The sequence below is a fragment of the Halopenitus sp. H-Gu1 genome (assembly GCF_041821145.1).
GTDB lineage: Archaea > Halobacteriota > Halobacteria > Halobacteriales > Haloferacaceae > Halopenitus.
Window position 1 is genome coordinate 56033 of the sequence record NZ_JBGUBC010000003.1, and the last position, 57008, is coordinate 113040.

Below are 57008 nucleotides of genomic sequence, written 5' to 3' on the forward strand. Positions count from 1 at the left end.
AACGGTAGCACGTTTTGAACCGATCCGGCCGCCTCAGCTCGTCGGGGCCATCCCGAGCGATTCAAACCGATCGGGGCGTATCACACGGTATGAACGGAGACGACGCCCCGGAGGGAGATTCCTCCGAGGATTCACACGAACACGTCGTGCCGGGCAGCGAGGAGGAGATCGCCACCCCGGACGTGCGCGGCCCGGACTTCCGCGGGGAACTCGACATTCAGGAGTTACTCGACACGTACGCGACCACCGGGTTTCAGGCCACCCAGCTCGCTGAGGGGATCGAGATCGCAAAGCGAATGCGGGAGGAGGACGCGACGATCTATCTCACCTTCACCTCGAACATCGTCTCCTCGGGGCTTCGCGAGACGATCGCCTACCTCGTCCGCAAGGGATACGTCGACGTGATCATCACGACCTCCGGCTCACTGACCGAGGACGTGATCAAGACGGCTAAACCCTTTAAGATGGGCGAGTGGGACGCCGACGAGGTCGAACTTCGCGATCGCGGGATCAACCGCCTCGGCAACATCTTCGTCCCCTCCGATCGCTACGTGTGGCTTGAGGAGTACCTCTACGACTTCTTCGACGACTTCTTCGCCGACGAGAAGGTTCGGACGCCGACCGCCTTCGCTCGGGAGATCGGAGAAACGCTCGATGATGAGGACTCGGTGTTAAAACAGGCTGCGGACAACGACGTGCCGGTGTACTGTCCCGCCCTGACCGACGCCGAGGTCGGAAACTTCCTCTACTACTACCGGCAGGGCTACGACTCCGAGGTCGGGATCGAGATCCTCGACGACTACGATTCGATCATCGAGGACGGCCTACTCGCCGAGACAACCGGCCTCATCGCGGTCGGCGGTGGCGTGCCGAAACACCACGCCATCATGACGAACCTCTTTCGTGGCGGCGCCGATCATGCCGTCTACATCTCCACCGGGATGGAGGGTGACGGGTCGCTTTCGGGGGCACCGCCGAGCGAGGCCGTCTCCTGGGGGAAGATCAAAGACGACGAGGAGACGAACTACACCCAGATCGAGGCCGAAGCAACCCTCGTGTTCCCGCTTTTGGTGGCCGGCGCGTTCGTCTGACACGACTCGCTCCGGACCACCCGGACGTGAGAGCTACTGACGTCCGATACCGGTGGCGTCCGCGCGGCTCCTCCGATACGGTTTTGGGTGCTCCCGAAAAAGCCAATTCAAATGCTGTCGCGACAGTTCGTTCGGGAGAACCCTGAGACGGTCCGCAAGGCCCTCGATCACAAGGGCGTCGACGTCGATCTCGACCGGATCCTTGAGATCGACGAAGAGTGGCGGGAACTGAAATCGCGCGGCGACGACCTCCGTCACGAGCGCAACGAGGTGTCCTCGCGGATCGGTCGCCTGAAAGGGGAGGGCAAGGAGGAGGCGGCCCAGGAGGCCATCGAGCGTTCCCAGGAACTCAAAGCGGAACTCCAGGAGATCGAAGAACGCGCAGAACAACTCGAAGACGAACTGGAGAAGTCGCTTTTGACTCTCCCGCAGATTCCCGACGACTCGGTTCCGGTCGGCGCCGACGAGTCCGAAAACGTCGAGCGTCGCCGTGAACTGTTCGACGATATTCGAGATCTGCCCGAGGAGATAATTTCGCATTACGACCTCGGCGAGCAACTCGAGATCCTCGATTTCGATCGTGGCGCCAAGGTGAGCGGCGGCGGCTACTACTTCGCGAAGGGGGATGGCGCGAGACTCGAACACGCTCTCGTGCAGTTCATGCTCGACGTTCACCGCGAGCAGGGCTATCACGACGTCTTTCCGCCGATTCCGATCAACAGCCAGTCCATGCAGGGAACCGGCCAGTTCCCGAAGTTCACCGAGGACGCCTACCGGATCGAGGGTTCGAACGACGAGCCCTACGAGGATGACGACCTGTGGCTGCTTCCGACTGCCGAGGTTCCCGTCACTAACCTCCATCGCGACGAGATCCTCCTGTCTGAAGATCTCCCGCTCAAATACCAGGCCTACTCGCCGAACTTCAGACAGGAGGCGGGCGAACACGGCACCGAGACCCGCGGAATCGTCCGCGTTCACCAGTTCAACAAAGTCGAGATGGTCAACTTCGTCCGGCCCGAGGACAGCGACGATCGCTTCGAGGGACTCCTCGCGGAGGCCGAGGAGGTCCTGCGACGCCTTGAGTTGCCCTATCGGATCCTCGAAATGTGTACCGGGGATCTCGGATTCACCCAGGCGAAGAAGTACGACATCGAGGTCTGGGCGCCGGGCGACGACATGCCCGACGGCCCCGACCGCGGCGGACGGTGGCTCGAGGTCTCGAGCGTCTCCAACTTCGAGGAGTTCCAGGCTCGTCGTGCGGAGATCCGCTATCGCGAGGAACACCATGAGTCCGCCGAGTTCCTCCACACGCTCAACGGGTCCGGGCTCGCCGTCCCGCGCGTGGTGGTGGCGATCCTGGAGTACTACCAGAACACCGATGGAACGGTGACAATCCCCGAGGCGCTCCGTCCGTACATGGGCGGACTCGAGCGCATCGAGGGTCACGATTCAGTCGGAGAATCAGCGCTCGGCAGCGGAGACTGAGCGCCGGCCCTCGTTGACGACCGTTCACGAACGCCGTTTCGATCGCTTACAGGCGCTTATAGGAATTCGCGAACCTCCGAATACCACATGTCGTGGTGGTCGATGGCATCGAGACGCTCCGCGATCTCGACCGCGAGCACGTGCCAGCAGCGCTGGCCCGGATCGTCGTCGTCGAGATTGTACCGCGCGTCCGCACACGTACACTCGCCCTCTTCAACTACGTACTCGTCCTCGTGGCCGACGACGACGGTGAAGTCCCGATATTGCTTCACCCGACGCTCCGCGACGGCCTCGATTGCCCGCGTACCGCGATCGCCGTGCGCCTCGACGATCGCCGTGGCTATCGGTCCCGTCAGTTCGCCCGTCTCCGCAAGCGCCGCGTGCCAGTCGTCGACCGAGTCCACGCATCGGGGTTCAGGAGGCAACGGCAAAACGGCGTCGGTGCGTTCGGACCCGCACGTCGGAACGCCCCGCTTTTAGGGTCGCCGGGCGAAGCCCACGCATGGAACTGGAGGAGGGCGGCGTCGTCATCGAAGTGCCGGAATCGCGAGATGGCGCGAGCGAGGGAACCGGCGAGGGCGTCTTCTTCAACCCGACACAGGAGCTGAACCGCGACGTAACCGTCGCCGTGTTGCGGGCCTACCGCGATCGGGAACCGCGCGCGGAGTCGTATCTCGATGCGATGACGGCTTCCGGCGTTCGCGGCGTACGCGCGGCCAGGGAGGGATACGACGTCACGTGTGTTGACATCGATCAAGACGCGGTCGAGTTAGCTCGGTCGAATCTGGAGCGAAACGGCCTGGACGGGGCCGTCCACCACCGCGACGTCAACGCGCTGCTTCATGAGGGCGTCTTCGACGTGGTCGATCTCGACCCCTACGGGACGCCGATTCCGTTCGTGGATGCCGCGTTCGCGAACGCGCGAAATCTCGTGTGTGTGACCGCGACCGACACCGCGCCGCTTTGTGGCGCCCATCAACGCTCGGGGATCAGAAAGTACGGTGTGGTGCCACAAAACACCGACTACCATCCCGAGATGGGGCTTCGAACGTTGCTTTCCGCACTCGTCCGAACCGCTGCACGATACGATATGGCCGCACGTCCGATCTGTTCGCACGTCTCGCGCCACTACGTCCGGACGTATCTCGAACTCGAAGGCGGCGCCCGCGCGGCCGACGACCGTCTCGAGGAACTCGGCTACGTCCACCACTGTGAGGACTGTCTCCACCGGACCCACGAGTATGGACTGATCGCCGCCGCCGATCGTCCCACGCGCTGTCCGCGATGTGACTCCAAGCGATATCTCGATGCCGGACCGCTCTGGCTCGGTCAGGTGGCCGACTCCGAGTTCGTTCGCGACGTTCTCGACGCGATAGACGACGGGATGGGTGAGGCGAAGCGTGCCCGGAAGCTTCTCTCGCAGGTTGCAGTCGAACTGGACACGCCGACCCACTACGACCAACATCGACTGTACAAACAGTGGAGCGAGCCCGCGATCGCCATGGACGAGTTCCTCGACCGGCTTCGGGCGGCCGGACACGATGCCACGCGAGCCCACTATCGCGGTACCGCGTTCAAGACACCGGCGTCGATCCCGGAGATTCGCGAGGCGGTCCTGGGCGAGTGAGACCCCCTGGCTTTTGTACGATAGCGCCGAAGTGTTCGACGTGCGCGCCACGATCGACGCGACCGTCGAGACGCTCCGAGCGATAGTCAGGACGGTTCAAGACGAGGACGTCACGTTCCTGGCCGCAAGCGTCGCCTACTACGCATTCATCTCGCTCATTCCCTCGCTTTTGCTGCTCGTCTCGGTCGCGAGCTTTCTCCTCGGTGACGCGTTCGCGGCCGCCGTATTGGCTGGGAGCCGCCAGTTCCTCACCCCGGTCGGCCAGGACGCCGTCACGACCGCGATCGCCTCCGCGGAGGGACGAACCGGTGCGACCCTCCTCGGCGCGGCCGTGCTCGTCTGGTCCACTCTCAAGGTGTTTCGCGGACTCGATACCGCCTTTCGGGAGGTCTACGGCGGTGAAGAACCCTCGACCTTTCTGGAGGAGTTCTCCGATGCCGTCTCCGTCGCGGTCGGGATCGGGTCCGGCATCGTGGTGATGGTCGTCATAGGGGCCCTGATCGCGACGCCAGGGATCGGCCGGCTGACCGGGGTCGCCCGGATCGCCGAGATCGTCGGCTTCCTCGTGTTGCCCCTGGTTCTCACGATCGTCTTCGTTCCGATGTACTATATCCTCCCGAACCGACGGATGACGGTCCGGGAAGCGCTTCCCGGGGCCGTCCTGGCGGCGGTCGGATGGACGCTGCTCCAGGCGGGCTTTCAACTCTATGCGGCCGGCGCCGGACAGTATCAGGTGTACGGAGTTCTCGGCGGGATCCTCCTTCTCGTCACCTGGCTGTATCTCGCCGCGATCGTCATCATCGTCGGCGCCGTCTGCAACGCCGTGCTTGCGGACCGGCAACTCCAAGGGGGGCCCGACCGAGCCACCGATATGGGCGACCGCGAGGACACCGACGCGCGCGCCGCGGACGAGAAGGAGACGCCACGTGGCGCACCCGACGTCGCCGAACTCCACGAGGAGGTCACCGGACTCCGTGCGGACTTCGAGGCGTTCGAGGACGACGTCGAACGGCGAACCGTTGATAGACCCCGGCTCGAAACGGAGCTCAAGGCGTACGTTCGTCGGCGGATGCGCCGCGGACACGCCCGCGGATGGGGACCGTATCTGGTGTTGCTGTACGGGACGGTCCTCACCCTCGGCGCGTTCTACTTCCTCGAAGGGATCTACGCGATCGCCGCGATGCTCATCCTTGGGCTCTCGACGCTCGGGCTCTATACTCTGTTCGTCATCGTCGGGATCGGGTTCAATGCGCTCGAAGCGCCGGGGAAGGCGATCGACTACGTCCGCGACCGCGGCGAGGAGTGATAATGACGCGCGGCATCGGCGAGTCCGCGGTCGTCGACGCGCTACCGGACGCTGCCGTCGTGGCCGGAGCGGCAGTCACTACGCTCGGCGACACGTGGTTCGTTTTCGTCCTGCTGGCGGCTACCTATTGGTTCCTCCCGTCGCGACTGGCGCGCGATCCGCGTCGATCGGGGGCTACGCTCGTCGCGATCGTGACCGGCACGCTCGCGGCACTCACACTGTTGAAGGTCGGGATCGGCGTCCCCCGTCCGCCCGCGGCGGCGTCACCGGCGCCACCACCCGACTGGCTCCCGACCGTCCTCGAGGGCTGGTTCGCGGGAGTGACCGAATCCGACGGGTTCGGGTTCCCGAGCGGACACGCGACAAGCGCCGCCGTGACCTATCTCGGGTTGGCGGCCGTCCTCGATAAGTGGCACGGACCCCGGACGCGGTTCTTCCTCGCCAGCATCGTCGTGGTCGCCGTGGGGGTTTCACGCGTGGTTCTGGAGGTACACTATCTCGTCGACATCCTCGCCGGCTGGCTACTCGGTGCGGCTCTGTTGGTTGCCGGACTCGCGCTTGCCGGGAACCGCTCGTCGACGCGCCGCGACCTCGATCCGGGACGTCCGTTCCTTGCGGCCGCGTTCGTGGGCGTACTCGGAATGCTCGTCGCGTTCCGACTGGGCGAGCCGGAGAGCCTCGCGATCGCGAGCGCCGCCGCCGGAACCGCTCTCGGCGGCGCCGTCGGATGGGGTCGCTGTGAGGGTTCGGAACCACCGGTCTCGATTCCGGTTGCGGTCGGTGCGTTCCTCGTCTCGGGACCGCTGTGGCTGCTCGCGTTGACGGACGTCGTTCCCTCGGTCGCCAGCGCGGTCCCCGCCTTCCTCGCGAGCGCGATCATCCTTGCGACACCACGTCTCTCGGAGCGGTTCGGCGACGATTGGTGGTAGTGACGACTGACGGTGACGGTGATACTGAGACGCGGTGACCACGATCAGCGAGCGTCACCACGACGCTGACGCGGCGGGATCCTCCGTTCACTCCGTCTGCCGGTCGTCTTCGGCTCCGACGTCGTCGCTCTCCTCGCTGCCCTCGTCGTCGTATTGCGATTCCCCGTATCGCTCGGACAGCTCGTCGGCGTACGATAGCTTATCGTTGGCCTTTCGAAAGACGCCGAGGAGGGTGTGGATCTCCCGATCGGTCGGGTGTGCGCGTCCGAGCACCCGTCTAAACAGGGTTTGGCATCGGTCGCGGCGATGCTCGCGGTGATCAGCATGTTCGAGGAAGTCCCCGAAGTATTGGTGGAGCCGCTCGATGTCACCCTCGGCTGCCCGTTTGCGTTCGACGTCGGGTAGCTGGTACTCGTCGACGGTGAGATCGCGAAGCTCGTACAACAGGACGGTCGCGGCCTGTCCGAGGTTGAGAACCGGATATTCCTCGTCGGCCGGGATCGAACACACCTGATCGAGGCGGGCGAGTTCATCGTTGTTGAGTCCCTTGCTCTCGCGGCCGAAGACGAGCGCCGTGCGCGTCTCGACGGTCGCAAGCGACTCGCGCAGTTCCGTCGGCGTTGAGAAGGGATATCGAACGTGCCGTCTGGCGTCCTCCCCGGTGATCGCCGTACAGCCGACCGTGTGATATCGGTTTATCACTTCATCGAAGGTCACCGTCTCGGCGTTGGGAAGGACGTCCTCGCGGGCGTGTCCGGCGAACCCGTACGCCTCGCCATCCTCCGGAAGCGCCGGCGGGTCGATCAGTTTGAGCTCCGAGAGCCCGAAATTCTTCATTGCGCGGGCGATCGTCCCGACGTTCCCCGGCGTTTCCGGTTCGACAACGACGACGACGGGCGCCCTCGATCGCGGCTCCGACGGGGGCGTCTCCGCCGGGGCGGTATCCGGATCGCTCATCGGTCCGCACGCGGGTACTCCGTCGACAGGTCGAGGTCGCTTTCGGCGATCGCCTCAGGATCGACGCGCTCGGCCTCGCGTTCGGCCGCCTCCTCGTCGTCCTCGACGTATGATCGGATGTCGATCCGCCGTCCCTCGAAGTCCGCTTCGAGCCGGTCTTGAACCTCGTTTTGTCCCGGCGGATCCGGGAGCCCTTCCGGGTCCGCATCCACATGCTCGAGGCCGCCGTATCCCTCCGGTGCGCGATTTCCGGCGGCGTACCACTCGTGGAACTGATCGGCAAACTCGGCCGATCCCTTGTGTTCGCGGCCCCCCGCCTCCCGGAACCAGTAGAGGAAATCCTGCTCGTGATCCGCACACAGCAGTAGCTCGCCGAGCGGCTCGCCGTAGACGATCGCGGCCGGGGTGGCCCGGTGGATGTCCGATTTCCCGTGTTCGATATAGCAGGCGTCACACGGCTCCTCGACGAGCTTTTGGAGGCGAACCAGTCGTTCGCGTGGTTCCTCGGGGATCTCATCGAGTGGTTTGAACTCCCCGTTCTCGTCGAATATCTCGGACTCCTCGAACCGCCAGCCACGAAGTCCGACGCTCACCTTTGACATGTCCGGATCTGGGCGACGCGACGGTATAAGCACGTTCCTCCGGAGCGACCAGTCGGCGTTCGGTCACCGTTAAGTCGGCTCTCAGCTCTCCTCCCGTGAGTCGATTTTCGACCGTCAACTCCGAGTCGATTTCCGGACCGCCTATGGTGATCGGGGCCGTTCGATCCCCCATGCGAACTGTAGACGCAGCGGGACTCACGATCGGGGACGATCGTCCCCCGCGGATCATGGGTGTGCTCAACGTCTCCGAGGAGTCGCCGTATGACCCGAGCGTCTTCGACGATCCCGGAGAAGCAGCGGCTTACGTCGATTCGGAACTGATCGGGATGGGCGCCGACATCGTCGACGTCGGCTTGGAATCCGCGAACAAACGGTTTGACGTCCTCTCTGCCGAGCAGGAACTCGACCGACTCGAGACGGCGATCGAAGCCATGGAGTCGACCACTGGCGACGCCGTCTGGTCGATCGAGACTCGCTATCACGAGGTCGCGGCGGCGGCACTCGATCGCGGATTCGATATGGTCAACGACATCTGTGGGTTTGCCGACCCCGAGATGCCCGACGTCTGTTCGGCTCGCGACGCGGCCGTGGTGAAGATGGCCTCCCCGCCCGATCTCGAACGACCGGGCGCGATCGCGGACGTCGACGACATCTACGAAGCGCTCTCCCGGAACGGGTTTACCGAACGCACGATCCTCGATCCCGCCTTCGGGGGCTGGACCGAGGACAAGACGCTTGCTGACGACCGCGAGACGTTCCAGCGACTCAGGGAGTTTCGCGGCTACGGTCGCCCGATCCTGGTGTCGATAAACCGGAAGAACTTCCTTCGTGAGATCGTCGGCCGCGAGACGGAGGAAGCGCTCCCGGTGTCGCTTGCGGCGACGTCGATGGCAGTCGAGCGCGGCGCACACGTGATCCGAACTCACGACGTCGCGGAGACGCGCGATGCCGCCGCGATCGGGGCGGAGTTCGCCCGCGAGAGGGTCCGTGAGACCGTCTCGGGGGCTGAACTCGAGGAGCTCGACGTCACGACCGTTAGTGAGGCATCTCGCCATCTCGACCGGCTCGGAGCGGACGCATCGATCGCTACGGAGAGCGTCGTTCGGGCCGTCGAGGTGTCCGGTCTCGCCTCTGACCAGCTCCGGGCGGTCGAGTCGGCGACTGAGACGACGAATGCTGCCCTCGCAGTGGCCGGAGCCTCCCGATGTGAGACGGCCGCAACGGACGGGTCGGGAGGGAAGAGGGGGACCGACTTCGATCGGACGGACGCGCGGGGGCTGCTCGTCGGCACGCCGGCTGCGCTCTCGTGTGTCAGCGATCGGCTCGCCGACGGTGCGGATGCGACCGGTCGAGCCGGTGAGAAGAGTTCTACGCTGGCCGATATCGCTTCGGTTTTGGAGCGGATCGCCGATCCGGATCGATGATCCGAACCGCACTCCCGCTCCCGTCGAGCGCGAACGCTTCGTGTTCGGGTGCGCGATGGTGAACTTCGAGACGTGGGAGCCGGTCTATGAGGCGGTTCTTGCGGACTTCGGCTTCGATCGGGCGGACGACGAGCACGCCCGCGACGTCGCAAACGCATTCGCGACGCCGTTCGATCCCGGTCGGTTCGACGGGTTCGAGGGATCGACGGTGGCGATCGCCGGCGCAGGACCATCGATCGAGAACGCATCCGCGGTCGAACGTGCGCACGGAGCGGACGCGGTCCTCGCCGCCTCCACGGCGGCCGACGTCCTCCTTGATGCCGGCGTCGAACTCGACGCGATGATCACTGATCTCGACAAAAACCCCGAGACGGGCCGTCGTCTCAGTGAGTCCGGCGTCCCCGTGGTCGCACACGCACACGGCGACAACGTGCCGGCCGTCCGCGAGTGGCTGCCGCGGTTCGCCGACGAGCACGTCCTCGCGACCACGCAGGCCCGTCCGCGTGGGAACGTGTATGGGTTCGGCGGCTTCACGGATGGCGATCGGGCGGCGTTTCTTGCCGATCACTTCGATGCTGCGGAACTCGTGTTCGTCGGCTGGGACTTCGACGATCCGACGGTCGACCCGATGAAGATGCGGAAACTCCGGTGGGCCGAACGCCTGCTCGCCTGGCTTGAGGTGCGTCGAGACGAGCGATTTGCGGTGCTTGAGGGACGTCGACCATCGGTTCCGATGGAGTGGCCCACGGACTGATAGAGTGGCCCACGGACTGACGATCCGATCGTGACATGCGAGTTTCGATCGTGATCGCGTTCGCGGTTCTCCGGCGGATCGGCGTCTGTGAGTCGGTCACGTTCGCGGTCCGTAACGCACCATTTATAACTGCGCCGACGGTACTTGACCCACGACCATGCCGAGTTCCAACGGGCCCAAAAAGGCGACGCGCAACAAGCTTTCGAACGCGCCGCGCGAGCGCGGCGCTTCTCCGCCACAGCGAGCGATTCAGGAGTACGAGGAGGGCCAGAAGGTCCACCTCAAGATCGACCCGAGCGTCCAGAAGGGACGCTTCCATCCCCGATTCGACGGCCACACCGGAACGGTCATCGGGAAACAGGGGTCCGTATTCAAAGTCGAGATCAACGACGGCGGCAAACGGAAGACGCTCCTCGTCTCGGCCGCCCACATGCGCGCACAGAGCTGATCCGGGAGTTCACGCGAGATGACTATCTTCAAGGAGAAGCTCGAGGAGGAGAACATCACGGTCGCCGAGGCGAAGGAGGTCCTCGCCGACATCGAGGCGGAGCGCGCCGCCGCCGAGGACCGCGATCTCCGGTACGAACTCGCCCGCGCGATCGAACACGTCAACCGGTTCGCCACGCTCGAAGGCGAGGAGTCCCGCGAACTCGTCGAGGAACTGCTCGAACTCGAGTACGTCGACGAGCGGGCCGCGATCAAGATCGCCGACTTGCTGCCGGACGACAGGACTGAGCTCCGATCGGTGTTCGCCCACGAGCGATACTCGCTCGATGGCGACCAGCTGGACGGGATACTGAACGTCCTCGCGAAGTACGTGTAGCCGCCTCGCGAGTCGACCCTCGGCCGCCCGTCGCTCGTGGACCGATCGCATCACGTCCATCGGGTCCGAACGTCGAATCGACCGCCTCACGGCGGACGATTTTTAAGTATCACCTCCCCATAGACATGGGTATGAACGACCCTCAGCGCTCGCGCGCCCTGCCGGACGGTGGAACCGATGCCCGTTCGGATGGCGAGGCCGACTCCGATTCCGGCTCGGCTGCCGACTCCGCGTTCGAGTCCACCGAGGACGATCGGAAGTTCGCGGTGGCGATCGACGTGTTGCCCACCGGCCGGCCGGGCGACGAGCGGCCCCAGTACCAGAAGTCGCCGATCGCCTACGCGCTGGGGGAGTCGGACTTCCGGCTCTTCGAGCTCACCCTGACCGAGGAGGCCGACCTCTCTGTCGGTGACCGGATCGCCCTGGAGCCGACCGACGACGAGGTGGTCTCACGATACCGCGAGGTCGATTTCGACGAGTTGACCCACAACGCGGCTGCCGAGATCGAGTACGCCGTCGAACGGATCGTCGAGGAGAACGAGCAGCGGTTCGTCGACTTCTACAACGAGGCCGAGCCGATCACGCTCCGGCTTCACCGACTCAATCTGCTTCCCGGGATCGGCAAGAAGCTGCGGAACACGATCCTCGACGAGCGAAAGCGTGGCCCCTTCGAGAGCTTCGAGGACGTCTCCGATCGGATCTCGGGACTGCACCGTCCAAAGGAGGTTCTCGTCGAACGGATCATCGAGGAGATCCGCGAGGAGGACCTCAAATACCGGGTGTTCGTCGATCGTAACGACGAGTGAGGCGACCGCGACGGTGAATGTGGACGACCGCGACGACGGGTGAGGACGCGGCGTCTCCGCGCCTTCGACGCGAAGCGGGACGTTTACCGGAATGCCACCGTTACTGTGGATAATGACCGAGCCATCTCCTCGTGCGGACGGCGGGAGCGCTCCCGTCGCGGGCGAACGCGATCCGGATGGACTGATCCGGCGGGCCGGCCTCCGCGTCGATCCCGATCAGGACCAGCATTTCCTCGTCGACGATCGCGTTCTCGATCGGATCCCGACGTATCTTCCGGCCGACGCGGATCGCTCCCGACTTCTCGAGATCGGCGGCGGGGCCGGCGCGCTCACCGACCGCCTCCTCGGGACGCTCCCTGACGACGGTCGTCTGTCCGTGATCGAACGACACGATGGCTACGCGGCGTTCATTCGCGAGGAGTTCGACGACGCGGTTCGAGCCGACCGACTCGATGTGATCCACGGGGACGCACTCGAGGTGGAACTCCCGGAGTTTACCGCCTGTGTCTCGAATCTCCCGTACGGAATCTCCTCGGAGATAGTCTTTCGACTGCTGCCCGAGAAGCGACCGCTCGTGTTGATGTTCCAGGCGGAGTTCGCGGAACGAATGGTCGCGGAAGCCGGAACCAGCGAGTACGGCCGGCTGTCGGTCTCCGCGCGTCACTACGCGGACGTCGAGTTGGTCGAGCACGTCCCCCGTGAAGCCTTCGAGCCGAAGCCGGCCGTCCGGAGTGCGATCGTTCGATGTACACCCCGTGACCCCGACTACGAGGTGCCCGACGAGGCGTTCTTCTTGCGGTTCGTCAAGGCGCTGTTCACTCAGCGGCGCAAGACGCTTCGAAACGCGATCCGAAACACAGGGCACATTTCCGGTCTGGCCGAGCCGGAGGCGGTCGTCGAGGCGATCGACGAGGATGTCCTCCGACGGCGTCCGGGAACCCTCGAACCGTCCGCATTCGCCGAACTTGCCACGATCGCGTACGAACGCGGGGAGCCCCACGATCCCTGATCAAAGCACGACCGGGAATGCGTCTTCGAATCCGAACCCGAAAATGAACGTTCTTAACCGATCACGGCGAACCACCCCACGAGAGGACACGATCGTTGTGAACGGACGCTTGAACTCGTGGCTAGCGGGGGGACACCCCGGTGCGGTGATCGATCGATGACGGCGATGGAATCGGTCTGGCCCGGGAACGGGCAGGTGGCGCTGGGGATGATGGAACGGCTCGGGGCGAGCCTCGCCATCGTCCTGTTCGTCTTCCTCGTTCGCCATCTCGTCCGTCGATACCGCGTCTCGAAAGGGCCGGATCTCGGAACCGTCAAACGCCTCGCGCTGTCGACGGTGATGGCAGCGACCACGGCCGTCGGCGTTCTCGGATTGATCGGATTGTGGGGACTCGGCGACCAGCTACTGGCGGCGTACGGCCGTCTCGAACTTGGTTCGCAAGTTCCAAACATCGTCCTCGCCGTCATCGTTCTCGGCGGAGCCTACGCGATCACGGACTTCCTCGGACAGATCATCGGGGAGGTAGTCTCCACCGGCAAGACGATCACCTCCCACCAAAAACAGGTGATCTACCGGTTGACACAGCTCTCGATCTACTCGCTGGCGGCGCTCGTGGTCATCGGGCTATTCACCGACAACCTCGGAAACCTCCTCGTCGGCGCGGGGTTCCTCGGCATCGTCGTCGGCATGGCGGCACGTCAGACTCTCGGGTCGGTGCTCGCCGGAGTCGTCCTGATGATCTCACAACCCTTCGCGATCGGTGATTGGGTCCAGTTCGGCGACTACGAGGGGACCGTCACCGAGATCACGATCTTTCACACTCGACTCCAGACGTTCGACGGGGAACAAGTCACCATCCCGAACGATCGCATCGGAAACGACGTGATCGTCGATCGGTCCCGAAAGGGGCGTCTACGGATCGAGGTCGAGGTCGGCATCGATTACGCCGACGACCCTGACCACGCCGCCGATGTCGCTCGAAAGGCGACGGCGGCGATCGATGACGTGAGGACTGCGCCGCGTCCGAAGGTCGTTGCCAAGCGGTTCGGGGACTCCTCGGTCGTACTCGGCGTCCGCTTTTGGATCGATCAGCCAAGCGCCAGAAAGCGGTGGCGGACGCAGTCGAAGGTCATCTCGGCGGTACACGAGGCGTTCTCGAACGAGGGGATCACGATCCCCTTCCCGCAGCGGACGCATGGCTCGCGTCCTGAGGAACTCTCGGTCACCGTGGGATCTCCGAATTCGTCGGGGGAATCGAGCGTCGATGGGAGCGAAAATCCGAGAAACACCCGGTCATCGGCTGACGGGAACGGATCGGGAGGTTCCGGATGACCGATCTCGCGGAGCGGCGCGGGGCGGAGACGACCGTCTACCAGCCGGCCGAGGACTCCGGACTCCTCGCCGAGGCGGCGATCGAGGAGGCGACCGGCCGGGTGCTGGAGGTTGGTACCGGATCCGGGTGGGTCGCAAAGCGAGTCGCGGAACGGGCGGATCCCGAGGCCAACATCGAGGTGGTCGCAAGCGATCTCAATCCACACGCATGCCGACAAGCGCGGGAGCGCGGACTCTCAGTCGTCCGCGGGAACCTTCTCGACCCGTTTCGGGCTGAATCGTTCGACACGGTCCTGTTCAACCCCCCGTATCTTCCGACCGATCCCGAAAACGAATGGGACGACTGGATGGAAACTGCCCTCTCCGGTGGCGAGACCGGTCGAGCCCTCATCGATCCGTTTCTCGACGACGTGGGTCGGGTGTTGACGTCGGGCGGCTTCGTCCTGTTGCTCGTGAGTTCGCTTGCCGGCTACGAAGCCGTGCTCTCGCGCGCGGAGGAGGCGGGTTTCGATCACGAGGTCGTTCGCGAGGAGTCGTATCCCTTCGAGACGCTTTCGATCCTCCGACTGTTCTGAACGAAATTCTCCGAGGGTCTCCGTTGTGATTGAGATTACTAGAAGAAATAATCTGCATTAGTAAATATTAAACTGCGGCATATCTAACTTCCGTCGATGACTGAACGAGTCGCGACCACGCCGGGGCTGTTTCCGCTCCCGGATTGGGCGAAGGAGACGCTTTCGGAGTTGAAGGGCCACCAGAAGGGCGACCTGTTGAGCGGCGAGGAGGGTCGCGAGATCGTCGAGACCTACGACGAGGTTCGCTCCGAACTGATCGACGACCAAGTCGACGCCGGACTCGACCGAATCGTCGAGGGCCAATCGCGATGGGACGACATGATCGCCCATCCGTTGACGATCGCCGACGGTGTTGAAACCGGCGGCATCGTCCGATATTACGATAACAACAACTTCTATCGGGATCCGCAGGTTCGAACGGAGCCGTCCCCGAGCGGGGACGTCGCCGACGATCTCGCCGCTGCGACGGCGGACGCTCCCGATGATTCTGACATTCAGGCGGTCCTTCCGGGACCGTACTCGCTTGCCGACCTGGCGACGAACGAGACGTCCCACGACGAGGAGGCATTCCTCGATACGATCGCAACGTTTCTCGCCGAGGAGGTCGACGCGCTCGGCGAACACGAGACGCTCTTCCTGCTTGAGCCCTCGTTCGCGGAGAACCCGCCGGGCGATGGCGAGGACGCGCAAGCGAGCGCGGCGATCGATACGGTCGCCGATGCGAGCGACGCCGAGGTCGTCGTTCACACCTACTGGGGTGCGATCCCGGAGAAGCCGTACGCACACCTGCTCGATGCCGATATCGACGCGGTAGGGATCGATCTCGTCGCCGCCGATCGCGAGGACTCCGTGTATAATGTTCAGGAGTACGGTGCGACGGATTCGATCGCCCTCGGTGTAGTCGACGGACAGAATACCCTCGTCGAGACGCCGGAGACAATCGGCGAACGCGTCGAATGGTTCGAATCGCAGGTACCGGTCGACGACTTCGAGACGACCTACGTCACTTCGAACACCGAGCTGTTCTATCTCCCCGAGAACAAGTATAAAGCGAAGCTAAACGCCCTCGTTGCGGGCGTGGAGGTGCTTTCATAATGGTTCGAATACCCGAGGCCAACCGCGAACAGTTCCGTCCCGAGGCGCATCCGAACGATCACTTCCTGTTGACGACCGTGGTCGGATCGTATCCGAAACCGAAGTGGCTCAACCGCACCAACGAACTCGTCGACGATCCGGACTCGAAGTTCGACGAGGATGACCTCGCGGAGGCCCACGACGACGCCTGCCGGCTCATCACCTGCGAACACGAGCGGACCGGCCTCGATACGGTCGTCGATGGCGAGATGCGACGCAACGAGATGGTCGAGTTCTTCGCCCACCGGATACCCGGCTACGAGTTCAACGGCCCGGTGAAGGTGTGGGGTCACAATTACTTCAATAAGCCCTCCGTCGTCGAGGAAGTCAGCTACGACGAGCCCTGGCTCATCGATGAGTTCGAGTTCACGAGCGAGGTGGCGAGCCGGCCGGTCAAGGTCCCGATCACGGGGCCGTACACGCTCGGATTCTGGGCGTTCAACGAGGCCTACGAGACTACCGAGGATCTGGTCTATGACCTCGCCGATCTCGTCAACGAGGAGATCGAGCGACTAGTCGATGCCGGTGCACGGTACATTCAGATCGACGAACCCGCGCTTGCGACCACTCCCGAGGACCATGCTATCGTCGCGGAGGCGCTCGAGCGGATCACCGCCGGGATCCCCGAGGAGGTCCGGATCGGGCTTCACGTCTGTTATGGCGACTACTCGCGGATCTACCCCGAGTTGAACGAGTTCCCGATCGACGAGTTCGACGTCGAACTGTGTAACGGCGATTATGAACAGGTCGATGTATTCACCGACCCCGAATTCGAACCGGATCTGGCCCTCGGCGTCGTCGACGCCCACACGGCGGAGGTCGAGTCGGTCGCGGAAATAAAACGGAACGTTCTCCAGGGGCTGAAGATCGTGCCGCCCGAGAAGCTCACCATCTCGCCCGATTGCGGGCTCAAGCTGTTGCCCCGCGAGATCGCCTACGGAAAGACCGAGAACATGGTGACCGCCGTCCGGGAGATCGAGGCAGAACTCGACGCGGGCGAGATCGACCTCGAGGATCCTCTGGCTAACTACTGAGTCCGGATCGGTGCGGGCGGACTCCGATAGTCGGTCGATCGTGGCGGAGCGGCGACCGTACCGCAGAAGCTAAACCCGCCGGTCATCCCAACTTCACCAATGAGTCTCTCGATCTCCGAACGCATCGAGTCGTCACCGGAGGCGGCGTGGGTCGCGACGGTCCTCGCCCTGGTGGTCGGCTTTGCCGGCGGGGCGCTCCTGTTCCCCCGCTACGTCTACGACCGGTTCCTCTGGCGATACTTCTGGGGACCGGTCGCTGCCGACGGGGAGGGCGCCCAATGTGCCGTTCGGTACCCGGATGGCGGCGTCGAGTACCTCGACAGCACGGCCGCGTGCAGCGATGCGGCCGCCTCCGCGAACGCCGTCGTCGCCTCCCCCGGCTACACCACGGTCTCCACGATCTCCTATATCGTCATCTTGCTGATCGCGCTCCTCGGCGTCTTGTTCCTGCTTCGTCGGCTGGGAATCGGCGAGGAGAAGCGGTTCTTCTTCGCGTTGTTCCCGTTCGTCCTCTTTGGTGGCGCCCTTCGAACGATCGAGGATGCCGGCGTCGCCGCCCTCGCGGCCGGCGGCGAACACCTGGTTCCGGCCCCCTGGACCGCGCTGTTGATCAGTCCGTTCATCTATGTAACCGTCTTTCTCGTAACGCTCGTGTGTGTGATCGTAGCGTACGCGCTTGCCGACCGGGGCCTCATGAACGATTATGCGAGGCCGCTTTTTGCAATGGGGACGATCGCGGTCATGGCCGCGATCGGGTATCTCGCCGTCCTCGCTGTCACGACCGAGTTCGTGACGTTTCATGCCTCCGTGGTGACGGTGACCCTCGCGATCGCGACCGGAACGACGGCCATCACCTGGTGGCTCATCGGGCGTTTCAAACCCTCTATCAACGATGGAACCGGCTATATCGGACTCGTCGTCATCTGGGGACACGCGATCGACGGTACCGCGAACGTGATCGGGTTGAATTGGATGCCGGTGCTGACCGGCTCCCCGAATCTCGTCCCGAAACACGTGGTTAACGCCGCGATCATTCGGTGGACCGGACGCTACCTTCCCGAATCGATCGTCGCCGTCACCGGCGACGCCTGGCCCTTCCTCCCGGTGAAACTGGCGGCCGCGACGTTCATCGTGTGGGTGTTCAACGAGGAGATGTTCGAGGAGTCGCCACGATACACCGTCTTACTGATGGTGACCGTTCTCGCGGTTGGACTCGGCCCCGGAACCCGCGACGTCCTGCGTGCGACCTTCGGCGTGTAGTGTGGATATCGACGATCCAACCGACATCTCGATCGAATGAGAACGATTCGAACTGCGAATTCTGTTGAGTCGGTCGCTCGGAACCCCGAAAACACCGATCTCGGTACTCGGTAGCGGTCCCGGTATCACGTCTCTCATAAGCGTTAACCGTGAGGGGGACCTCCTTTCGGTTGCAATGTCGAAAGGTACGGTTGATTTCTTCAACGACACTGGCGGTTACGGTTTCATTACGACTGACGACGCGGATGAGGACGTGTTCTTCCACATGGAGGACGTCGGCGGTCCCGACCTCGAAGAGGGACAGGACGTCGAGTTCGAAATTGAGGACGCTCCGAAGGGCCCGCGCGCGACGAACGTCGTTCGTAGCTAAGCCCCTCCCCGTAAAGACGCCAGCGTCACGCTGACGGTTTGCAGTTTTCGACGCGTTCGCTCGGAAGCGGTTTCGGGCGCCCGCGTTTGCATCGTTTGACTCGTCACCGACGGGTCTTTTCGCCGCGAGCCGAGCACACTTCCCGGAGCTACGCGTCCGCGATCTCGTTTGCCGCCTCCAGCAACTCCTCGTGCAGTTCGCCGTTCGAGGCGACGAGCCCGACCGAGTCGTGTCGCCAGCGGTTCCCGTCCAGATCGGTGACCCTGCCGCCCGCTCGTCGGATCAACGTGACCCCGGCGACCGTATCCCACGGATTCGTCTCGACGTTCGTGATCGCGCCCTCGAGGCTGCCGTCGGCGATCGACGCGAGTAGAGCCTGCGCGCAGCCGATGCGTCTCGCGTCGCCGAAGCGCCGGACGACCGCCTCGCACGCGCGAGCGTACTCGTCGCGCCGATCCATCGCCCACCACATCGCCGGGGCGACGATCGCCGCCTCCGGATCGTCGACATCGCTCGTTGCGATCGGCTCGCCGTTCCGGGTGGCACCGTCCTCGTCGGCGATGTAGGTGTCCTCGAGTGCGGGCATCGCGGTCGTTGCCGCGATGGGATCGCCATCCTCGACGGCCGCCACGACGGTCCCCCACACCCGATTCTCTCGGACGTAGTTGCTCGTTCCGTCGATCGGGTCGATGATCCAGGCCGCCCCCGACTCCGGAACGGCTTTCAGTTCGTCCTTCTCTTCGCCAACGATCGCATCGTCGGGGAACGCGTTCCGAATCACGTCGATGGCCTCCCGTTGGGCCGCGTGGTCGGCCGCCGTGACGACGTCGGTCTTTCCGGATTTGGTCTCGGCGTCGATCCCGGTTCGAAAGCGGTTGTGGGCCACGCGGGCGCCGGCGCGGGCCGCGCGCTCCGTGATCGTCGTCCGGTCGGCGCGTTCGGTCATACCGGGGAGTGGATCGGCCGCGCCCCTTAACGCATCGATCGGGGAGATCCGGATAACCGATCCGGACTCTCGCGTTCGATCGAAAATAATTAACTCAGTTTCGAATTCGCGTACCTTTATATGGATGTCGGTCCTGATACCTCGTATGCGCCCCGAGGAAGCGGTCAGACAGATCGAGTACGCGATCGACGCCAACCTGGAAGAGATCGGACAGCGAAGCGCCGCCGGCTACCGCCACACCTTCGAACGCGTCGCCGAGCGTGCTGACGGCCGTGCCGTCTATGAACTCGCCTGTGAACTCGCCGCCGAGATCTCCGCCGGCTCGCGTCCGGACCCAGCGGAGGCGAACGCGACCGCCGAAACCGTCCTCGCCGACCGCGCCTACACTGACGGCGGACGGTAACGCGTCCCGCTCGTCGGCGTCGACCGCTTCATCACTCGATCGCTTCTTCCCGGCTCGCTTTTTCCCGTTCGCCACGCTCGCGTTCGTTCGAATTCGCTATCTCCCGTTCGTCCCGAGCGCGGCTGCTGTGCTCGGGACGTGACTTCCGTGGAGAATTTTTGCGAGGGAAGAGCGCTCCAAGAGCGGTCTTCCGCATCACGGGTGTGACCCCGGCGATGCGAGGGGAGGGATTTGAACCCACGGACCTCTACAGGAGCGGATCTTGAGTCCGCCGCCGTTTCCGGGCTTGGCTACCCTCGCACGCATTCTGGAGATAATCCCGATCAAGGTTTAAGCCTCCGGTTTTCCCTGGCGGTGATTCGGTGCGATTCCGGAGATCGGGACTCGGATCGGTGCTCCCATTGGCATCGATCCGTGGTCGGCTCCGCCGGGAGTTCTCCCATACCGTTTAGACGCGTGGGCCCGTTCGATCCACATGGACGAACACACCCGTGATCCGGGAGTCGCACCGCCGCTCGGCGATCCGACCGGGTGGCGACGCGACGACCGCATCTGGGAGCATGCGACGCTTCGGCGCGCGAGCGAACACGGGATCCGACTTTTCAACGCCGGCGAGTACCACGACTCACACGATTGCTTCGAGGACGAGTGGTACAACTACGGGGCCGGAACCGTCGAATCGGCCTTCCTCCACGGCATGGTTCAGGTCGCCGCGGGCGCCTACAAGCACGCCGATTTTAACAACGACGACGGAATGTGTAGCCTCTTTGAGACCGCGCTGGAGTATCTCCACGGCGTTCCGGACGACTTCTACGGGGTTGACCTTGAGGACGTCCGCAGTACGCTCCATGCGGCGCTTGCGGACCCGGCCGCCATCGACGGCTGGCGCATCACGATCGACGACGCACGGCCGGAGGCGTATCCGGTCGACTACGAGTACGTCGAGGCGCTTAAGAACGGTCCATGAGTTCCCGACTCGCCCTCTTTTGCGATCCGATCCCCACTTATTCGCTCGTCCGGTACTCAAAGTATGCGAATCGTCGAGTTGGGTGATGGTCGACCCGAGATCGCGGTGGTTGCGGCCATCCATGGCGATGAGCCGTGCGGTGTCCGCGCCGTCGATCGTCTCATCGCCGACGAGATGGCCTACGAGCGGCCGATCAAGCTAATCGTCGCCAACGAGGAGGCACTCGAAGCGGGCGAGCGATATCTCGAGGAGGACCTCAACCGGGCGTTCCCGGGCGATCCGGACGCGGACACCCACGAGGGGCGGCTCGCCCACCAGCTTCTCTCGGAGCTGACCGGGTGTACAACCCTCGCGCTCCACTCGACGCAGTCGTACGCTGAACCCTTCGCGGTCATCGATACGATGGACGAGGTCGCCCGCGGCGTGGCCCCTCATCTGCCGGTCGAGGCGGTCGTCCAGACCGACGCGTTCACCGAGGGGCGACTCATCGAGGACCCCCACACGATCGAAGTGGAGTGTGGTCTGCAGGGGTCCGAGGAGGCCGCCGACAACGCCTACTGGCTCGTGCGTGCGTTCCTGGCGGCGACGGGAGCGCTTTCGGCACCGGGTTCCGAAAGCGTCGTCGATGCGGGCGGCCGTGGCGACGTTGACGTCTTTCGACTGTCCGAGCGGATCCCGAAGCCGTCGGCCACCGAATACGAGGTGTTCGTCCACAACTTCGAACGCGTCGAGGTCGGAGAACGGTTTGCCGCCGCCGACGGCGAGCCCCTCATCGCCGAGACGCCCTTTTACCCCGTGTTGCTCTCGGCGTACGGCTACGAACACGAGTTCGGCTACGCGGCCGAGTACGTCGACAGCTTTGCATAGCCGACGCTCACCGCCTTCGGTGACCAACCATTTACGCATCCCGCCACGATACGCGATCGATGAAAGTCCGTGGTGAACGCGAGTGCACCGAGTGTGACACCCGGTGGTCCTATTATGAGACCGGGTCGATCACCTGTCCGGACTGCGGGAGTATGCGGAGCGTCGGCGTCGATGAGCGCCGCCGCCACACCGATTCGCCGGTGGAACTCGATCTGTCCGAGCATCGGCTCCGGTTCGGCGAGGCGGCCGGCACCCTCCCCGAGGACGGTCACGCGGACCTCGAGGCGGACCTGCGCGCGTACGTCCACCGCCGCGGATTCATCCGCGGCGGCGAGCTGTTGCCCCTCGACGACGTCGCTCTGGCCGCCCGCGAGTTGCTCCAGGCGCTCGACGTTTACGGGCGGCTCGCCGACCCGACCGACCACGATCGCGAGTACCTCCTCCGGTTGCTCGACGGCGCCGACGACGGCGAACGGCCGGCACCGGGAACCGTCCCCGACCGGCTCCGTGCGGCCCGCGGACTCGCCTACGCGAACGCGATCGATGCCTATCGCGAGGACCTGACGAGGTATCTCGACGACATGGGGGCCGACACCGCGGACGACTCCGGTCCGGACGTCGACCTTGAGGCTGCCCGAGACGTCCTCGAGTCACTTCGCGACCGCATCAGACGCGTCGAGTCGCTTCACGGTGACGTCGACCCCGATGCGATCGAGACCCTCGTGCGTGCGGCAAACGATCTGGGTCGATATCTCCGTGAAGGGGATGCGACGGCCCTCTCAAGCGCACGCGAACGGGTGAGCGGCTCGACCCAGTAATCGTCTCCCGACCCGGTATTCTCCTCACTGAACAGACGTCCGTGGAATCCGCGTGTCTCGTCATCAACACGCCCACGAGCGCGGAGTGGACCCGTCTCAGGGGAGATCGATATCGACGCCGGTCTGCAGGCTCGCCGCCTTCAGCGTGTTATACAGAAGCATTGCGCGGGTCATCGGACCGACGCCACCGGGAACCGGCGTGATCGCGCCGGCAACCTCGACGGCGGAGTCGTACTCGACGTCGCCGACGAGCTCCGTGCCTGATCCGTCCTCGCTTTCGACACGATTGATCCCGACGTCGATCACGGTTGCGCCCTCCTGGAGCATCGAGCCGTCGATGAACTCCGGCATGCCGGCTGCGGCGATCACGATGTCGGCCTGGCGGGTTCGTGCCGCCAGATCGTCAGTTCGGGAGTGACAGACCGTCACCGTGGCGTTCCCCTGGGGAGCCTTCTGGATCAACAGGTTCGCCATCGGCTTGCCGACGATGTCCGACCGACCGACTACGACCGCATCGGCACCCTCCGTCTCGATATCGTGGGCCGCGAACAGCCGCTGGATTCCGTGTGGGGTGCAGGGCTTAAACCGGGCGTTGCCGGCCACGAGCCGGCCGACGTTTTCGGGATGGAACCCATCGACGTCCTTTTCCGGGCGGATCCGGCGCAATACCTCCCGCTCGTCGACGTGATCGGGGAGCGGAAGCTGCACTAAGATTCCGTGGACGCCGTCGTCGTCGTTCAACTCGTCGATCGTCTCGTACAGCTCCGATGCGGGGGCCTCCGGATCCAATTCGACGTGGATGCCCTTCATGTCGACCTCCTCGCAGTCGCGCTGTTTCATCGAGACGTACGTCTCACTCGCCGGATCCTCGCTCATCAACACGGTCGCGAGTCCGGGTTTGACGCCCGCGTCCGCCAGCGTCTCGACGCGGTCTGCGATCCCGTCGCGAATGTCGGCGGCGACGGCGTTCCCGTCGATGACCTCGGTCATACCCGTACTGTCGAGCGCGCCGGTAAAAGGATACGGGATCGTGGTCATGATGTACTCGCAGGAACGAGGAATATGCACGTTCGTGGTGGGTTCGGCCGGATCGTGGATCGTCCCCCTTCTGATCGAGGAATCAGGGGAACGGCTCCGTCACCACGATCGATCGGAAGCCGATGCGAGGAGCCTCTCCCTTCGGGCTGATCGGCACTCAGGCTATTGGTAAAGCGGATGTGCCGCACAGAGTTCGTTCACGCGTTCGCCGACCTCGTAGATCACGTCGTCGGAGTCGTGACTGTCGACGACGCGATGGATGAGGTCTGCGACTTCGCGGATCTCCTCGGTGCCGAACCCGCGGGTCGTGAGCGCGGCGGTGCCGGCGCGGATCCCCGAGGGATTGAACGCCGATCGGGTCTCGCCGGGCACGGTGTTCGCGTTGAGCACGATGTTTGCGGCCGCGAGCGCGTCCTCGGCCTCACCGCCGGTGAGATCGGGGTGCGACTCACGGAGATCCACGAGCACGAGATGGGTGTCGGTCCCGCCCGAGACGAGCGAGAGGCCGTGATCGGTCAGCCGGTCGCCGAGGGCTCGCGCGTTCTCGACGACCTGCTCGGCGTACGTCTCGAATTCCGGCTGGAGGGCCTCTTTGAAGCCAACCGCCTTGCCGGCGATGTTGTGCATGAGCGGGCCGCCCTGGCCGCCCGGGAAGACCGCCTTGTCGATCGCATCGGCGTACTGCTCGTCGCACATCACGATCCCCCCGCGACCGGCCCGGATCGTCTTGTGGGTCGAACCGGTTACGAAATCGGCAGTCCCGACCGGCGAGGAGTGGACGTCCGCCGCCACGAGTCCCGTGATGTGGGCCATATCGGCGAGATGGTAGGCATCGACCGCGTCGGCGGCCGCCTGGATGCGTTCCCACTCGACCTCTCGCGGATACGCGGAGTAGCCGGAGACGATGATGTCGGGCTCGAACGATTCGGCCAACTCGGAAAGCGCCTCGTAGTCGATGTACCCCGTCTCAGGGTCGATCTCGTACTGTTCGACGTCGTAGAGCTGCCCCACGAAGTTCGCCGGATGGCCGTGCGAGAGGTGGCCGCCGTGTGTGAGATCCAACGAGAGGATCCGATCTCCGGGTTCCAACATCGCAAAGTAGACGGCCTGATTCGCCTGCGTTCCCGAGTGGGGTTGCACGTTGACGTGGTCTGCACCCCACAGCTCCTTTGCCCGATCGATCGCCAGTTGTTCGACGTCGTCGGCGTACTCACAGCCGGCGTAATATCGCGATTCCGGATACCCTTCCGCGTACTTGTTCGTGAGCACGCTTCCCTGTGCCTCCAGAACGGCTTTGCTGGCGTGATTCTCGCTCGCGATCATCGCGAGGGTTCGCTCCTGTCGGTCGAGTTCGCCCGAGAGCGCGTCCGCGACCGCCGGGTCGACCGTTCGAACCTGGTCGTACTCCATATTGAATCCCGTGGGAGACGCGACAATAAGCCTGTCCGTCCGATCCTCTCGATCGTCCCGGTTCGCTCGCACCGCTCCACGCTTGTCACTGACGACCACGCTGCCGCCGACCCACGAACTCTTCGGGAGCTACCGCCGATCGATCCTTCGGGTTCCGTCGTGACGGTTCGGTAAACGTGAGTACGGTTTTTTCACCGAATATCGAGATGATATACGTCGCTCGCCGATAAGATTAAGTAACAACGAGCCGATCATACTACAACACTAATGGCATCGAGTCTACTGGAATCCGATCTCGAGGGGATCCTCTCTTCGGCGTTCTCCTCGGCGGACGAACTGGTCGTCGTGGACCCATCAGTGGACACGATCGTCTCGATCGCCGACGCCGATGTCGACTGGGAAGACACTCCCCGGTTGTTGGTCCTTGCGGACGAGGACGTGCTCAAGGAGGCCCTGGAGACGTTCCCGGTCGCATCAACGATCGCGGAACTCCTGGATCGGGAGGCGCTTTCGATCCGGACGCTCGAGGCGCCCGTCGAAAACTCCCTTTTCGTCTCCGAGAACCGGGTTCTCGCGATCGTCGGCACCGACGATCGGATCGCCGCGCTGTCGACCGACGAGGCGGAGTTCGTCGATGCGGTCGCCTCGAGTTACTGGGATCGGTTCGAGGATGCACCGGCCTATCGGATCCGGACGCCCGCGATCGGCCGGGTTCGCGAGACGATGGCCGAGGCGCTCGGAACCGAGATGCAGGAGGACTTCGATGCGGTTCTTTCGGCGGTCGCGTCCGGCGACGTCGACGAGAGCGTCCTTGACGCCGTGACGATCGCCCTGCTCGTGGCCGCGCGCAACGAGGTCCTCCTGTATGACCTCTCCAAGTGGGGAGAGGACGTCGGGATCGCCTCCAAGGCGACGTTCTCGCGGACGAAGACCAGCCTCGAGGATCACGGGCTGATCGACACGGAGAAGGTCCCGATCGACGTCGGACGCCCACGCCTGCGGCTGAAGATCGGCGACGACCGGCTTCGTGATCTCCCGCCGGATCGGTTCGCGGCCACCGCGGCGGACATCCTCTCGTGAGATCTCCGATCGAGACCGCGGTATGAGGAACTCCGCCGGGTCTTCTGAGACGTTCCCGCGTGTGACCGTGTCACGAGCGCCCCGCTGTCCGGTTCCGGTTTCGCCCCTGGATTTTTGCGTCTCCTCGTCGTGGTTGGTGTATGGATATCGGTCTCGTCGGGGAAGGTCCGGCGATCGAGGCGGCAAAAGCGGCGCTCGGCGACATCGACGTAAACGTCTTTCCGGTCGATCCGGACCCGTCCGTACTTGAGGGATTGGCGTTGGCGGTCGTCGCGGGAACTACCGGGGATGGCTCCTTTGCGGCGGTCGACGATGTGCTCGATCGCTGGATCGCGATCGAGGTTGGTGGCATCGGAGGGCGTCCGATCGAATCGGTCGACGCCGCCGTAACCGTGTTCGATGGGACGTGTTATGAGTGTCTTCGAACCCGGATCCGGGCGAGCGACCCCGATCCGGCCGACCGGCCGACCGGCGTTCGCTCCGCCGTACGGTACGCCGGCGCGCTGGCCGGGAGACGAACGATCGATCTCCTCTCCGGCGGCCGCCCGGTGGGTGACACCGTCGTCGAAGTTCCCGGGAACGAGCGCATTCTGCTTCCCGTTCCCGGGTGTTCGTGTGGGACGTTCGATCGGTCCCGGTCGATCCCACGTGAACACGAGGGGGTGCCGCTCGAGGATGCGCTCGAACGTGCACAGCGGGCCGTCGACGATCGGCTCGGCCCGATCGCCGAGGTCGGGGAGCGCGAGTCGTTCCCAGTCCCCTATTACATCTCCCGGATCGAGGATACAACCCCGTTCAGCGACGTTCGTGCGGCCGAGTTTGCTGCCGGCGTCGACGTCGACTGGAACGCCGCCTTCATGCGGGCGCTCGGCGAGGGACTCGAACGATACGCCGCCGGCGTTTACCGGGAGGAGTCCTTCGAGTATGCTCCCCCGGACGACCTCGAATCACCGATCCCGCCCGATCGATTTCTCACTCCCGACCCGGTCGACATCGACTCCGTTGGGTCGATTCCGTGGGTCGAGGGCGAGCGGATCGACACCGGCGATCGCGTCTCCCTCCCGGCCGAGTTCGTTCACTTTCCGCCGCCGTCGAACCGGTTTCGGCCGTCGATCACGACCGGGCTCGGACTCGGGAGTTCCGGAATTGATGCCGTCCTGTCGGGACTCTACGAGACGGTTGAGCGTGATGCGACCATGATCGCGTGGTACTCCACGATCGAGCCGGTGGAACTGTCGATCGAGGACGAGGGACTGTCCGCACTCGAGAAGCGAGCGCGCGCGGAGGGCCTTTCGGTGACGACGCTTCTCGCCACCGTCGACGTTGACGTCCCCGTCGTCGCCGCCGCGGTCCATCGCGAGGGAGACTGGCCCCGATTCGCGGCCGGATCGGCCGCCGACCTCGATCCCGCCGCCGCGGCGCGCTCGGCCGTCGCCGAGTCGTTGCAAAACTGGATGGAGCTTCGGGCCATGGGCCCGGAAGGGGCCGCAGCGGAGGGCGCCGCGATCGGCCACCATGCCGACTTTCCGGCGGTCACGCAGTCCTTTTTCGATCCCGACGTCGTCGTCGATGCTGAGGGGATCGGCGAACCCGACCTCGACGGTGTCGCGGAACTGGAAGCGGTGCTTGATCGCCTCTCCGCGAGCGAGCTGACCGCTTATGCCTCCCGAACGACGACCCGCGACGTCGCCGACCTCGGATTCGAGGCGGTTCGCGTGCTCGTTCCGGAGGCACAGCCGCTTTTCACCGGTGACCCCTTCTTCGGGGAGCGCGTTCAGTCGATCCCCGAGTCGATGGGCTTCGAGCCCGATCTCGAACGGGAGTACCATCCCTTCCCGTGAGCAGTCGTTTGGTTCCGTGAGCCGCTCCGATCCGGTCACCGATCCGTGTCCGGGTCATGATCGATCCTCGAGTCCCCGACCTCGACCGTCGAGTCGTCCGCTGCCGTCGAATCGGTAGCTTCGGTGACCGGACCGTCGGGATCGAAGTCCGCCTCAACGGGATCGCCGACGCGTGCGACGCCGCTCGTCTCGTCGAAGACGAGGTGGCGGTGCGGGTAGGCGATCTCCACGTCTGCGTCCGCGATCAGTTCCCGGATCCGAACGTTCACCTGCGATTCGACTTTCGGGATCTTGTACGGTTTTTTCGCCCAGTACCGCAACCGAAGCAGGACCCCGTCGTCGTCGAATTCGGCGATCAGACAGTCCGGACTCGCACCGTAGCGGGCGGCCCCGATCCGGATGTCCGGTCCGCCGTTGATCACGCCCTCGCAGTCACGGGCGGCTCGCTCCAGGATCCGACGGGCCGCCTCGACATCGCATTCGTACGTAACGAGGAGATCAATCGAGAGGCGGGTTCGTTCATCCTCGGCGGAGTAGTTGGTGACGTCGCGATCCCGCATGTTGGAGTTCGGAACCACGAGGAACGTGTTGTCGACGGTGAACACCTTGGTATATCGGATCGTAATGTCGTCGATGAATCCCCTCGTCCCGTCCTCGAGTTCGACCATGTCACCGATCTCGAACGGCTGGTCGGCCAACACGAACAGGCCGTTCACGACGCTGCCGATCAGCGGCGCGAGGACGACACCGACCACGGCCGAAAAGACGGTCACGGAGAGAACCAGATCCGGCAGTCCGAGCCCAGCTACCCAGCCCGCAAGCAGGATCGCGATGACGACCGTCGAGACGCGGAGACCGCGCAGAACGGTCTGTGCGACGCTTTGTCGCTGGAACCGGCGGGCGATCGGTCGCCCGAGCAGCCGAACGAGCAGCTTCGAGAACCAGACCCCGGCCACCGCCACGAGCACCGCGAGGAGACCCTCAATGCCGGGTACCTGAGCCCACTCGGGGAGCCAATCGGTGACCGACGATGCGAGTGTCACCGCCGTGTTGCCCATGGCGTATTGGTGACCCCCACCCGAAAAAGCGTTTCCTCGTTACCCTGGCTGGTCCAACCGGTCAGGCCGGCCCGACCCAAACCGGTACCCAACTTCGTCCTACTCGCTCGCTTGCGCTCGCTCGTTGAGGGCGGGCTTGGCGTCTGCGTGTCGCGCCCGTACACGCACGCGTTCCCGAACGTGGACGCCGCGATCCGGTTCGTCTCCGAATGGAGTTCGTTTTGAATCCAGTATAACTCGATAGTTAGTAATCGATTTATGACCACGCCGTGTGGGATCCGGTATGACCGACGATCTCCGGGGAACGCTTGAGTACGTCGGCGACCGGTTTGATCTCGGTGCCTACGAGATCGACGCCTATCTCGCGGTGGTCGAACACGGGGAGCTGACCGCAAGCGAGATCGCGGATCACACGGACATTCCACAGCCGCGCGTCTACGATACCGTTCGCGGACTCGCCGACCGTGGGCTCGTCGAGCTTCGAGAATCGCGCCCGATGAAGGTCGCGGCGATCGATCCCAACGAGTCCTTCGGGGACATCCACGACTCCCTCGAGGAACTCGTCGACGAGCTCACCGCCCGGTATACCGCCCCGGCCAGGGAGACGGAGGCCGTCTCCCTCGTGAAATCACGCTCGACGATCCTGCGATATCTCGAGGACGTGATCGACTCCGCGGAGTACGAGCTGACGGTCTCGTTGACCCCCGACTTGCTTCGCCGCTTCGAGGACCGCCTCGCCGACAAACGCCGGGCTGGCGTCAGCATCGAACTGCTCGTGACGCCGGCGAGTCGTGCCCCGAGTCCCGGCTCGTTCGACTATTCGGAGGTCGCCACCGTCGCTCGCGCCAGACGCGGGATCACGACGCCCGTGATCGCGGTCAGCGACGGCACGTACTCGCTTTATACCACTCAGGACGCACTCCACGACAAGCGTGAGCGGTACGGCGTCATCTTCAATCGCTCAGTACTCGGGTTTCTCGTCTCGGGCTTTTTCGGAACCGTCCTATGGACGACCGCGGAGACGCTTTCGACCGACGGCGACGGTCGGCCGTTCCCCCGCCGGTACGCATCCATTCGCCGCGCGGTCAAGGACGTCACCGAGATCGACACCGGCGATCTGTACGCGACCGTTGAGGGACGGGCGGTCGAGACCGGTGAGTCCGTGACCGTTCGCGGCCGGATCGTCGGCGTGACGCTGGAGGACAACGAGGAGGTGGCCGCGCTCGTCATCGAACAGGAGGGGGAACGTATTGAGATCGGTGGCCGCGTAGCTGCCCTGGAGGACGTCGAGGGTCGACGGTTCGTGATCGGCCGCGGAGAGCCTCCGGATCTGTAGCCGTCGGAGTCGTGGCGGTCGGGAGCGGTAGAGTCCCAGGGAACCGTCCCAGTCCGATCACGTCGCCCAACGACGATTCACCAGCACCCTTCTGACGGCGTGTCGCTCCAGGACGAGGAACCCCGCGAGGATAGCCAGAAAACCGACGAGCGCCTCGCCCTCGATCAGGTGGCCGAGGACGGCCCAACTCGCGATCGCGGCCGTCACCGGTTCGGTGTATCCGACCAGATGCAACTGTGTCGGCCCGACCGCATCGAGCAGCGCGAAGTAGATGAGGAACGCGAGGACGCCCGAGAGTATCGAGAGGTAGGCTAACGACGCGATCGCCGTCGGGGTGATCGACACGTCGCCAAGGGATTCACCCAGTATGCCTGCCCCCGCAAAGAGAAGCACGGCGCCGAGCGTCATTCCCCACCCCTGGAGCGCGACGATCGGAAACTCCGTTCGAAGCGGCCGCAATAGAACGGCTCCCATCGCGAACGCGACCGCACTACAGAACACGAGGAGGATGCCGATCGTCTGCGTCGAGACGAGCGCGTCGGTAGAGGGGTTCGCGACCACGGTCACGCCGATGACGCCGAGCGAGAACCCGCCGACCTCCACGGGACCGAGACGCTCGTTCGGGAGAACGACCGCGGCGAAGGCCGCCGTCAATACTGGCGAGAGGCTGACGATCACGGCGGCGATTGCCCCCGGGATGTAGAGTTCGCCCACGTAGAGGAACCCGTGGTAGACGGCGATGACGAACACGCCAGTGACTCCGACGCTCACCCACTCATCCCGAGTCACCGGAATCCATCCGTCCGTGACGGCCGCCGCGTAGCCGAGCACGACGACCCCGGCGAGAAGATACCGTATCCCCGCGAAAAGCAACGGCGGAAAAAACGCCAGCCCGACCTCGATAGCGACGAACGATCCGCCCCAAAGCATCGCGAGAAGGACGAACGCGCTCGCCGCCGCGATCGGAGATGAATGCAATGATAGCCGAGACATTGGTTGTTAGATCAATGTATCTGATCCTTTTTAAACTCACCTCTACGAATAGCTGTTTTCCTACATTTAGAATTAAACAATTAATTACAGATCGATATCGTTCTCGATCTCACACCTTCACTTGGAGAATCATACAACCATCTCACCCATACCATCAATACGGATCGGGACGATGCTGGGGGTATGGACGAACGCGACGTACGGTTGTTGAAGGCGATCGCTGACCTCGGAACGGGCAGCCCGGATCGACTCCACGAGGAGACGGATATCCCCGTCTCGACGATCCATTATCGGCTGAACAACCTTCGCGATGCGGGCGTCATCGAGAACGATATCTACGATATCGACCACGAGGCACTTGGTCTCGGGGTGACCGTCATCGTCGAGGTGCTGGCGGATTACGACGGTCCCTACGAGGAGGTCGCTGACGATCTGCTGGCCGTCGAGGGGGTCACCCAGGCGTTTTTCACCATGGGGGAGACCGACTTCATCGTGATCGCCCGGCTTTCCTCCTCGGATGCCGTCGAGCGACTCATCGGCGACTTCGAGGCGATCCCCGAGGTCGAGCGGACGAACTCCACGTTCGTCATTTCGTCGCTGCGCGATGAGCCGCGGGCTCCGGCGACCTATGATCTGGAGACGTTGATCGAGGAGCTGACGGATTGATCTGCCGGTTCCGTACGGCGATCGATTGATCGGTTTATGACCGCTTGCCGATCTCCTCGCGGAGAATCTCCGAAACGACCTCGCCGTCAGCCTTCCCCCGGAGCGCGCCCATCGCCTCGCCCATGAGTCCGGAGAAGGCACCCATTCCCTCGTCGGCGACCTGGTCGGCGTTGCGCTCGACGACTTCGACCACGGCCTCGCGAACCGTTTCACGATCGACTCCGGCGAGACCCGCCTCCTCGATCGCCTCCTCGGCCGAAAGCGTGGGGTCCGCCGCGATCTCCACGAGCACTTCCGGGACGCCCTCTTTGGCGAGATCACCTGACTCGACGAGTTCGAGCACGTCGAGGAGGTGATCGTCCCTGATGCGTTCGATCGCCACTCCGTCACGGCGAAGCTCCGTGGTCGTCGACGCCAGCGTCGAGGCCGCAAACGTCGGATCGACTCCGCGGTCGACGGCCGTCTCAAACAGTGGGAACCGTCTTCCGAAGGCGATCTGTTCGGCGAGCCCGGGATCGAGATCGTAGTCCTCGACGTATCGCTCCGCCTTCTCGTCGAGAAGCTCGGGCGTCTCGACGTCGCTCGTATCGGGCTCGACCGGAGGGACGTCCGTCTCGGGATACATTCGGGCTGCACCCGGCAAGGGGCGGAGATAGCGGGTGGTTCCGTCCTCGTTCGCGTCACGCGTCTCCTCGGGGACGCCCTCGATTGCGGTCTTCGCCCGCTCCGCGGCCGCCTCGATCGCGAGATCGGCGGTTTCGGAGTCCGCAGCGACGATCGCCACTGCATCCGTCGGGCCCGCACCCACCGTCTCGCGGAGGTCCTCGACTTCGTCCGCCGTGATTCCGTAGGCCGGCAGTTCGTCCGTGTGGAAGATCCCACCGGCACCGTGGCGCTTTGCGTGATCGGAGAGCTCGGTCCCGAGCCGCCGATCCTCCTGGATCTCGCGTCCGAGAAGGCCGTCGAAGCCGAAAAGCGGCACCGCGGTCACCGATCCGCCGTCCTCGAGCGCGCCGCGGATGACCCCGGAGTCGGTCTCCGCAAAGACGTTCGTGACCTCACGAGGGTCGCCAACGGATGCATCGCGCTCGTCGAGTTCCGTCGCGATCTCGACGAGTTCGGCCTGTCGCCCGACCTCGCTACGGACGATGTCCTCTATGCCCTGGAGATCCTGGACGCCCTTGATCTCGACGCGAGCGCCCTCGGCGATCGAGACGTTGACGTCCTGACGGATCGTTCCCAGGCCACGTTTAACGGACCCGGTCGACCGCAGGAGGGTCCCGATCCGCTCGGCCGCCTCCCGCGCCTGTTTTGGGGTGCGGATGTCCGGTCCCGTGCCGATCTCCACGAGCGGGATGCCGAGACGGTCCAACGAGTAGACGACGCCGTCGTCGGTCTTCTCGACGCGCTGGGCCGACTCCTCTTCGAGCAGCAGATCGACGATCGAGACGGGGCCCTCCTCGGTGTCGATCGCGCCGTCCTGGCCCAGAAGCATCGTTCGCTGGAACCCGGAGGTGTTCGAACCGTCGATCACGAGCTTGCGCATCACGTGTGCCTCGTCGACGACGGTGACGTCGAGCAGGTCGGCGATCTGCAGGGCGACGGAGAGGGCCTCCTCGTCGACGCTGCGAGGCGGCTCGTCGTCCTCCTCTACGAGACAGGTGGTGTCGTAGGCCAGGTAGGTGAACTCCCTGTCGACCCGACTCTCCTCAAGGGCCGCCTCGTCGAGCTCGCCGAGTTCGCTTTTCGTCGGATGGAGATATCGGGTGAGTTCCCGATCGGCCTCCTCGGGTTCTCGGAGCGTCGTCGGTGACTCACAGAACAGCTTCGTCGCCGTATTCAGTTGCTGGTGGATCTCCAGCCCGGCGACGAGGCCCAGTTCCTCGTAGTCGTACTCGCTCATTGGGGTCGACTCCGGCTCGCCGAAGTAAAAAGGGTGCAGTTCGCGTGGCGAGGTGACGGAGCGGGGGCAGGTCGCATCCGCACCGTTCGACCATCACGTTCACGTCGGATGACGCCCAACCCGAGAGCATGTACGCGGTCGTCGGTTGCAATCGCTGCGGGACGATGTGGCTGCTCTCCGACCCGGAGACGAACGAGACCGCAAGGTGTCCCCGCTGTGAGCGGACCCATCGGACGAAACGCCTGAAGCACTTCTTCGAGTCCGCGGATCGCTCGGCGGCTCGGGAGGCACGCTCGGCGCTCCTCGCGAAGAAACGCGGCGACAGTGAAGCGTTTGCCGAGGTGGAACACGTAAGCGAACTCGAGAATCGGATCGACGAGTCAGGCGTCGACGATCGCGAATATCTGGAGGGATTCGGGCTGGATGCCGACGCGATCGAGGCAGCAGGCGAGCGATCGAGTCGGGATCGATCGGGCGCGTCCGGCGGATCCCGGATGGACGTCGTCCGTGAGGCGATCGACGCGCTGGAGGAACCGACCGAGGCGGCGATCGTCTCGTATGCCGCGGCCGATGGTGTTCCCGCGGAGTCCGCCCGAGACCTGCTCGAGAAGCTTCGGCGTCGTGGAGAGGTCTCCGAATCACAGGGGACCTATCGACGGCTGTGAGACGGCAGCCCTGTGGTCGGATCGGGAGTCGCTCCGACCGTCCGTCCGACCCGTCCAGTTCCACACCACGTCGATGACGCGCGTCTGACTGGCCTTTAAACATGGGTTATGCGTACTGTTACCATGGTAGTCGAACTGGGGCGGGTACTCGCCGCGATCGTCGCCGTGCTCGGGGCGGCAGTCTTGCTTGCGGCGTCGGCGAACGTGCTGGTCCCGGAACTCGCGAGCGACGCCGCGGTACGGATCGCACTCGGCATCTGTGGCGTCGGGTTCGTGATCATTGCCCTCGCGTACGCCCGGGAGGGGTATTACGAACAGATGGCCGGCCACACGCTCGCAAGCGCGGGTTTTCTCGTCGTCGCGATCGACGGCGACGGTCCGATCGCGTGGCTCGGAATCGGACTGTTAGGGATCGGCGGCAGCCTCCTGCTTCAGGACGCGATTCTACGGAGTGGACGAAGCGGCACGTCGGTGTGAGATCGGTCGCTCTTGTGGGTCCGATCGCTACCGTCCGAGATCCGCGTGTGCGGATGAGAGGTGTCTGGATCCAAGCGCAGCCAGAAGCGAGAGTTCACCCGCGAGCGCCCCCACGGCGATCGCCTCCGCGAGCGCGTCCGCGTTGCTCCCGGCCGGATCGCCGCCGCCGCGAACGCCGAGTACCTCGAGTCCTTCCGCCTGGGTGGGGAGCTTTGTCCCGCCGCCGACGGTGCCGACTTCCAGGCTCGCGATCGAGACGGAGACGTACAGATCGCCATCGTCCGTGACCTCCGCGGTCGTGATCGCGTTCGCTCCCTCCACGACCTGTGCCTCGTCCTGGCCGGTCGCGAGGAACATCGCCGCGACGACGTTCGCGACGTGCGCGTTGAACCCGAGCGCACCCGCTTTCGCCGAGCCGACGAGGTTCTTTCGGACGTTTATCTCGGCGACTGCCCCGGGTGTCGTGTGGAGTCGCTCCTCGACGATCGCGCGTGGAATCCTCACGTCGGCGGTCACCGACCGTCCACGGCCCTCGATCGCGTTGATCGCCGCCGGCTTCTTATCCGTACAGAGGTTGCCCGAGAGGGCGACGAGCGAAGCGTCGGTCTCAGCCTCGATCAACTCGCAGGCCTCCCCGGTGGCGATCGTCGCCATGTTCATCCCCATCGCGTCCTTCGTGTCGTAGCGGAACCGGAGGTAGACGTTGTTTCCGACGACGTAGGGCGTGACGTCGGTCACCTCGCCGTGGCTCGTGGTCGATTCGGCCGCCGCCGCGAGCCGATCCTCGTTGTCCCGTATCCACCCGACGAGCGCCTCCGATTCGACGATTCCGGACGTCTTGAACACCGGTGCGCGGGTCATGCCGGTCTTCGTAACGCGTGCGCTCGCCCCTCCGGCGGCATCGAGGACCGAACAGCCGCGGTTCACCGACGCGACGAGTGCGCCCTCCGTGGTGGCAAGCGGCAGGTATCGGTTGCCCGAGAGCGCGCCGCCGTTGATCGTCACGGGACCGGCGACGCCGAGCGGGATCTGTACCGCACCGACCATGTTCTCGACGTTCGGCTCGGCGGCGGCGGCCTCGAAGGCGTACTCGCCGACCGTCTCGAGGTCGGCGTCGGACGCTTCGGTGACGAGGAGTCGGCGGGCCGCTGCAGCCGTGTCCGCGTCGGCGTGTGACTCGAGTTCGTGTATGCGGATCTCTTCCTCGCGAACGCGCTCCGCGAGGTCCTCGACGGTGGACATGGACAGGTGTGATCGTGGCGAACGCTAAGGCGTATCGGTTCGTCGACCCGGCCGTCTTCCAGTTCCGTGACTCACGTCGCTCCCGAACGATTAACCCGATACGCCCCGGTCGAACGGACATGACCGACGCCGCGGACCTCGTCCTCCTCGACGGGGAGATCCACACGCTCACCGATCCGGACCGGACTCACGAGGCGATCGCCGTTCAGGACGGCGAGATCGTTCGTCTCGGGTCGAGTTATGACGTCGAATTTCTCGCCGGCACCGACACGACGGTCGTCGACCTCGACGGGCGCGTCCTCCTGCCTGGATTCATCGACGCGCACACGAGTCTGTCGACCGTCGGTCGTCGTCTCGTCGGCACCGATCCGTCGACAGCGTCGGGGCGATCCGAGATGCGTGAGTCCGTCACGGCGGCGATCGCCGACGCCAATGCCAACGGGATCACGGGGGTTCACGACGTGGTACGCGGCGCCGATGCCCCCCGTATCTATCGGGATCTGGACGTTGCCGGCGAGTTGACCGTTCGCGTTCGACTCACCTACCGGACGGATCTCCTCGACGCGCTTGTGGAGGCCGGGCTCCCGACGAACGCGGGCAGCGAGTTCGTCCGGGTCGGTGCGATCACGTCCGCCACGGACGCGAACTTCGAGGGGAGATCCGCCGAGTCCGCCGACTCTTCCGCCGAATCCACCGACTTTTCTACCGAACTCGCTGATCACGTCGCTGAGGCGACCGCGAGGGGCTACCAGTTCGCCGCCCCCGCGACCGACCAGGTGGCGATCGATGCCATACTCGACGTCTACGAGGACGATACGAGCGACGGGACCGTCCCGGTGGCGAGTCATGTGTCCGGCGGTTCTCGCCACCGCATCGAACACGCAGGACGTGCCGATGAGGAGACGATCGACCGGATTGCGGCGATGAACGTGGTCGCATCAGTCCGCCCAAACGCCCTCGAGTGGGACGGAGAGAAGGAACACGCTGACCCGCGAACCGACGATCGGCGGGAGGTGGCGAACCCCTATCGCGCGTTCCTCGATGCGGGCGTTCCCCTTGCATTCGGCTCCGGCGGCACGCCGATGGATCCCCTCGTCGGGGTGCATTGGGCGGTCAACGCTCCGAACCGGAGCCAGCGGCTGGACGTGACCGAGGCGCTTCGAGGCTACACGCTCGGCTCCGCGTATGCCGGGTTCGACGAGGACCGGCTGGGAACGATCGAACTCGGCAAGCGAGCCGACCTCGTTGCGCTCGCCGACTCCCCCTGGGAGAATCCCGAGTCGATCCGCGAGATCGACGCCGACCTGACGATCGTCGACGGCGAGATCGTATACGACAGGCGATAGACGCGCGCGGTCGCGGTCGATTCGCTGGAACGAGCCGCACACTCGACCCTGTTCTGACTACGTCGGTGAGTTGCGACACATCGATCGGCTCCGGGACGTCTAGTTCGAGTCGTCCGAATCTGTAGTTCCGATCCCGTCGAACCGGCGTCCGGGTTCGGAATACTCAGTCCACCCTCGATCCGCCGATCCGTTCTGATCGGACGATAAGCTTAAGGCGATGTACACATATGTACACTATAAGACGAAACTATACATTAATGATGACGAGGACTATCAACGATACCATCGAACGCGTGACCGAGGGGACGGAGCTGACCGTCGAGGAGGCCCGCGAAACGGCACGAGCCGTCTTCGAGGATGCGACGGAAGCCCAGATCGGGGCACTGCTGGCGGCGCTCCGGACGAAGGGCGAAACCGAACGGGAGATCGCCGGCTTCGCGAAGGGGATGCGCGATGCGGCACGGACGATCGATCCCGACCGCGAGTCTCTCGTCGACACTTGCGGTACCGGCGGCGACGACTATGACACGATCAACGTTTCCACGACCGCGGCTATCGTCGCTGCGGGGGCCGGGGCGGCGGTCGCCAAACACGGCAACTACTCCGTCTCCTCCTCGTCTGGAAGCGCCGACGTGCTCGAGGTCGCGGGCGCCGACGTCGAAGCGGAGCCATCCGCCGTCGAGGCAGCGATCGACGAGGACGGCATCGGGTTCATGCTCGCGCCGGTGTTCCACCCGGCGATGAAAGCCGTGATCGGCCCGCGCAGGGAACTGGAGATGCGGACGATATTCAACGTGCTCGGCCCGCTTACGAACCCCGCCGGCGCCGATTCGCAGGTCCTTGGCGTCTATGACGCCGATCTCGTTCCGCAGATCGCGAACTCACTCGCCCACATGCCCGTCGAACATGCGCTCGTCGTCCACGGATCCGGGATGGACGAGATCGCGCTCCACGACGAGACGGTCATCGCGGAGGTCGAGGACGGTACGGTGACGGAGTATTCGATCACGCCGGCCGACCTCGGACTCGAACGGGCGCCGATCGAGGACGTCTCCGGCGGCACGCCCGAGGAAAACGCCGCCGATCTTCGGGGCATCGTCACCGGGGACGTCACCGGACCGAAACGCGATCTGATCCTCGCGAACGCCGGCGCGGCCATCTACGTCGCCGGTCTCTCCGACTCGATCGAAGACGGCGTGGCGGTCGCCGCCAACGCGATCGACTCCGGCGCCGCCGCCGAGAAATTCGCCGCCCTGTGTGACCGGAACGTGGACGCGCTCGCCGATGGATCCGGCGAGATGCAGGCGGACGACTGATGGCCCGCGCGAAGATCTGCGGGCTGACCAAGGACGCCGACGTTCGCGCCGCGATCGAGGCCGGTGCGGACGCAGTCGGCGTGATCTCGGAGGTCCCGGTCGAGACCCACCGGGAGGTCGATCCGGCTGCTGCCGCCAACTTGCTCGCCGACGTGCCTCCGTTCGTGACCGGCACGCTCGTGACGATGCCCGATTCTCCGGAGCGTGCGGTCGAACTTGCCCGGCTGGTGGGTCCGGATGCCCTCCAACTTCACGGCGAGTGGACGCCCGAGGAGATCGGCTACGTCCGTGCGGAGACCGGGACGAAGGTGCTTCTCACCGTCGATGCGGACGAACACGCTCGCGCCGAGGAACTGTCCCCGGTCGCGGACGCGCTCGTCGTCGATTCGACCACCGAAGTGGGTGCGGGTGGAACCGGCCGGACCCACGATTGGGAGGCGACCGGGGATCTCGCCGCGCAGCTCACCACGCCGATCGTGCTCGCCGGGGGACTCACCCCCGACAACGTCGCCGAGGCCGTCGAAGTCGCCGACCCGTACGCGGTCGATGTCGCCTCGGGTGTGGAACTCGACGGCGGACGCAAGGATCACAATGCACTCGCCCGGTTCGTCCGAAACGCCGGTCGGGAGGTGACGCTCGCGTGACCACGCGATCGGAGTCCGCCCCGAACGAGATCGACCTCTCGCTTTCCCGGGAGGCGTTCGTCGAACACGCCACTGACGCCATCGAGAACGGTTCCGACGCCGTCGTCGTTCGGATGGCGGTTCCGATCGACGCCGACGTCTCACCGCTTGCGGCCTACGCGGCGCTCGCCGATCGAAGCGATCACAGCTTCCTGTTGGAATCGGCCGAGAAAGTCGCCTCCAGCGATCCGGACGGCGCCTTCGCGCCGAGCACCGACGCCGATCGACACGCACGCTACTCGTTCGTGGGCTACGATCCCGAAGCCGTCCTCTCCGTCTACCCCGACCGAACGGATCTGACCCGACTCGGCCCCGGCGCCGACCTGCTCGCGGGAACCGGCGGTCCGGAGACGGGCGATGTCGTGGATCGCGTCCGTGATGCCTTCCCCGAGATCGAACGTCGGGGATTTCCGGAGACTGACAGACAGACTCTCTCAGGTGGATTCGTGGGATTTCTCGCCTACGACGCCGTCTACGACCTCTGGCTGGAGGAGGTCGGCGTCGATCGACCTGATCCGATCGTGCCGGACGCCGAGTTCTGTCTGACGACGCGCACGATCGTCTTCGACGAGGTTGCCGACACCGCGGAGCTCGTCTTCACCCCGATCGTTCGCTCCACGGACGATCCCGGAGCGAGACACGATGCGATTCGCGCGGAAGCCGCGGACGTCCTCGCGGATCTGCGGAATGCGAGCGAGCCGGAGACGGGAGGGTTCCGCGGGAGCGCTGAGCGTGCGGACCCGAAGGACGCCTACGAGGAGGCCGTTCGAACGGCCAAAGAACGCGTCCTCGACGGTGACATCTATCAGGGAGTCATCTCCCGAAAACGGGAGCTGTACGGCGACGTCGACACGCTCGGTCTCTATGACGCGTTGCGGTCGATCAACCCTTCCCCGTACATGTACTTGCTGTCCCACGGCGATCGGTCGATCGTCGGTGCGAGCCCCGAGACGCTCGTGTCCGTCCAGGGCGATCGGATCGTCTCGAACCCGATCGCCGGGACCTGCAAGCGCGGGGAAAGTCCGGTCGAGGACCGCCGGCTTGCCGGTGAGATGCTCGCCGACGAGAAGGAACGCGCCGAACACACGATGCTCGTCGACCTCGCTCGAAACGACGTTCGGCGAGTCTCCGAGCCGGGCTCGGTCCGCGTTGAGGAGTTCATGAACGTCCTCAAATACAGTCACGTCCAGCATATCGAATCGACTGTGACCGGGACGATCGCTGACGGGAACGACGCCTTCGATGCGACCCGAGCGACCTTCCCGGCCGGGACGTTGACCGGCGCTCCGAAGGTTCGCGCGATGGAGATCATCGACGACCTGGAACGATCGCCCCGTGGCGTCTACGGCGGCGGCGTCGGATACTACTCATGGACCGGCGACGCCGATTTCGCGATCGTCATCCGGACGGCGACGATCGATCACGGGCTCGCTCCCGGGATAGACGTCGGCGACTCGGCGGGCACGGACGTGTCCCTTCCGACCGATCGATCGGTCGATCGGATCACGATCCAGGCTGGCGCGGGGCTCGTCGCCGACTCGATTCCCGAATCGGAATACGAGGAGACCGAACGGAAGATGGACGGCGTCCGAGCGGCCGTCGAGGCGATCCGCGAGGGGGATGTCGCGGGCGATCCGTCCGAGGACTCTGCGGGGGCCGACCCGGAAGGGGACGACTTGGAGGGTGCCGACGCTGAGGAGACTGTTTCCGACGCCGACGTGGAGGTCGAACGCGAATGAGGGTTACCTTCGTCGACAACTACGATTCGTTTACCTACAACCTCGTCGAGTACGTCTCCGAACAGCCGATCGAGGGCGGCGTGGAGACGTCAGTGTTGAAGAACCGCGCGACGCTTTCGGACGTGGCTGACACCGACCCGGACGCGATCGTGATCAGTCCCGGTCCGGGACATCCGAAACACGACCGAGACGTCGGCGTCACGAGGGACGTCCTGCGGGAGCTTTCGCCGACGATACCGACCTTCGGCGTCTGTTTGGGTCTGGAGGCTGCCGTTTACGAATACGGCGGGTCGGTCGGTCACGCACCCGAGCCGGTCCACGGCAAGGCGTTTCCGATCACCCACGACGGCGAGGGCGTGTTCGCCGGGCTCGAACAGGGATTCCGTGCGGGACGGTACCACTCGCTTGTGGCGACCGAGGTGCCCGACGTCTTTGCGGTCACCGCGACGACTGACCACGACGGTACCGAACTCGTGATGGGGATCCGCCACCGCGAGTACCCGATCGAGTGCGTCCAGTTCCATCCCGAAAGCGTCCTCACGGGCGTCGGCCACGACGTAATCTACAACTTCCTGACGCAGGTCGTCCCTGCCGATCGCCCATCCCGATCGGACGCTCTCATCGAGTAACTCGCGCGTTCGGACCGATCAGATGATTCCGCCGGAGGAGAGGAGGAACAGCAACGCGACGATCACGGCGGCGATCGTGACGAGTTTCCAGGCGACGGCCAGGACGACGCGTCCGATGATGATGACGGCCGCGACGGCGACGAGTCCGATCAGCAACCGTCCAAGCGGGGTCGCGGCGATACCCATCTGTATGGGAGCCGTCGCGATCAGCGATGTCGGATCGTACATGTCCGGGTCCAGGGGTACCGGCCGTATAAGTCTATGCGTGATCGGACGCCACGACCGACGACGAGTACCCCGATCGAACCGTGATATGGACACCCAACGATAGCCGATAGTATACACGATCCGTTAATATAAAAATACGATCAAGTATCGGTCAAAACGTCCGTGAGTCGTCCGAAACCGACCGATTTGCTCCGAAACGTCTCAACCGGTGTCGCTCGACGGACGTGCGTCGACCTCCCCTTCAATTCCACTGTGAAACCCGCCTCTGTCGGTTGATTCTTCGACTCGAAGTTTCACTTCCACTCCGGAAGGATCATCCTTATGTGGCTTGCAGAACGATCGGAGGGACGTACCCGCGCGGCCCCATCCGTGCGACCGAAAGAAACCTCACATATCGAATAGAAAGACGTCCATTTGGACCGGGAAGCCGAAGATACAAGGGTCCACCTCGCCAGTACCATACCACGATAGATGCACGATACGACACACGACCGGGGAGGCGTTCTCACGCAATGAGTGAGAGCGATCTCTCCGCCGACGAGCTCGAACTGCCGATCAAACGAACCACGGGCGAAACGCTCGAGGACCGTCTCACGGCGAACGCTTACCACAACATTCTCCCCGCCCGTTATCTGCGAAAGGACGCCGACGGGAACCAGATCGAGACGCAAGAGGAACTGTTCGTCCGCGTCGCGAAGAACGTCGCGCTGGCGGAGGCCGTCTACGAGGCGGACAAACACGACGTCGAGATCACGGTCACTCCCGACCAGATCAAACCCGATCATCCCCGACGTGATGAACTCGCAAGCGAGGTCTTCGGCGCGGGCGTCACCGCGGACGATGACGCCGAGACGACGCTTTCGGCCCACAACGTCAACAAGTTCTCCTACGAGACCATCGTTCCCGACCTTCCCGAGGAGATCCGCGAGCACGTCGAGGGAACCGCCGCGACGTTCCGCGAGGGCATGGAGTCGCTGTCGTTCATGCCGAACTCGCCGACGCTGATGAACGCCGGCGACGAACTCCAGCAGCTATCAGCGTGCTTCGTCGACTCCCCGAGCGACGACATCACCGACATCCATCAGACCGCCAAGGAGGCCGCCGAGGTCTTCCAATCGGGTGGTGGAATGGGGTATGCTTTCTGGAAACTCCGCCCCTACGGCGACGCCGTCGGCTCCACCGGTGGGATCGCCTCCGGGCCGATCACCTTCATGCGGACCTACGACCAGATGTGCGAGACGATCGCACAGGGCGGCGCGCGCCGTGGCGCCCAGATGGGCGTGATGCGCGTCTCCCACCCCGACGTCATCCAGTTCATCCACGCGAAAAACAAGGATGTCTCCTTGGCCCACTCGCTGCGGCTCAACGACCCGGACGACTACACCCACACATCCTTCAAAGACGCTCTCGACGAGGCCAGAGAGCTGATCGACGACGAGGGTCGTGTCCCGAAGCATCTCCGGAACGCCGTCGAAGGGCACCTTTCGAATTTCAACATCTCCGTTGGCGTGACTGACGGCTTCATGGAGGCGCTGTACAACGACGAGGAGTTTACCTTCACCAACCCACGGACCGAAGAACCTCACATCGCGACCGCCGAGACGAAGGAGCTCTACGAGATGTTCGACCTCGGTCACCACGTCGAGGTCGGCGAGGAACTCTCGATCCCCGCTGGGGAGATCTGGGAGCACATGGTCGAGGGTGCTCACGAGAACGGCGAACCGGGCATTATCTACCTCGAACGGGTAAACAAACAGCACTCCTTCGACGTCGAGGAACATCCGGACCACCGGATCCTCGCGACCAATCCGTGTGTTACTGGTGACACGCTGATCAGTACGGAAAACGGCCTCGTCGAAGCTGAAGAACTCTACGAACAGGGCGTCGCGCGTACTGTCGTCGTCGACGGCCGTCTCAGTGAAGAGACGCTCAAGGAAGCGAGCAGCGTCTACAAGACCGGTGAAAAGGACGTTTATAAACTCACCACCGAGGAAGGGTACGAACTCCGTCTGACCGCCGATCACCGTGTGATGACCGACGATGGCTGGGTCGAGGCGGAGCACCTTGATGCCGGCGATACCGTCCACGTTCAGAATCGAAAAGGCGCGTTCGGGCAACACGGATCAGTTGAAGAAGGCCGCGTCCTCGGATGGCTCGTCGGTGACGGACACCTCAAGCACGACGAGGAACGTGCGGTTCTCAATTTCTACGATGAGGATGCCGAGGTATCCGAATCGTTCGCTGCTGATGTGAACGAGATCATTCGAGAGCCTGTTGGGAACGCCGATTACGGAGTCGGTGTCAGTGAAATCAAACGTGACGACGGATACCGTGGTGCACAGGCGGTCGAGCAGCGGATCCGTTCGGCTCGTCTCTATGAGTACGCCTCCGAAGCCGGGCTCGCTGAGCAGAAACACCAGGTTCCCGACATCGTCACTCGCGGAAGTCAGGGGATGGCTCGTGGATTCCTACGCGCACTCTTCTCCGCAGATGGCGGGGTTTACGGTGACATCGAAAAGGGTGTTTCCGTCCGTCTTACGAGTACCAGTACTGACTTGTTACAGGATGTCCAGCAACTTCTGCTTAACTTCGGGGTCTACAGCAAGATATACGAGGAACGTCACGAAGCCGGCCTTCAGGAGATGCCGGACGGAAACGGTGGAACGGCCGAGTACGAACGCCAAGCGGATCACGATCTTGTCATTTCGAAGGACAATCTGCTGCGGTTCCGCGACGAGATCGGCTTCCTGCTTGACTCGAAGAACGAAGCACTCGACAAGCGGCTCGACGACTACGATCGTGGTCCCTATTCCGAGCGCTTTGAAGCGACAGTCGTGTCCGTTGAGCCGGATGGTCACGAGGCCGTGTATGACCTCACTGAACCCGACACCAGTTCGTTCGTTGCTAATGGTCTCGTGGTTCACAACTGCGGCGAGCAACCACTCGAGGAGTACGAGGCCTGTAACCTCGGTCACATCAATCTCTCCACGCTCGCCGATCTGGACGCGCCCGACTGGCGCGTCTGGAGCGAGGAGCACGCCGACGAATACGACACGCAGGAGGCTGCGATCGACGCGTTCCTCGAGGAGGCGATCGACTTCGAGGCATTCGACGAGCGCATCGACTACGGCACGCGCTTCCTCGAGAACGTCGTCACGATGTCGGATTTCCCGGTTTCGGAGATCGAACAGCGGGTCCGCGACATGCGGAAGATCGGCCTCGGCGTGATGGGGCTTGCACAGCTGTACATCCAACTCGGCGTTCGGTACGGCTCCGAGACCGGCAACGAGATCGCGGGCCAGTTGATGACCCACATCAACCACGTCTCCAAGCGGACGTCCCACGAACTCGCAGGCGAGCGTGGCTCCTTTAACGACTGGGCGGATTCGAAGTACGCGAACCCGACCGAGTACCGCGAGTGGTTCGAACACCATACCGGGCTCGATGCCGACGAGTGGGCCGACGGCTTCCCGATCCGCAACCATAACACGACGACGATCGCGCCGACCGGCACGACCTCGATGGTCGGCAACACGACCGGCGGCTGTGAGCCGATCTACAACGTCGCCTACTACAAGAACGTCTCCGACGACGTCCAGGGCGACGAGATGCTCGTCGAGTTCGACGACTACTTCCTGCGGACGCTGGAGGCCAACGACATCGACGTCGACGCGGTCAAACGCGAGGCCCAAGCGCAGATGGCCGAAAACGAGTTCGACGGCGTCGAGGGGCTGGAGACGGTCCCGAACCCGATCGGCGAGCTGTTCGTCGTCACCGGCGATCTTTCGGGGAAACAGCACGCGGCAGTGCAGTGTGCCTGCCAGCGCGGAGTCGATTCGGCCATCTCGAAGACGTGTAACTTCCCCAACTCGGCGTCCCTCGAGGACATGGACGAGGTCTACCGCTACATCTACGACCACGGTGGCAAGGGGGTCACCGTCTACCGCGACGGCACGCGCTCGAAACAAGTTCTGACCACGCGTGCGAAAAACGCCGAGTTCGCCGACGAGTCCGAGGCTGCCGAGACGATCGTCGAGCAGATCGACGAGGTCTTCGGCGGCGTCGAGGCGTTCCTCGACAACGAGGACGTTCAGGCGCAACTCGACGCGGAGATCGCCGACCTACTCGAGGCCAGCGAACGGCCCAGCGTCAACTACGCGGAGACGCGTCCCCGCCCCGACTCGCTCAATGGCGTCACTCAGCGCGTCGAGACGGGCTACGGCAAGCTCTACGTGACGATCAACGAGGACGAGAACGGCGGCCCCTTCGAGCTGTTCGCGAACATCGGCCACTCGGGCGGCTACACGAACTCCTTCACCGAGGCGCTCGCGAAGGTCATCTCGACGGCGCTCCGCTCCGGCGTCGACCCCGTGGAGATCGTCGACGAGCTGCAGGGCACCCGAAGTCCGAAAGTCGCCTGGGACAAAGGCGAACAGATACAGTCGATCCCGGACGCGATCGGGACGGCCCTGCGTCGGTATCTCGACGACGAGATCGACAAGGGCATTCCCCAACAGCAGTCCCTTAGCGAACTCGAGGAAGAGACCCCCGACGATTCGCCGACGACGGAAAGCGGACAGACGGACGGTGGCGGAGTCGCCGCCGACGCGGCGGCCGGCGAGGCTGGCCTGTCTCCCGATCCGGACGCCACGGATGGTGCGGCTCCGGAGCCTGACCAGGACGTCACACAGGACCTCATCGCTGCCGGCGAGTCGCCGGAGTGTCCCGAATGCGGCGGGATGAACCTCTACTTCTCGGAGGGCTGTAAGACGTGTGAGTCCTGCGGCTGGTCGGAGTGTTGATTCCCATCCGGACGCGGAAAGCACACTGACGCGCTTCCGATTTTTTGACGTCGACTCGACGAGTACTCTCGGCTGCCGTTCTGGTGGTCGGTCACGGGGAGAGGTACGAGACGAGCCGGCAGTTTCGCCAGTTATGGCTTCGGCGCGCCCCCGTCGGCGCATCGACTTCGAAGGAATCGACGACGGCGTAGAAGACGGCCTCGGGGTCATCGTTCCACTGCCAAAGCCACCGTGTGTGGGCGAGCAGTCGGAGGGTTCTGGCGAGTGAGAGGCTCGGCGTTTCGGTGAGCGTGTCGTACCCGTGATCGCGGATGAGACGGTGGTGGTCGGCATACAGAACGGCCGCCAGCAGAACCGCCAACTGGCAGTCCTCGGGGAGATATCGGATCCCCGCGACACCCTCGGCGTAGAGTTTCTCGGTACGTTCGAGTTCCGACCGGATCGCGGCGGCGATCGAATCGTCGAACCGACACTCGAGGACTTGTTGGACGGAGGCGCCGTGCTCGTGAAGCGTCCTCGCGGGGAGGTACACTCGCTCGCGCTCGCGAACGTCCTCACCGACGTCGCGCAGGAAGTTGGTCATCTGGAACGCCTCCCCGAGCTTCGTGGCGTGAGGAAGAGCCCGCTCGGGTTCTTCGACGTCCATCACCGACGTCATCATCCGGCCGACGGCGGCGGCCGAGCCGTTCATGTACGCCTCAAGATCGGCATAGGTCTCGTATTGCGATCGATCGATATCCGCGGCCATCGCGTCCAGAAAGACGGTTACGTCGCTTTTCGCGATTCCGCAGTCGGAACGGAGGTCACGGAACGCGGCGAGCACGTCGTCCGCCGGGGCGTCACCGGGTGGTTCCTCCCCGAGAACGACCCGGCGGATCCGGTCGATCTCCTCGCGTTGTTCCGACGGTGAGCCGGTATTTTCCGCATCGACGATCTCGTCGGCGACGCGAAAGAACCCGTAGAGGACGTAGGTTGGATGGCGGATACGCTCGGGGAGCAACCTAGTCGCGACGTGGAAGGTCCTCCCGGTGCGCCGTTGGATCCGTTTTCCTCGAGCGACCCGATCGTCGTCGATCATCCGTACACCGCCGCGAGGTCGCGGTCGGAACTGAGAATGCGGGTGCCCATACCGTCGATCTATATGGCATGTAGAAGTATAACTGTTCGTGCGCTTTCCTTACCGTGTTCGATGGCGCTGGTCGATCGCCGAACAAATATATCAGATCACTGTACGGATGACCGGAATGGACCGTGATTTCGATCAGTGGCGTCAGTAAAACGTATCGCTGCAGTCGTAGACGACGCCGTGATCCGGACAGACGTACTTGCAGTGGCGGTGGATCATCGCGGTGCCACACAGGGGACACGGACGCCCACGGGGCGATTCGGTGGTTCGGGTATTGGATTCGGAGTCGGAGTCCGAATCTGATTCTGAATCGGAGTCCGCATTCGGATCGGCATCCGCATCCGGATCCGTGTCCGACGTGTGTTCCGGCACGTTCGGGCCATCGAGTCGCGAACGCTTAACTCCGATCCATCCCTGGTTCGCGATCCATCCCTGGTTCGCGATCCGTCGCTCGACGCGGATCGAACGCTCGGGCGTCGAACCGGTCGGACCGGACCAATCCGATTCCGAATCCGACGGCGACGACGGCCGGAACCATGTTCCCGAACCAGAGGTTGATCCCGCCCCAGAGGAGGACGAAACTCACCACGTCATCGAGCATGAACGGACACGACCGAAGCCGCTCGATCAGTCGCTCACGATCGAAGGCCCGATCGAGTGTGGCCACCGCGACGGCAGCCGAAAGCACCCATCCGAGGTAATTCGAGATCGGAACGTCATAAAACGCGCTGCCGGCGTCGTAGGCCCAGAACCCGAGCGCGACCGCGCCCGGATCCAACACCACGTCCATCCCGACCACGATGGCGGTCACGACCGAGAACCGGGCGATCGTCCCTGCGACCCGCGATCCGAACACCAACTCGCGAAGGAGGTAGCCGTTCATCACGAGCGGGATGAAAAACACCGGCAACGCGATCGGGATGCCACCGACCATCGGACCGAGATCGATTCCGTACTCGAAGGTTCCGTAGGGCCATCCCGTCCGTATTCCGACCGACTCGATCGCGTAGGTGTATCCCACCAGGATCCCGATCCACGCTCCAGCACGTCTGTCGAGAAGCGGGAGCACGCCGACGACGAGCGGTGAACGCATCACGAGCACGCCGATGAGGAGGATCCACGGGTTAAACTGGAGGGGAGTCGGCAGCCACCCCTCAGCGCTGGCAACGAGCGAGAGGGCGCCGATCGCGGGAAAGACGACGGCGATCGTGACCCGGTGCTCCCGAACGATCCCGTCGAGCGCGAGTTCGAATCGACGGCGGCTGTCGGGAAACCGATCGGGGAGATCGAGACTCCATGACGTATCACGCGACACTCGCGATCACCTCCGGAAGGGAAACGATACGCCAGAGCCCCCCGATCGTGAGAGCGGTTCCGACGACCGTATTGAGCGCCGGAAACCACCAGTAGGCACGCTCGACCGCGATGGGCGTACTCGCGACGACGGCGACGAAGACCGGATAGATACCCAACAGCGCGCCAAGACGGATGTCGACAATGGCGAAGGCGATCGCTGCGAGGCTCCAGCAGACTCCGCAGTACGCGTACGTCCACGATTCGCCGAGGAGCGTGGCCGTCGTCTCGATTCCCGCCTCGCGATCGGGGTCGATGTCGGGGATCGCGGAGAACGTATGCATCGCCATGGTCCACGCCCAGGCACCCACGAGCGCGGCCCAGGGAGGGTGTCCGCCCGAGATCGTCGCGTAGGCGGCCGCACCCGGAAGGACATAGAGCCCGTTCGAGACTGAATCGAGGATCGGGGTCGTCTTGAACCGGAGCGGCGGAGCGCTGTAGCCGACCGCGAGCGCGAAGAACCCGGCTAAATACGGCCACGCCGCCGGCTGACTCACGGCGAACGTCGCGACACCCAGGCCCGCCGAGGCGACGATCGCTGCGGTCGCGAGGCGGTCCCCCCGCCAGCGAGTCTCGCGTGACTCGGCGGCGGCCTTCTTCGGGTTGTGCGCGTCCAGGTCAGCATCGAAGGCGTCATTGACTCCGTACAACAGGACGTTCGCCGGCAGTAGGAAGTAGCCGAACAGGAGGAGCGCGCTCGGCGCGAACAGTCCGCGGACTGAGGAGGCGCCGTAGGCGACCCCGACGACCACCGGTCCGGCGAGGTAGAACCAGAATCGGGGTCGCGAGAGCACGAGCAGATACCGGATGCGATCGCTCCCCTCACGGCGATCGGTCGTCTCCGTCGCCTGATTCGATTTGGATGACTCCGTCACCGGTTTGGGTACCGAGGCATCGTCAGCGTCGACGTCGTCTCTCATTCCGATCCGGCAATGCACTCCGCAGTCAGTTGCCCGCTTATCAGACACATCGGGACCCCGATACCCGGCGTCGTGTACGAACCGGTGAAATAGAGCCCATCGACTGCCGAGGAGGCATGTGACGGCCGAAGCAGCGACGTCTGTGAAAGCGTGTGTGCAAGTCCAAGCGCCGATCCGCGATAGCTGTTGTATCGATCGGCGAACTCGCTCACCGAGAACGTCTCCTCCACGACGATCCGATCGCGCAGGTCGGTTCCGGTATTGTCGGCGATGTCGGCGAGCAGTCGGTCGCGGTAGCGTTCGCGCGTTTCCGCGTCGTCATCCAGCCCGGGGGCGATCGGCACGAGCGCAAAGAGGTTGCTGTGGCCCGCCGGCGCGACCGAGTCGTCCGTCTTCGAGGGGACACAGAGGTAGTAGGCCGGATCCTCCGGCCAGCTGGGGTCCTCGAAGATCTGCTCGAAGTGGTCGCTCCATTTCGTCGGCAACACGAGCGTGTGATGGGCGAGTTCCGGCACCTCGCCTTCCACGCCGAGATAGATCAGAAACGCAGAGGGTGCGTAGGTGCGCGAGTCCCAGTACTCCTCGGTATATTGACGCTTCTCCGGCGGGAGAAGTTCCTGTTCGGTGTGAGCGTAGTCGGCGTCGGAGACGACGATATCGGCGAGATATCGCTCGCCGTTGGCGGCGTCGACTGCGAACCCGCCGCGGTGTCCCTCGATCGCGGTCGCCGCCGCGTCCGTAACGTACTCCACGCCGAGTTCCGAACCGAGCTCGACGATCCCGTCCACCACTGCCCCGATCCCGCCGTCGGGATAGTGGACGCCCATGTTGAAATCGACGTGGCTCATCAGGTTATACAGTGCCGGCGTGTTCGTCGGCGAGCCGCCCAGAAACACGAGCGAGTACTGCATCAGTTGTTGAAGCTTCGGGTGATCGAAGTAGTCCTCGACGTGACCCTGCATCGACCCCAGAAGCGAGAGCCCGTGTGCGTGTCTGAGTACGTCCGTGTCCACGTAATCGCGGAGTCGGGGACGGTCCTCGTAGACGAAATGTTCCATCCCGACCTCGTAGTTATATTCCGCCTTCTCGAGGTATCGATCGAGCGCCTCACTCGCGCCGGGCTCGTAGGATTCGAACACCTCCCGATTCGCATCGAGATCCGGGACGACGTCGACCAGATCGCCGTCCTTCCAGAAGACGCGGTAATGCGGATCGAGTCGGGATATCGAGTAGTAGTCCTCGGGCGTTCGCTCGAAGTAGTCGAAGAATCGCTCGAAGACATCCGGCATCAGATACCACGACGGCCCCATGTCGAACCGGAACCCGTCGATCTCCAGCCGACTGGCCCGCCCGCCCAGCTGTTCGTTCTTCTCCAAGAGGGTGACGTCGGCTCCGGCGTCCGCAAGGTAACACGCAGTAGAGAGTCCGCCGAATCCCCCGCCGATCACGACGACGGATTCGCCGGCAAGCGACCCGATCTCGGGCGAGACATCCATGCCCATCGGTACGGGCGGACCGCGTATAAATGTCTGCTCGATTCAACGCCACCGCCGCGGCTCCGCCATCTCGCCGCTTCGAATCACAGGGATTATCGGCACCAACGATGTAGCACGCCGATAGATGTCGCAACGAGAAACCTGGGCGACGCGTGTGGGGTTCATTCTCGCCGCGGTCGGCAGCGCCGTCGGTCTCGGGAACCTTTGGCAGTTCCCGTTCAAGACCGCGACCAATGGCGGCGCGGCGTTCGTAGCCTTCTACCTCATCGCCGTCCTCCTCATCGGTTTTCCAGCAATGCTCGCCGAGTTCGTTCTCGGCCGCCGGACACAGCGCAACGCCGTCGACGCATTCGCCCGACTCGGACACCGATCCTGGCGGATCGTCGGCGCGCTTGCCGTTTTCACTGGCTTCTGGATCCTTTCGTATTACAACGTAGTCGGCGGATGGGTCATGCGGTACATCCTCGGAAGCGTGACCGGCGCCTACTTCGATAATCCGGCCGGATACTTCGGCTCGGTCTCTGCCGGTCCCGAGGCCGTGATCGCACAGGCCGCCTTTCTCGCGATCGTCGTTGCGATCGTCGCGTTCGGTATCGAGGACGGCATCGAACGAGCCACGAAGGTGATGGTCCCGAGCATTATCGTGTTGATGGTCGCCCTTGCCATCTGGGTCGCTACCCTTCCGGGCGCTGCGGAGGGGTACGCGTTCTTCCTCTCGCCCGATCTTGACGCGATGATTGCCAACGCTGGCACCATCATTCCGTTCGCGGTCGGCCAGGCCTTCTTCACCCTCTCTTTGGGAATGGCCATCATGATCACCTACTCCTCGTACGTCGGTCGCGACGACAACCTGATCTTCGATGGCGGTTCCGTCGTGATCACGAACACGATCGTCGGCGTCCTCGCGGGCCTCGTGGTCTTTCCGATCCTGCTGACGATCGGCGCCGACATTACCAGCGACACCGGTGGCGCCGGCGCGCTGTTCGTCGCGACGGCTGCCGGATTCGGTTCGGTTCCGTTCGGCAGGCTCTTCGGCGTGGTCTTTTTCGGCGTCGTGCTCATCGCGGCGCTTTCGTCCGCGATCAGTTTGCTCGAAGTGACGGTCTCGTACGCGAATGACAATCTGAACATCTCCCGGCCCGCCCTGTCGGTCGGAATCGGCGTCGGCTTGTTCCTCCTCGGCGTTCCCTCGGCGTTGGACACGGCGTGGCTAGCGTGGTTCGACACCCTCGCCTACCAGGTGTTTCTCCCGCTTTCGGTGTTGCTTCTCGTCATCTTCGTCGGCTGGGTGATCGGCAAGGAGGCACTCGAGGAACTGCTTTCGGGCGCCGAGGACTTCCGAACTTTCGGCGTGGTCTGGCTGTGGACGATCCGGTTCGTGGTCGTCCTCGCCGTGCTTTTGACCCTCGCCCTCGGCATCAACGAGACGTTCCTCGTCGAGGACGCCGCCTTCTTCGATCCGTTCTGAAGCTCGTGCCGCTTTTCGGGTTCTCATCCGATCCGTTCGATCTCGCCTCGTTCAGTGTGGTTCCGTTCCATCTCGTCACCCTTTTTCGGGGCCGTGACCGACGCCGAATCGATGACGAGAGCAACGTGGCGGACGCGGGTCGGGTTCATCCTCGCTGCCGTCGGCAGCGCGGTCGGGTTGGGAAACGTCTGGCGGTTCCCCTGGCTGACCGCGGAAAACGGCGGCGCGGCGTTTCTGTTGTTATATCTTCTGTTGATCGTCACGGTCGGCGTTCCCGGGTTGATCGGCGAGTTAGTGATCGGACGTCGAAGTCAACGGAACCCAGTCGGTGCCTTCCGTGAGCTCGGAGGGAGCCGGTTTCAGGTGCTTGGCGTCGTTGCGCTCGTTGCCGCGGCCGTCATCCTCTCGTTTTACTCCGTGGTCGGCGGCTGGATCCTTCGCTACACGCTTGCGAGCGCGACCGGGGCCTACTTCGAGGCGCCCGCACAGTACTTTGCCACGATCGACTACGGTCTCGGCGCTATCGCGTACCACGCCGCCTTTCTCCTCGTGACCGTCGCCGTCGTTTACCTCGGCGTCGATCGCGGGATCGAGGCCTCGACGACCGTGATGGTTCCCGGGATCGTCGTCCTCTTTGGTGCGCTCGCGGTATGGGTGTCGACCCTCTCCGGAAGCGCCGAAGGATACGCCTTCTACCTCTCGCTGGACGTCGGGTATCTGCGTGAGAACTTCTTCGACGTTCTCGTAGCCGCGGCCGGACAGGCGCTTTTCACCCTCTCAGTGGGTGCCGGCGCAATGCTCACTTACGCCTCCTATCTCGGGGAGGACCGCTCGCTTGCGGCCGACGCGACGCTCATCGCGGTGCTCAACACAGCCATCGGCGTGCTCGCCGGACTGGTTATCTTCCCGTTGTTGTTTTCCCTTGGCCTCTCGCCCGGTCAGGGCGGTCCCGGGGCGCTGTTCGTGAGCCTCGCCGGTGCCTTCGCCGATCTGCCCTACGGTCGTCTCGTCGGCGTGATCTTTTTTGGCGTCGTCCTCCTCGCCGCGCTCTCGTCCGCGATCAGTATCCTTGAGGTGCTCGTCTCCTATCTCGTCGACGAACACGACCTCGACCGATCCGTCGCAACCACGGGTGCCGGCGGACTCCTCTTTGTAACCGGCAGCGTGGCGGCATTCTCGCCGACCGTCTTCGGTCTGCTTGCGGACACGATCGCCAATCTCGTTCTCACCGCCGGTCTGATCGGATTCTTGCTTTTCGACGGATGGGTCCTCGGGCGACTCGCCCGCAAGGAGTACGAACGCGGTGGCGGGTGGATCGCTCGCGCCACCGCCGCCCCCTGGTACTATGCGATCGCGATCGTCTTACCGGTCTTTCTCGCGTTCACCCTCGCGACCGGGATGGGGAGCGTCCTGGGGGTCCCGCTCTCGAGTCCATCGGCGCTCGTCGTCGCCCTCGTCGGCGTCGCCGCGATCATCGCTGTCTTCCGGCGGTATCCTGCCTCGAGTTGATTCGGACGGTACCACTCCCCAAATCGATTCTGACAATGCTCCGCCCCGGGTTACTCCCGTCGTGGATCCCCATCCGTCACGCACGGATAACGTTATACTACTCGGTAAACTAACATATTCCAGTGCGCGCACAGTCGGAAACGGTCGGCGTCATCGCCCTTCTGGGAGTCGTCACGATATTCGTGACGATGGTCGGGGTGACGGGGATCGCGATGATCCCCTCGGAGGAGACCGATCGGGCACAGACGACGATGGTCGATGTCGGGCTCTCGTCGGATTCGGTGCGTATCGTTCACGCGGGTGGCGAGCCCGTGTCGGCCAACGAGATCGTCGTCCGGATCGACCACGACGGGGGTACGGACGTCTACCGGCTCGATACGGACGGGACCGTGATCGAGGGACGCTTCGACCCCGGAGAGGTGTGGACGCTCGCCGAGGTGCCCTACGGCGCGACCGCCACGGTCGACGTTCACGTGATCCACGAGCCGACGAATACGGTCCTCGATCGACAACACACGGTCTTCGGAGACGACGGGAACGGAGACGGAGACTGACGACCCCGAAAAATCGGATAAAACCGCCGTCCTCGGAGATCCTCACTCTCGATGACTTTCCGTGTGAACGGAACTGACTCCCGGTTTCGATCATCGACGTAACTGGCTATCGACAGGCCCTTATGGAGCGTTCTCGAAACTCGGGGCATGACTGCCGTCGGCATCGACGCGATCGAGATCCGAACGGGCAAGCTACAGCTCGACCTGCCGAACACGTTCGCGCCCAAGAAGGGCGAGGACCCTGAGAAGTACACGAAGGGGCTCGGGCTGGAGGTTTCCTCGTTCCCCGATGTCTACGAGGACATCGTCACCATGGGGGCGAACGCGGCAAAGCGGCTGATGGATCGCAAGGGGCTTGACCCCGACGACGTCGGCCGTATTGATGTCGCGACCGAATCCGCCTTCGACCACTCGAAGCCGGTGTCGACGTATATCGCCGGCTGTCTCGAGCAGGTCTACGACGGTGACTTTCGACACGCCAACAAGGGCGAGCGCAAGTTCGCCTGCGTCGCCGGCACCCAGGCCATCGACGACGCCTACAACTGGATCCGCGCCGGGCGAAATCGTGGCCGCTCGGCGCTCGTGATCGCGACGGACACGGCCCTCTATGAGCGCGGTGATCCAGGGGAGGCAACTCAAGGCGGTGGCGCCGTCGCCATGCTCGTGAGCGAGGATCCTTCGATCGTCGAGTTGTCGACCGAACAGGGCTACGGGAGTATGGACGAGACCGACTTCCTCAAACCGAACCAGCAGTTCCCGAGCGTCGACGGCAAGCGCTCGGTGCAGGTTTACCTCTCGCGAATGCGTGAGGCGCTTGAGGACTACGAGGCCGTGGCCGGCCCCGTCAGCGTCGACGCCGTGACGTATGCGCCGTTCCACACGCCCTTCCCGGGGATGGTCAGGAAGGCCGGTCTCTTCGCGTACCGCCACATTACCCGCAATTCCCCGGTCGAGGACGAACTTGCGGCGGCGATCGGTCGTCGTCAACCCCGGGAGACCGATTACGACTCCCGGGACGCCTACGAGGAGGCGATCAGCGAGTACATGGACGATCTGAAGGAAGCCGACCAGTACCGTGAGTGGTACGCCGAGACCATCGAGCCGACGCTTGGCCTCTCGAGGGTCGTTGGCAACTGGTACACCGGTTCGGTCCACCTTGCTCGCGCGAGCGCACTGCGGGACGCCGCCGATCGCGGCCTCGATGAGGAGTTCGTCGGTCGCCAGCTACTCATCGGCTCCTACGGGTCCGGCGCACAGGCGGAGATCCACTCCGAGACGGTCCGTGACGGCTGGAAAGCGGAAATCGAGGCGTTGAACATCGACGACCAACTCGCGAGCCGGTATGACCTCTCCTTCGAGGAGTACGAACAGGTCCATGACGTCCATGACTACGACAAAAGCGTCGACGTCGAGGAGTTCACGACGCCGGAGGCGGAGTTCGTCTTCACCGGCTGGGGCCGGATGAACGAGCGTACCTACGACTACGTCGAGTGACGATTCGGCCGGTAGTGGCGTGGGTGAGTCACGTCCCGCGGTCGCGGGCGTCCGCGTCGATCGGCACCCCTTTTTCGGTCTCGGGGGCGACGTACGCGATGAACGAGTCGACGTCGG

At 64.1% G+C, this 57008-nt stretch carries 53 protein-coding genes, 1 tRNA gene and 1 pseudogene (1 of these 55 cut by a window edge); 37 read left to right on the forward strand and 18 right to left on the reverse strand.

Features of this window, described 5'->3' with window-relative positions:
- Positions 1-89: 89 nt before the first annotated feature.
- Entirely contained in the window at positions 90-1091 is a 1002-nt protein-coding gene (locus ACERIT_RS03470) for a deoxyhypusine synthase (protein WP_373673428.1), read from the forward strand.
- Positions 1092-1202: 111 nt separating this feature from the next.
- Positions 1203-2576: a serine--tRNA ligase gene (serS, locus tag ACERIT_RS03475; protein WP_373673429.1), complete on the forward strand. Its 1374-nt coding sequence runs from the start codon at positions 1203-1205 to the stop codon at positions 2574-2576.
- 56 nt (positions 2577-2632) lie between these two features.
- Here serS and ACERIT_RS03480 read toward each other — a convergent pair whose 3' ends face one another.
- A complete protein-coding gene (locus tag ACERIT_RS03480; RefSeq protein WP_373673430.1) occupies positions 2633-2980 on the reverse strand; it encodes a hypothetical protein in 348 nt (115 codons plus the stop codon).
- A 98-nt stretch (positions 2981-3078) separates the two neighbouring features.
- On the opposite strand from ACERIT_RS03480, the gene ACERIT_RS03485 reads away from it, so the two are divergent.
- Genes ACERIT_RS03485 through ACERIT_RS03495 form a run of 3 tightly spaced genes read left to right on the forward strand, consistent with a single transcriptional unit; the run spans position 3079 to position 6438 of the window.
- The gene (locus ACERIT_RS03485; protein WP_373673431.1) at positions 3079-4203 is read left to right on the forward strand and encodes a tRNA (guanine(26)-N(2))-dimethyltransferase; all 1125 of its coding nucleotides are present in this window, start codon (positions 3079-3081) and stop codon (positions 4201-4203) included.
- Between the two features lie 40 nt (positions 4204-4243).
- A complete protein-coding gene (locus tag ACERIT_RS03490; protein WP_373673432.1) occupies positions 4244-5509 on the forward strand; it encodes a YihY/virulence factor BrkB family protein in 1266 nt (421 codons plus the stop codon).
- Positions 5510-5511: 2 nt separating this feature from the next.
- Positions 5512-6438, forward strand: a complete 927-nt coding sequence (locus ACERIT_RS03495) for a phosphatase PAP2 family protein (RefSeq protein WP_373673433.1) — start codon at positions 5512-5514, stop codon at positions 6436-6438.
- An 87-nt stretch (positions 6439-6525) separates the two neighbouring features.
- Here ACERIT_RS03495 and ACERIT_RS03500 read toward each other — a convergent pair whose 3' ends face one another.
- On the reverse strand, positions 6526-7395 hold the full coding sequence (locus tag ACERIT_RS03500) for an RNA methyltransferase (protein WP_373673434.1): 870 nt from the start codon (positions 7393-7395) through the stop codon (positions 6526-6528).
- Positions 7392-7997, reverse strand: a complete 606-nt coding sequence (locus tag ACERIT_RS03505; RefSeq protein ID WP_373673435.1) for a hypothetical protein — start codon at positions 7995-7997, stop codon at positions 7392-7394. Before ACERIT_RS03505 ends, ACERIT_RS03500 begins: the two co-directional genes overlap by 4 nt.
- A gap of 170 nt (positions 7998-8167) precedes the next feature.
- Here ACERIT_RS03505 and folP point away from each other — a divergent pair, with 170 nt between their 5' ends.
- The 12 genes from folP to ACERIT_RS03565 all read left to right on the forward strand — a co-directional run bounded on the left by folP (position 8168) and on the right by ACERIT_RS03565 (position 18518).
- Complete coding sequence (gene folP / locus ACERIT_RS03510) at positions 8168-9421, forward strand: dihydropteroate synthase (RefSeq protein WP_373673436.1); 1254 nt, start codon at positions 8168-8170, stop codon at positions 9419-9421.
- Positions 9422-9479: 58 nt separating this feature from the next.
- Positions 9480-10175: a 6-hydroxymethylpterin diphosphokinase MptE-like protein gene (locus ACERIT_RS03515; RefSeq protein ID WP_373673437.1), complete on the forward strand. Its 696-nt coding sequence runs from the start codon at positions 9480-9482 to the stop codon at positions 10173-10175.
- A 157-nt stretch (positions 10176-10332) separates the two neighbouring features.
- A complete protein-coding gene (locus ACERIT_RS03520; protein WP_373673438.1) occupies positions 10333-10623 on the forward strand; it encodes a 50S ribosomal protein L21e in 291 nt (96 codons plus the stop codon).
- Between the two features lie 18 nt (positions 10624-10641).
- On the forward strand, positions 10642-10998 hold the full coding sequence (locus tag ACERIT_RS03525; RefSeq protein WP_373673439.1) for an RNA polymerase Rpb4 family protein: 357 nt from the start codon (positions 10642-10644) through the stop codon (positions 10996-10998).
- A 131-nt stretch (positions 10999-11129) separates the two neighbouring features.
- Positions 11130-11804: a DUF655 domain-containing protein gene (locus ACERIT_RS03530; RefSeq protein WP_373673440.1), complete on the forward strand. Its 675-nt coding sequence runs from the start codon at positions 11130-11132 to the stop codon at positions 11802-11804.
- Positions 11805-11916: 112 nt separating this feature from the next.
- Positions 11917-12813, forward strand: a complete 897-nt coding sequence (locus tag ACERIT_RS03535; protein ID WP_373673441.1) for a 16S ribosomal RNA methyltransferase A — start codon at positions 11917-11919, stop codon at positions 12811-12813.
- Positions 12814-12969: 156 nt separating this feature from the next.
- Positions 12970-14145 carry a mechanosensitive ion channel family protein gene (locus ACERIT_RS03540; RefSeq protein ID WP_373673442.1) on the forward strand — a complete coding sequence of 392 codons (1176 nt, stop codon included), beginning with the start codon at positions 12970-12972 and terminating at the stop codon, positions 14143-14145.
- The gene (locus ACERIT_RS03545; protein ID WP_373673443.1) at positions 14142-14720 is read left to right on the forward strand and encodes a HemK2/MTQ2 family protein methyltransferase; all 579 of its coding nucleotides are present in this window, start codon (positions 14142-14144) and stop codon (positions 14718-14720) included. Before ACERIT_RS03540 ends, ACERIT_RS03545 begins: the two co-directional genes overlap by 4 nt.
- A gap of 96 nt (positions 14721-14816) precedes the next feature.
- Positions 14817-15815, forward strand: a complete 999-nt coding sequence (locus ACERIT_RS03550; RefSeq protein WP_373673445.1) for a 5-methyltetrahydropteroyltriglutamate--homocysteine methyltransferase — start codon at positions 14817-14819, stop codon at positions 15813-15815.
- Positions 15815-16888, forward strand: a complete 1074-nt coding sequence (locus tag ACERIT_RS03555; RefSeq protein ID WP_373673446.1) for a methionine synthase — start codon at positions 15815-15817, stop codon at positions 16886-16888. Before ACERIT_RS03550 ends, ACERIT_RS03555 begins: the two co-directional genes overlap by 1 nt.
- 99 nt (positions 16889-16987) lie before the next feature.
- Positions 16988-18148 carry a DUF63 family protein gene (locus ACERIT_RS03560; protein WP_373673447.1) on the forward strand — a complete coding sequence of 387 codons (1161 nt, stop codon included), beginning with the start codon at positions 16988-16990 and terminating at the stop codon, positions 18146-18148.
- 175 nt (positions 18149-18323) lie between these two features.
- On the forward strand, positions 18324-18518 hold the full coding sequence (locus ACERIT_RS03565) for a cold-shock protein (RefSeq protein ID WP_373673449.1): 195 nt from the start codon (positions 18324-18326) through the stop codon (positions 18516-18518).
- 148 nt (positions 18519-18666) lie between these two features.
- Here ACERIT_RS03565 and ACERIT_RS03570 read toward each other — a convergent pair whose 3' ends face one another.
- Complete coding sequence (locus ACERIT_RS03570) at positions 18667-19464, reverse strand: inositol monophosphatase (protein ID WP_373673451.1); 798 nt, start codon at positions 19462-19464, stop codon at positions 18667-18669.
- Positions 19465-19609: 145 nt separating this feature from the next.
- Here ACERIT_RS03570 and ACERIT_RS03575 point away from each other — a divergent pair, with 145 nt between their 5' ends.
- A complete protein-coding gene (locus ACERIT_RS03575) occupies positions 19610-19867 on the forward strand; it encodes a hypothetical protein (protein WP_373673452.1) in 258 nt (85 codons plus the stop codon).
- Positions 19868-20083: 216 nt separating this feature from the next.
- Here ACERIT_RS03575 and ACERIT_RS03580 read toward each other — a convergent pair.
- Positions 20084-20167, reverse strand: a tRNA-Leu gene (locus tag ACERIT_RS03580).
- A 175-nt stretch (positions 20168-20342) separates the two neighbouring features.
- On the opposite strand from ACERIT_RS03580, the gene ACERIT_RS03585 reads away from it, so the two are divergent.
- The 3 genes from ACERIT_RS03585 (at position 20343) to ACERIT_RS03595 (ending at position 22519) form a co-directional block, all read left to right on the forward strand.
- On the forward strand, positions 20343-20834 hold the full coding sequence (locus ACERIT_RS03585; protein ID WP_373673453.1) for a DUF309 domain-containing protein: 492 nt from the start codon (positions 20343-20345) through the stop codon (positions 20832-20834).
- Between the two features lie 63 nt (positions 20835-20897).
- Positions 20898-21701, forward strand: a complete 804-nt coding sequence (locus tag ACERIT_RS03590) for a succinylglutamate desuccinylase/aspartoacylase family protein (protein ID WP_373673454.1) — start codon at positions 20898-20900, stop codon at positions 21699-21701.
- A 59-nt stretch (positions 21702-21760) separates the two neighbouring features.
- Positions 21761-22519: a hypothetical protein gene (locus tag ACERIT_RS03595; RefSeq protein WP_373673455.1), complete on the forward strand. Its 759-nt coding sequence runs from the start codon at positions 21761-21763 to the stop codon at positions 22517-22519.
- Between the two features lie 96 nt (positions 22520-22615).
- On the opposite strand, the gene ACERIT_RS03600 is transcribed toward ACERIT_RS03595, so the two are convergent.
- The gene (locus tag ACERIT_RS03600; RefSeq protein ID WP_373673456.1) at positions 22616-23509 is read right to left on the reverse strand and encodes a bifunctional methylenetetrahydrofolate dehydrogenase/methenyltetrahydrofolate cyclohydrolase; all 894 of its coding nucleotides are present in this window, start codon (positions 23507-23509) and stop codon (positions 22616-22618) included.
- A gap of 210 nt (positions 23510-23719) precedes the next feature.
- Positions 23720-24967 (reverse strand): serine hydroxymethyltransferase, encoded by a 1248-nt coding sequence (glyA, locus tag ACERIT_RS03605; protein WP_373673457.1) that lies wholly within the window; start codon positions 24965-24967, stop codon positions 23720-23722.
- Positions 24968-25234: 267 nt separating this feature from the next.
- On the opposite strand from glyA, the gene tbsP reads away from it, so the two are divergent.
- Together tbsP and ACERIT_RS03615 are read left to right on the forward strand one after the other, a co-directional pair.
- Positions 25235-26047: a transcriptional regulator TbsP gene (gene tbsP / locus ACERIT_RS03610; protein ID WP_373673458.1), complete on the forward strand. Its 813-nt coding sequence runs from the start codon at positions 25235-25237 to the stop codon at positions 26045-26047.
- Positions 26048-26187: 140 nt separating this feature from the next.
- Complete coding sequence (locus tag ACERIT_RS03615; protein ID WP_373673459.1) at positions 26188-27888, forward strand: YcaO-like family protein; 1701 nt, start codon at positions 26188-26190, stop codon at positions 27886-27888.
- A 35-nt stretch (positions 27889-27923) separates the two neighbouring features.
- On the opposite strand, the gene ACERIT_RS03620 is transcribed toward ACERIT_RS03615, so the two are convergent.
- On the reverse strand, positions 27924-28946 hold the full coding sequence (locus ACERIT_RS03620; RefSeq protein WP_373673460.1) for a mechanosensitive ion channel family protein: 1023 nt from the start codon (positions 28944-28946) through the stop codon (positions 27924-27926).
- A 283-nt stretch (positions 28947-29229) separates the two neighbouring features.
- Here ACERIT_RS03620 and trmB point away from each other — a divergent pair, with 283 nt between their 5' ends.
- Positions 29230-30282 (forward strand): HTH-type sugar sensing transcriptional regulator TrmB, encoded by a 1053-nt coding sequence (gene trmB, locus ACERIT_RS03625; protein WP_373673461.1) that lies wholly within the window; start codon positions 29230-29232, stop codon positions 30280-30282.
- A gap of 57 nt (positions 30283-30339) precedes the next feature.
- Here the strand turns inward: trmB and ACERIT_RS03630 are convergent, their stop codons facing one another.
- Positions 30340-31275 carry a DMT family transporter gene (locus ACERIT_RS03630; RefSeq protein WP_373673462.1) on the reverse strand — a complete coding sequence of 312 codons (936 nt, stop codon included), beginning with the start codon at positions 31273-31275 and terminating at the stop codon, positions 30340-30342.
- 183 nt (positions 31276-31458) lie between these two features.
- Between ACERIT_RS03630 and ACERIT_RS03635 the strand changes: the two genes are divergently transcribed.
- Positions 31459-31941 carry an Lrp/AsnC family transcriptional regulator gene (locus tag ACERIT_RS03635; RefSeq protein ID WP_373673463.1) on the forward strand — a complete coding sequence of 161 codons (483 nt, stop codon included), beginning with the start codon at positions 31459-31461 and terminating at the stop codon, positions 31939-31941.
- A 34-nt stretch (positions 31942-31975) separates the two neighbouring features.
- On the opposite strand, the gene gatE is transcribed toward ACERIT_RS03635, so the two are convergent.
- The gene (gatE, locus tag ACERIT_RS03640) at positions 31976-33844 is read right to left on the reverse strand and encodes a Glu-tRNA(Gln) amidotransferase subunit GatE (protein WP_373673464.1); all 1869 of its coding nucleotides are present in this window, start codon (positions 33842-33844) and stop codon (positions 31976-31978) included.
- A 128-nt stretch (positions 33845-33972) separates the two neighbouring features.
- Between gatE and ACERIT_RS03645 the strand changes: the two genes are divergently transcribed.
- Together ACERIT_RS03645 and ACERIT_RS03650 are read left to right on the forward strand one after the other, a co-directional pair.
- Entirely contained in the window at positions 33973-34509 is a 537-nt protein-coding gene (locus tag ACERIT_RS03645) for a DUF5817 domain-containing protein (protein ID WP_373673465.1), read from the forward strand.
- Between the two features lie 123 nt (positions 34510-34632).
- Complete coding sequence (locus tag ACERIT_RS03650; protein ID WP_373673466.1) at positions 34633-34986, forward strand: hypothetical protein; 354 nt, start codon at positions 34633-34635, stop codon at positions 34984-34986.
- Positions 34987-35013: 27 nt separating this feature from the next.
- Here ACERIT_RS03650 and hmgA read toward each other — a convergent pair whose 3' ends face one another.
- Positions 35014-36228: a hydroxymethylglutaryl-CoA reductase (NADPH) gene (gene hmgA / locus ACERIT_RS03655; protein WP_373673468.1), complete on the reverse strand. Its 1215-nt coding sequence runs from the start codon at positions 36226-36228 to the stop codon at positions 35014-35016.
- 119 nt (positions 36229-36347) lie between these two features.
- Between hmgA and ACERIT_RS03660 the strand changes: the two genes are divergently transcribed.
- The 5 genes from ACERIT_RS03660 to trpG all read left to right on the forward strand — a co-directional run bounded on the left by ACERIT_RS03660 (position 36348) and on the right by trpG (position 41941).
- The gene (locus tag ACERIT_RS03660) at positions 36348-37574 is read left to right on the forward strand and encodes an amidohydrolase (RefSeq protein WP_373673469.1); all 1227 of its coding nucleotides are present in this window, start codon (positions 36348-36350) and stop codon (positions 37572-37574) included.
- Between the two features lie 260 nt (positions 37575-37834).
- A complete protein-coding gene (gene trpD / locus ACERIT_RS03665; RefSeq protein ID WP_373673470.1) occupies positions 37835-38890 on the forward strand; it encodes an anthranilate phosphoribosyltransferase in 1056 nt (351 codons plus the stop codon).
- The gene (locus ACERIT_RS03670) at positions 38890-39534 is read left to right on the forward strand and encodes a phosphoribosylanthranilate isomerase (RefSeq protein ID WP_373673471.1); all 645 of its coding nucleotides are present in this window, start codon (positions 38890-38892) and stop codon (positions 39532-39534) included. The genes trpD and ACERIT_RS03670 overlap by 1 nt, the downstream gene beginning before the upstream one ends.
- The gene (gene trpE / locus ACERIT_RS03675) at positions 39531-41312 is read left to right on the forward strand and encodes an anthranilate synthase component I (RefSeq protein ID WP_373673472.1); all 1782 of its coding nucleotides are present in this window, start codon (positions 39531-39533) and stop codon (positions 41310-41312) included. The genes ACERIT_RS03670 and trpE overlap by 4 nt, the downstream gene beginning before the upstream one ends.
- Positions 41309-41941 carry an anthranilate synthase component II gene (trpG, locus tag ACERIT_RS03680; protein ID WP_373673473.1) on the forward strand — a complete coding sequence of 211 codons (633 nt, stop codon included), beginning with the start codon at positions 41309-41311 and terminating at the stop codon, positions 41939-41941. Before trpE ends, trpG begins: the two co-directional genes overlap by 4 nt.
- 18 nt (positions 41942-41959) lie before the next feature.
- Here trpG and ACERIT_RS03685 read toward each other — a convergent pair whose 3' ends face one another.
- A complete protein-coding gene (locus ACERIT_RS03685; RefSeq protein WP_373673474.1) occupies positions 41960-42169 on the reverse strand; it encodes a hypothetical protein in 210 nt (69 codons plus the stop codon).
- A 512-nt stretch (positions 42170-42681) separates the two neighbouring features.
- Here ACERIT_RS03685 and ACERIT_RS03690 point away from each other — a divergent pair.
- Positions 42682-46971: an LAGLIDADG family homing endonuclease gene (locus ACERIT_RS03690; protein ID WP_373673475.1), complete on the forward strand. Its 4290-nt coding sequence runs from the start codon at positions 42682-42684 to the stop codon at positions 46969-46971.
- A gap of 91 nt (positions 46972-47062) precedes the next feature.
- On the opposite strand, the gene ACERIT_RS03695 is transcribed toward ACERIT_RS03690, so the two are convergent.
- The 5 genes and pseudogenes from ACERIT_RS03695 to ACERIT_RS03715 all read right to left on the reverse strand — a co-directional run bounded on the left by ACERIT_RS03695 (position 47063) and on the right by ACERIT_RS03715 (position 51866).
- Positions 47063-48049, reverse strand: a complete 987-nt coding sequence (locus ACERIT_RS03695; RefSeq protein ID WP_373673476.1) for a phytoene/squalene synthase family protein — start codon at positions 48047-48049, stop codon at positions 47063-47065.
- 192 nt (positions 48050-48241) lie between these two features.
- Positions 48242-48364 (reverse strand): annotated as a pseudogene (locus ACERIT_RS03700) (HVO_2523 family zinc finger protein); the annotation flags it as partial.
- A 130-nt stretch (positions 48365-48494) separates the two neighbouring features.
- A complete protein-coding gene (gene cruF, locus ACERIT_RS03705; RefSeq protein WP_373673477.1) occupies positions 48495-49412 on the reverse strand; it encodes a bisanhydrobacterioruberin hydratase in 918 nt (305 codons plus the stop codon).
- Entirely contained in the window at positions 49402-50370 is a 969-nt protein-coding gene (locus tag ACERIT_RS03710; RefSeq protein WP_373673478.1) for a prenyltransferase, read from the reverse strand. Before ACERIT_RS03710 ends, cruF begins: the two co-directional genes overlap by 11 nt.
- Entirely contained in the window at positions 50367-51866 is a 1500-nt protein-coding gene (locus ACERIT_RS03715) for a phytoene desaturase family protein (RefSeq protein WP_373673479.1), read from the reverse strand. The genes ACERIT_RS03710 and ACERIT_RS03715 overlap by 4 nt, the downstream gene beginning before the upstream one ends.
- Before the next feature lie 124 nt (positions 51867-51990).
- Here ACERIT_RS03715 and ACERIT_RS03720 point away from each other — a divergent pair, with 124 nt between their 5' ends.
- From ACERIT_RS03720 to hmgB, 4 genes are all read left to right on the forward strand, one after another.
- Entirely contained in the window at positions 51991-53334 is a 1344-nt protein-coding gene (locus tag ACERIT_RS03720; RefSeq protein ID WP_373673480.1) for a sodium-dependent transporter, read from the forward strand.
- Between the two features lie 111 nt (positions 53335-53445).
- Positions 53446-54843, forward strand: coding sequence for a sodium-dependent transporter (locus ACERIT_RS03725; RefSeq protein ID WP_373673481.1), 1398 nt, complete (start codon positions 53446-53448; stop codon positions 54841-54843).
- 122 nt (positions 54844-54965) lie between these two features.
- Positions 54966-55397: a type IV pilin gene (locus ACERIT_RS03730; RefSeq protein WP_373673482.1), complete on the forward strand. Its 432-nt coding sequence runs from the start codon at positions 54966-54968 to the stop codon at positions 55395-55397.
- A gap of 147 nt (positions 55398-55544) precedes the next feature.
- Positions 55545-56891 carry a hydroxymethylglutaryl-CoA synthase gene (hmgB, locus tag ACERIT_RS03735; protein WP_373673483.1) on the forward strand — a complete coding sequence of 449 codons (1347 nt, stop codon included), beginning with the start codon at positions 55545-55547 and terminating at the stop codon, positions 56889-56891.
- A 28-nt stretch (positions 56892-56919) separates the two neighbouring features.
- Here hmgB and ACERIT_RS03740 read toward each other — a convergent pair whose 3' ends face one another.
- Positions 56920-57008, reverse strand: partial view of an RNA-binding domain-containing protein gene (locus ACERIT_RS03740; protein ID WP_373673484.1) — the 3' end only. Its footprint extends 340 nt past the window's final position; only the last 89 of its 429 coding nucleotides appear in the window; its start codon lies off the right edge, out of view — the gene reads right to left on this strand; the stop codon is at positions 56920-56922.

Coding starts and splice junctions, on each gene's coding strand:
- ACERIT_RS03695 (WP_373673476.1), bottom strand. CDS start 48,049: ATGATCGACGACGATCGGGTCGCTCGAGGAAAACGGATCCAACGGCGC.
- ACERIT_RS03645 (WP_373673465.1), top strand. CDS start 33,973: ATGTACGCGGTCGTCGGTTGCAATCGCTGCGGGACGATGTGGCTGCTC.
- ACERIT_RS03470 (WP_373673428.1), top strand. CDS start 90: ATGAACGGAGACGACGCCCCGGAGGGAGATTCCTCCGAGGATTCACAC.
- ACERIT_RS03660 (WP_373673469.1), top strand. CDS start 36,348: ATGACCGACGCCGCGGACCTCGTCCTCCTCGACGGGGAGATCCACACG.
- ACERIT_RS03485 (WP_373673431.1), top strand. CDS start 3,079: ATGGAACTGGAGGAGGGCGGCGTCGTCATCGAAGTGCCGGAATCGCGA.
- ACERIT_RS03690 (WP_373673475.1), top strand. CDS start 42,682: ATGAGTGAGAGCGATCTCTCCGCCGACGAGCTCGAACTGCCGATCAAA.
- ACERIT_RS03535 (WP_373673441.1), top strand. CDS start 11,917: ATGACCGAGCCATCTCCTCGTGCGGACGGCGGGAGCGCTCCCGTCGCG.
- ACERIT_RS03550 (WP_373673445.1), top strand. CDS start 14,817: ATGACTGAACGAGTCGCGACCACGCCGGGGCTGTTTCCGCTCCCGGAT.
- ACERIT_RS03525 (WP_373673439.1), top strand. CDS start 10,642: ATGACTATCTTCAAGGAGAAGCTCGAGGAGGAGAACATCACGGTCGCC.
- ACERIT_RS03545 (WP_373673443.1), top strand. CDS start 14,142: ATGACCGATCTCGCGGAGCGGCGCGGGGCGGAGACGACCGTCTACCAG.
- ACERIT_RS03720 (WP_373673480.1), top strand. CDS start 51,991: ATGTCGCAACGAGAAACCTGGGCGACGCGTGTGGGGTTCATTCTCGCC.
- hmgA (WP_373673468.1), bottom strand. CDS start 36,228: ATGTCCACCGTCGAGGACCTCGCGGAGCGCGTTCGCGAGGAAGAGATC.
- trmB (WP_373673461.1), top strand. CDS start 29,230: ATGACCGACGATCTCCGGGGAACGCTTGAGTACGTCGGCGACCGGTTT.
- ACERIT_RS03560 (WP_373673447.1), top strand. CDS start 16,988: ATGAGTCTCTCGATCTCCGAACGCATCGAGTCGTCACCGGAGGCGGCG.
- ACERIT_RS03670 (WP_373673471.1), top strand. CDS start 38,890: ATGGCCCGCGCGAAGATCTGCGGGCTGACCAAGGACGCCGACGTTCGC.
- ACERIT_RS03710 (WP_373673478.1), bottom strand. CDS start 50,370: ATGAGAGACGACGTCGACGCTGACGATGCCTCGGTACCCAAACCGGTG.
- ACERIT_RS03590 (WP_373673454.1), top strand. CDS start 20,898: ATGCGAATCGTCGAGTTGGGTGATGGTCGACCCGAGATCGCGGTGGTT.
- ACERIT_RS03555 (WP_373673446.1), top strand. CDS start 15,815: ATGGTTCGAATACCCGAGGCCAACCGCGAACAGTTCCGTCCCGAGGCG.
- ACERIT_RS03615 (WP_373673459.1), top strand. CDS start 26,188: ATGGATATCGGTCTCGTCGGGGAAGGTCCGGCGATCGAGGCGGCAAAA.
- ACERIT_RS03575 (WP_373673452.1), top strand. CDS start 19,610: ATGCGCCCCGAGGAAGCGGTCAGACAGATCGAGTACGCGATCGACGCC.
- ACERIT_RS03620 (WP_373673460.1), bottom strand. CDS start 28,946: ATGGGCAACACGGCGGTGACACTCGCATCGTCGGTCACCGATTGGCTC.
- hmgB (WP_373673483.1), top strand. CDS start 55,545: ATGACTGCCGTCGGCATCGACGCGATCGAGATCCGAACGGGCAAGCTA.
- gatE (WP_373673464.1), bottom strand. CDS start 33,844: ATGAGCGAGTACGACTACGAGGAACTGGGCCTCGTCGCCGGGCTGGAG.
- ACERIT_RS03570 (WP_373673451.1), bottom strand. CDS start 19,464: ATGACCGAACGCGCCGACCGGACGACGATCACGGAGCGCGCGGCCCGC.
- ACERIT_RS03715 (WP_373673479.1), bottom strand. CDS start 51,866: ATGGATGTCTCGCCCGAGATCGGGTCGCTTGCCGGCGAATCCGTCGTC.
- ACERIT_RS03520 (WP_373673438.1), top strand. CDS start 10,333: ATGCCGAGTTCCAACGGGCCCAAAAAGGCGACGCGCAACAAGCTTTCG.
- folP (WP_373673436.1), top strand. CDS start 8,168: ATGCGAACTGTAGACGCAGCGGGACTCACGATCGGGGACGATCGTCCC.
- ACERIT_RS03650 (WP_373673466.1), top strand. CDS start 34,633: ATGGTAGTCGAACTGGGGCGGGTACTCGCCGCGATCGTCGCCGTGCTC.
- ACERIT_RS03685 (WP_373673474.1), bottom strand. CDS start 42,169: ATGTACGATCCGACATCGCTGATCGCGACGGCTCCCATACAGATGGGT.
- glyA (WP_373673457.1), bottom strand. CDS start 24,967: ATGGAGTACGACCAGGTTCGAACGGTCGACCCGGCGGTCGCGGACGCG.
- ACERIT_RS03630 (WP_373673462.1), bottom strand. CDS start 31,275: ATGTCTCGGCTATCATTGCATTCATCTCCGATCGCGGCGGCGAGCGCG.
- ACERIT_RS03530 (WP_373673440.1), top strand. CDS start 11,130: ATGAACGACCCTCAGCGCTCGCGCGCCCTGCCGGACGGTGGAACCGAT.
- ACERIT_RS03495 (WP_373673433.1), top strand. CDS start 5,512: ATGACGCGCGGCATCGGCGAGTCCGCGGTCGTCGACGCGCTACCGGAC.
- ACERIT_RS03565 (WP_373673449.1), top strand. CDS start 18,324: ATGTCGAAAGGTACGGTTGATTTCTTCAACGACACTGGCGGTTACGGT.
- ACERIT_RS03600 (WP_373673456.1), bottom strand. CDS start 23,509: ATGACCGAGGTCATCGACGGGAACGCCGTCGCCGCCGACATTCGCGAC.
- ACERIT_RS03540 (WP_373673442.1), top strand. CDS start 12,970: ATGACGGCGATGGAATCGGTCTGGCCCGGGAACGGGCAGGTGGCGCTG.
- serS (WP_373673429.1), top strand. CDS start 1,203: ATGCTGTCGCGACAGTTCGTTCGGGAGAACCCTGAGACGGTCCGCAAG.
- trpG (WP_373673473.1), top strand. CDS start 41,309: ATGAGGGTTACCTTCGTCGACAACTACGATTCGTTTACCTACAACCTC.
- ACERIT_RS03505 (WP_373673435.1), bottom strand. CDS start 7,997: ATGTCAAAGGTGAGCGTCGGACTTCGTGGCTGGCGGTTCGAGGAGTCC.
- ACERIT_RS03595 (WP_373673455.1), top strand. CDS start 21,761: ATGAAAGTCCGTGGTGAACGCGAGTGCACCGAGTGTGACACCCGGTGG.
- ACERIT_RS03585 (WP_373673453.1), top strand. CDS start 20,343: ATGGACGAACACACCCGTGATCCGGGAGTCGCACCGCCGCTCGGCGAT.
- tbsP (WP_373673458.1), top strand. CDS start 25,235: ATGGCATCGAGTCTACTGGAATCCGATCTCGAGGGGATCCTCTCTTCG.
- trpD (WP_373673470.1), top strand. CDS start 37,835: ATGACGAGGACTATCAACGATACCATCGAACGCGTGACCGAGGGGACG.
- ACERIT_RS03500 (WP_373673434.1), bottom strand. CDS start 7,395: ATGAGCGATCCGGATACCGCCCCGGCGGAGACGCCCCCGTCGGAGCCG.
- ACERIT_RS03635 (WP_373673463.1), top strand. CDS start 31,459: ATGGACGAACGCGACGTACGGTTGTTGAAGGCGATCGCTGACCTCGGA.
- ACERIT_RS03725 (WP_373673481.1), top strand. CDS start 53,446: ATGACGAGAGCAACGTGGCGGACGCGGGTCGGGTTCATCCTCGCTGCC.